The sequence below is a fragment of the Nocardiopsis suaedae genome (genome assembly GCF_027706745.1).
In the GTDB taxonomy this organism is placed as follows: domain Bacteria; phylum Actinomycetota; class Actinomycetes; order Streptosporangiales; family Streptosporangiaceae; genus Nocardiopsis_A; species Nocardiopsis_A suaedae.
Map to the genome: position 1 here is coordinate 1 of NZ_JAQFWP010000040.1, position 52974 is coordinate 52974.

Annotated in this window: 61 protein-coding genes and 1 pseudogene (1 of these 62 only partly in view); 28 read left to right on the forward strand and 34 right to left on the reverse strand. The window is 75.6% G+C overall.

The window, feature by feature from the left end; genetic code table 11:
• Window positions 1-218: 218 nt before the first annotated feature.
• Both O4U47_RS19535 and O4U47_RS19540 read right to left on the reverse strand, forming a co-directional pair.
• The gene (locus tag O4U47_RS19535) at window positions 219-1031 is read right to left on the reverse strand and encodes an isocitrate lyase/PEP mutase family protein (protein WP_270679348.1); all 813 of its coding nucleotides are present in this window, start codon (window positions 1029-1031) and stop codon (window positions 219-221) included.
• A gap of 12 nt (window positions 1032-1043) precedes the next feature.
• A complete protein-coding gene (locus O4U47_RS19540) occupies window positions 1044-1433 on the reverse strand; it encodes a VOC family protein (RefSeq protein ID WP_270679349.1) in 390 nt (129 codons plus the stop codon).
• Window positions 1434-1505: 72 nt separating this feature from the next.
• Between O4U47_RS19540 and O4U47_RS19545 the strand changes: the two genes are divergently transcribed.
• Window positions 1506-2177 carry a maleylpyruvate isomerase N-terminal domain-containing protein gene (locus tag O4U47_RS19545; protein ID WP_270679350.1) on the forward strand — a complete coding sequence of 224 codons (672 nt, stop codon included), beginning with the start codon at window positions 1506-1508 and terminating at the stop codon, window positions 2175-2177.
• A 27-nt stretch (window positions 2178-2204) separates the two neighbouring features.
• Here the strand turns inward: O4U47_RS19545 and O4U47_RS19550 are convergent, their stop codons facing one another.
• Window positions 2205-3035 (reverse strand): alpha/beta fold hydrolase, encoded by an 831-nt coding sequence (locus O4U47_RS19550; RefSeq protein WP_270679351.1) that lies wholly within the window; start codon window positions 3033-3035, stop codon window positions 2205-2207.
• Window positions 3036-3127: 92 nt separating this feature from the next.
• Between O4U47_RS19550 and O4U47_RS19555 the strand changes: the two genes are divergently transcribed.
• Both O4U47_RS19555 and O4U47_RS19560 read left to right on the forward strand, forming a co-directional pair.
• A complete protein-coding gene (locus tag O4U47_RS19555) occupies window positions 3128-3676 on the forward strand; it encodes a CGNR zinc finger domain-containing protein (RefSeq protein WP_270679352.1) in 549 nt (182 codons plus the stop codon).
• 556 nt (window positions 3677-4232) lie between these two features.
• A complete protein-coding gene (locus O4U47_RS19560) occupies window positions 4233-4424 on the forward strand; it encodes a hypothetical protein (protein ID WP_270679353.1) in 192 nt (63 codons plus the stop codon).
• A gap of 45 nt (window positions 4425-4469) precedes the next feature.
• Here O4U47_RS19560 and O4U47_RS19565 read toward each other — a convergent pair whose 3' ends face one another.
• Window positions 4470-5465: an AraC family transcriptional regulator gene (locus tag O4U47_RS19565; RefSeq protein WP_270679354.1), complete on the reverse strand. Its 996-nt coding sequence runs from the start codon at window positions 5463-5465 to the stop codon at window positions 4470-4472.
• Window positions 5466-5599: 134 nt separating this feature from the next.
• Between O4U47_RS19565 and O4U47_RS19570 the strand changes: the two genes are divergently transcribed.
• The 3 genes from O4U47_RS19570 (at window position 5600) to O4U47_RS19580 (ending at window position 9184) form a co-directional block, all read left to right on the forward strand.
• Window positions 5600-6031, forward strand: coding sequence for a DUF4440 domain-containing protein (locus tag O4U47_RS19570; RefSeq protein ID WP_270679355.1), 432 nt, complete (start codon window positions 5600-5602; stop codon window positions 6029-6031).
• 60 nt (window positions 6032-6091) lie between these two features.
• Entirely contained in the window at window positions 6092-7093 is a 1002-nt protein-coding gene (locus tag O4U47_RS19575; protein WP_270679356.1) for an aldo/keto reductase, read from the forward strand.
• A 666-nt stretch (window positions 7094-7759) separates the two neighbouring features.
• Window positions 7760-9184, forward strand: a complete 1425-nt coding sequence (locus O4U47_RS19580; RefSeq protein ID WP_270679357.1) for a dicarboxylate/amino acid:cation symporter — start codon at window positions 7760-7762, stop codon at window positions 9182-9184.
• A gap of 67 nt (window positions 9185-9251) precedes the next feature.
• Here O4U47_RS19580 and O4U47_RS19585 read toward each other — a convergent pair whose 3' ends face one another.
• Window positions 9252-9815, reverse strand: a complete 564-nt coding sequence (locus O4U47_RS19585; RefSeq protein WP_270679358.1) for a GNAT family N-acetyltransferase — start codon at window positions 9813-9815, stop codon at window positions 9252-9254.
• Between the two features lie 471 nt (window positions 9816-10286).
• On the opposite strand from O4U47_RS19585, the gene chrA reads away from it, so the two are divergent.
• Window positions 10287-11585, forward strand: a complete 1299-nt coding sequence (chrA, locus tag O4U47_RS19590) for a chromate efflux transporter (protein WP_270679359.1) — start codon at window positions 10287-10289, stop codon at window positions 11583-11585.
• Between the two features lie 24 nt (window positions 11586-11609).
• Here chrA and O4U47_RS19595 read toward each other — a convergent pair whose 3' ends face one another.
• Window positions 11610-12248 (reverse strand): TetR/AcrR family transcriptional regulator, encoded by a 639-nt coding sequence (locus O4U47_RS19595; protein WP_270679360.1) that lies wholly within the window; start codon window positions 12246-12248, stop codon window positions 11610-11612.
• 44 nt (window positions 12249-12292) lie between these two features.
• Between O4U47_RS19595 and O4U47_RS19600 the strand changes: the two genes are divergently transcribed.
• Entirely contained in the window at window positions 12293-12964 is a 672-nt protein-coding gene (locus O4U47_RS19600) for a class I SAM-dependent methyltransferase (RefSeq protein WP_270679361.1), read from the forward strand.
• Between the two features lie 49 nt (window positions 12965-13013).
• On the opposite strand, the gene O4U47_RS19605 is transcribed toward O4U47_RS19600, so the two are convergent.
• Window positions 13014-13322, reverse strand: coding sequence for a PadR family transcriptional regulator (locus O4U47_RS19605; protein WP_270679362.1), 309 nt, complete (start codon window positions 13320-13322; stop codon window positions 13014-13016).
• 261 nt (window positions 13323-13583) lie between these two features.
• The gene (locus O4U47_RS19610; protein WP_270679363.1) at window positions 13584-14582 is read right to left on the reverse strand and encodes a helix-turn-helix transcriptional regulator; all 999 of its coding nucleotides are present in this window, start codon (window positions 14580-14582) and stop codon (window positions 13584-13586) included.
• Window positions 14583-14700: 118 nt separating this feature from the next.
• Here O4U47_RS19610 and O4U47_RS19615 point away from each other — a divergent pair, with 118 nt between their 5' ends.
• Window positions 14701-16083, forward strand: coding sequence for an FAD-binding oxidoreductase (locus O4U47_RS19615; protein ID WP_270679364.1), 1383 nt, complete (start codon window positions 14701-14703; stop codon window positions 16081-16083).
• Between the two features lie 62 nt (window positions 16084-16145).
• Here the strand turns inward: O4U47_RS19615 and O4U47_RS19620 are convergent, their stop codons facing one another.
• The gene (locus O4U47_RS19620) at window positions 16146-16445 is read right to left on the reverse strand and encodes a GntR family transcriptional regulator (protein ID WP_270679365.1); all 300 of its coding nucleotides are present in this window, start codon (window positions 16443-16445) and stop codon (window positions 16146-16148) included.
• Window positions 16446-16519: 74 nt separating this feature from the next.
• On the reverse strand, window positions 16520-16738 hold the full coding sequence (locus tag O4U47_RS19625) for a GntR family transcriptional regulator (RefSeq protein WP_270679366.1): 219 nt from the start codon (window positions 16736-16738) through the stop codon (window positions 16520-16522).
• 140 nt (window positions 16739-16878) lie between these two features.
• Between O4U47_RS19625 and O4U47_RS19630 the strand changes: the two genes are divergently transcribed.
• Window positions 16879-17061: a hypothetical protein gene (locus tag O4U47_RS19630; protein ID WP_408638997.1), complete on the forward strand. Its 183-nt coding sequence runs from the start codon at window positions 16879-16881 to the stop codon at window positions 17059-17061.
• 8 nt (window positions 17062-17069) lie between these two features.
• Here the strand turns inward: O4U47_RS19630 and O4U47_RS19635 are convergent, their stop codons facing one another.
• On the reverse strand, window positions 17070-17525 hold the full coding sequence (locus tag O4U47_RS19635; protein WP_270679367.1) for a VOC family protein: 456 nt from the start codon (window positions 17523-17525) through the stop codon (window positions 17070-17072).
• 46 nt (window positions 17526-17571) lie between these two features.
• On the reverse strand, window positions 17572-18183 hold the full coding sequence (locus tag O4U47_RS19640; RefSeq protein WP_270679368.1) for a TetR/AcrR family transcriptional regulator: 612 nt from the start codon (window positions 18181-18183) through the stop codon (window positions 17572-17574).
• A 175-nt stretch (window positions 18184-18358) separates the two neighbouring features.
• Between O4U47_RS19640 and O4U47_RS19645 the strand changes: the two genes are divergently transcribed.
• The gene (locus O4U47_RS19645) at window positions 18359-19342 is read left to right on the forward strand and encodes an alpha/beta fold hydrolase (RefSeq protein ID WP_270679369.1); all 984 of its coding nucleotides are present in this window, start codon (window positions 18359-18361) and stop codon (window positions 19340-19342) included.
• 35 nt (window positions 19343-19377) lie between these two features.
• Here O4U47_RS19645 and O4U47_RS19650 read toward each other — a convergent pair whose 3' ends face one another.
• Window positions 19378-20604 carry an MFS transporter gene (locus O4U47_RS19650; RefSeq protein WP_270679370.1) on the reverse strand — a complete coding sequence of 409 codons (1227 nt, stop codon included), beginning with the start codon at window positions 20602-20604 and terminating at the stop codon, window positions 19378-19380.
• A gap of 80 nt (window positions 20605-20684) precedes the next feature.
• Between O4U47_RS19650 and O4U47_RS19655 the strand changes: the two genes are divergently transcribed.
• Window positions 20685-21614: a LysR family transcriptional regulator gene (locus O4U47_RS19655; RefSeq protein ID WP_270679371.1), complete on the forward strand. Its 930-nt coding sequence runs from the start codon at window positions 20685-20687 to the stop codon at window positions 21612-21614.
• Between the two features lie 86 nt (window positions 21615-21700).
• Here the strand turns inward: O4U47_RS19655 and O4U47_RS19660 are convergent, their stop codons facing one another.
• Entirely contained in the window at window positions 21701-21946 is a 246-nt protein-coding gene (locus tag O4U47_RS19660) for a hypothetical protein (RefSeq protein ID WP_270679372.1), read from the reverse strand.
• 330 nt (window positions 21947-22276) lie between these two features.
• Between O4U47_RS19660 and O4U47_RS19665 the strand changes: the two genes are divergently transcribed.
• Window positions 22277-23194 carry a TIGR03619 family F420-dependent LLM class oxidoreductase gene (locus O4U47_RS19665; protein ID WP_270679373.1) on the forward strand — a complete coding sequence of 306 codons (918 nt, stop codon included), beginning with the start codon at window positions 22277-22279 and terminating at the stop codon, window positions 23192-23194.
• A gap of 279 nt (window positions 23195-23473) precedes the next feature.
• On the opposite strand, the gene O4U47_RS19670 is transcribed toward O4U47_RS19665, so the two are convergent.
• Window positions 23474-24343 carry an MOSC domain-containing protein gene (locus tag O4U47_RS19670; RefSeq protein ID WP_270679374.1) on the reverse strand — a complete coding sequence of 290 codons (870 nt, stop codon included), beginning with the start codon at window positions 24341-24343 and terminating at the stop codon, window positions 23474-23476.
• Between the two features lie 993 nt (window positions 24344-25336).
• Here O4U47_RS19670 and O4U47_RS19675 point away from each other — a divergent pair.
• Genes O4U47_RS19675 through O4U47_RS19690 form a run of 4 tightly spaced genes read left to right on the forward strand, consistent with a single transcriptional unit; the run spans window position 25337 to window position 28079 of the window.
• Window positions 25337-25930, forward strand: a complete 594-nt coding sequence (locus O4U47_RS19675; RefSeq protein WP_270679375.1) for a TetR/AcrR family transcriptional regulator — start codon at window positions 25337-25339, stop codon at window positions 25928-25930.
• The gene (locus tag O4U47_RS19680; RefSeq protein ID WP_270679376.1) at window positions 25927-27138 is read left to right on the forward strand and encodes an FAD-dependent oxidoreductase; all 1212 of its coding nucleotides are present in this window, start codon (window positions 25927-25929) and stop codon (window positions 27136-27138) included. Before O4U47_RS19675 ends, O4U47_RS19680 begins: the two co-directional genes overlap by 4 nt.
• Before the next feature lie 3 nt (window positions 27139-27141).
• Window positions 27142-27657 carry a hypothetical protein gene (locus tag O4U47_RS19685; RefSeq protein ID WP_270679377.1) on the forward strand — a complete coding sequence of 172 codons (516 nt, stop codon included), beginning with the start codon at window positions 27142-27144 and terminating at the stop codon, window positions 27655-27657.
• Window positions 27645-28079, forward strand: a complete 435-nt coding sequence (locus O4U47_RS19690) for a GNAT family N-acetyltransferase (protein ID WP_270679378.1) — start codon at window positions 27645-27647, stop codon at window positions 28077-28079. Before O4U47_RS19685 ends, O4U47_RS19690 begins: the two co-directional genes overlap by 13 nt.
• Before the next feature lie 31 nt (window positions 28080-28110).
• Here O4U47_RS19690 and O4U47_RS19695 read toward each other — a convergent pair whose 3' ends face one another.
• The 5 genes from O4U47_RS19695 to O4U47_RS19715 all read right to left on the reverse strand — a co-directional run bounded on the left by O4U47_RS19695 (window position 28111) and on the right by O4U47_RS19715 (window position 31481).
• Complete coding sequence (locus tag O4U47_RS19695; RefSeq protein WP_270679379.1) at window positions 28111-28440, reverse strand: hypothetical protein; 330 nt, start codon at window positions 28438-28440, stop codon at window positions 28111-28113.
• Window positions 28441-28709: 269 nt separating this feature from the next.
• On the reverse strand, window positions 28710-29153 hold the full coding sequence (locus tag O4U47_RS19700; RefSeq protein WP_270679380.1) for a hypothetical protein: 444 nt from the start codon (window positions 29151-29153) through the stop codon (window positions 28710-28712).
• Between the two features lie 271 nt (window positions 29154-29424).
• A complete protein-coding gene (locus tag O4U47_RS19705; RefSeq protein WP_270679381.1) occupies window positions 29425-29853 on the reverse strand; it encodes a VOC family protein in 429 nt (142 codons plus the stop codon).
• Between the two features lie 4 nt (window positions 29854-29857).
• Window positions 29858-30694, reverse strand: a complete 837-nt coding sequence (locus O4U47_RS19710; RefSeq protein WP_270679382.1) for a helix-turn-helix domain-containing protein — start codon at window positions 30692-30694, stop codon at window positions 29858-29860.
• Window positions 30695-30743: 49 nt separating this feature from the next.
• Window positions 30744-31481, reverse strand: a complete 738-nt coding sequence (locus tag O4U47_RS19715) for a CPBP family glutamic-type intramembrane protease (protein WP_270679383.1) — start codon at window positions 31479-31481, stop codon at window positions 30744-30746.
• Window positions 31482-31600: 119 nt separating this feature from the next.
• On the opposite strand from O4U47_RS19715, the gene O4U47_RS19720 reads away from it, so the two are divergent.
• Window positions 31601-32218 (forward strand): TetR/AcrR family transcriptional regulator, encoded by a 618-nt coding sequence (locus tag O4U47_RS19720; RefSeq protein ID WP_270679384.1) that lies wholly within the window; start codon window positions 31601-31603, stop codon window positions 32216-32218.
• A 98-nt stretch (window positions 32219-32316) separates the two neighbouring features.
• On the opposite strand, the gene O4U47_RS19725 is transcribed toward O4U47_RS19720, so the two are convergent.
• Window positions 32317-33096 carry an SDR family oxidoreductase gene (locus O4U47_RS19725; protein WP_270679385.1) on the reverse strand — a complete coding sequence of 260 codons (780 nt, stop codon included), beginning with the start codon at window positions 33094-33096 and terminating at the stop codon, window positions 32317-32319.
• Between the two features lie 67 nt (window positions 33097-33163).
• Entirely contained in the window at window positions 33164-33829 is a 666-nt protein-coding gene (locus tag O4U47_RS19730) for a helix-turn-helix domain-containing protein (protein ID WP_270679386.1), read from the reverse strand.
• Window positions 33830-34030: 201 nt separating this feature from the next.
• Here O4U47_RS19730 and O4U47_RS19735 point away from each other — a divergent pair, with 201 nt between their 5' ends.
• A complete protein-coding gene (locus O4U47_RS19735; RefSeq protein WP_270679387.1) occupies window positions 34031-35017 on the forward strand; it encodes a TIGR00730 family Rossman fold protein in 987 nt (328 codons plus the stop codon).
• A gap of 80 nt (window positions 35018-35097) precedes the next feature.
• Here the strand turns inward: O4U47_RS19735 and O4U47_RS19740 are convergent, their stop codons facing one another.
• Window positions 35098-35784: a B3/B4 domain-containing protein gene (locus O4U47_RS19740; protein WP_270679388.1), complete on the reverse strand. Its 687-nt coding sequence runs from the start codon at window positions 35782-35784 to the stop codon at window positions 35098-35100.
• 47 nt (window positions 35785-35831) lie between these two features.
• Complete coding sequence (locus tag O4U47_RS19745) at window positions 35832-36458, reverse strand: LysE family translocator (protein WP_270679389.1); 627 nt, start codon at window positions 36456-36458, stop codon at window positions 35832-35834.
• Window positions 36459-36487: 29 nt separating this feature from the next.
• On the opposite strand from O4U47_RS19745, the gene pdxR reads away from it, so the two are divergent.
• Window positions 36488-37987 (forward strand): MocR-like pyridoxine biosynthesis transcription factor PdxR, encoded by a 1500-nt coding sequence (gene pdxR, locus O4U47_RS19750; protein WP_270679390.1) that lies wholly within the window; start codon window positions 36488-36490, stop codon window positions 37985-37987.
• Window positions 37988-38083: 96 nt separating this feature from the next.
• Entirely contained in the window at window positions 38084-38701 is a 618-nt protein-coding gene (locus O4U47_RS19755; RefSeq protein WP_270679391.1) for a class I SAM-dependent methyltransferase, read from the forward strand.
• A 107-nt stretch (window positions 38702-38808) separates the two neighbouring features.
• On the opposite strand, the gene O4U47_RS19760 is transcribed toward O4U47_RS19755, so the two are convergent.
• Together O4U47_RS19760 and O4U47_RS19765 are read right to left on the reverse strand one after the other, a co-directional pair.
• Window positions 38809-39447, reverse strand: a complete 639-nt coding sequence (locus O4U47_RS19760) for a DJ-1/PfpI family protein (RefSeq protein ID WP_270679392.1) — start codon at window positions 39445-39447, stop codon at window positions 38809-38811.
• A gap of 101 nt (window positions 39448-39548) precedes the next feature.
• Complete coding sequence (locus O4U47_RS19765; protein ID WP_270679393.1) at window positions 39549-40517, reverse strand: GlxA family transcriptional regulator; 969 nt, start codon at window positions 40515-40517, stop codon at window positions 39549-39551.
• A gap of 131 nt (window positions 40518-40648) precedes the next feature.
• Here O4U47_RS19765 and O4U47_RS19770 point away from each other — a divergent pair, with 131 nt between their 5' ends.
• Window positions 40649-41248 carry a GNAT family N-acetyltransferase gene (locus O4U47_RS19770; protein ID WP_270679394.1) on the forward strand — a complete coding sequence of 200 codons (600 nt, stop codon included), beginning with the start codon at window positions 40649-40651 and terminating at the stop codon, window positions 41246-41248.
• Window positions 41249-41434: 186 nt separating this feature from the next.
• On the opposite strand, the gene O4U47_RS19775 is transcribed toward O4U47_RS19770, so the two are convergent.
• Window positions 41435-41608 (reverse strand): hypothetical protein, encoded by a 174-nt coding sequence (locus tag O4U47_RS19775; RefSeq protein WP_270679395.1) that lies wholly within the window; start codon window positions 41606-41608, stop codon window positions 41435-41437.
• A 446-nt stretch (window positions 41609-42054) separates the two neighbouring features.
• Complete coding sequence (locus O4U47_RS19780; RefSeq protein WP_270679396.1) at window positions 42055-43971, reverse strand: DEAD/DEAH box helicase; 1917 nt, start codon at window positions 43969-43971, stop codon at window positions 42055-42057.
• Between the two features lie 527 nt (window positions 43972-44498).
• Between O4U47_RS19780 and O4U47_RS19785 the strand changes: the two genes are divergently transcribed.
• Both O4U47_RS19785 and O4U47_RS19790 read left to right on the forward strand, forming a co-directional pair.
• Window positions 44499-45077, forward strand: a complete 579-nt coding sequence (locus O4U47_RS19785) for a TetR/AcrR family transcriptional regulator (RefSeq protein WP_270679397.1) — start codon at window positions 44499-44501, stop codon at window positions 45075-45077.
• A 78-nt stretch (window positions 45078-45155) separates the two neighbouring features.
• A complete protein-coding gene (locus O4U47_RS19790; protein ID WP_270679398.1) occupies window positions 45156-46058 on the forward strand; it encodes an alpha/beta fold hydrolase in 903 nt (300 codons plus the stop codon).
• Between the two features lie 25 nt (window positions 46059-46083).
• On the opposite strand, the gene O4U47_RS19795 is transcribed toward O4U47_RS19790, so the two are convergent.
• Window positions 46084-46632 (reverse strand): TIGR03086 family metal-binding protein, encoded by a 549-nt coding sequence (locus O4U47_RS19795; RefSeq protein WP_270679399.1) that lies wholly within the window; start codon window positions 46630-46632, stop codon window positions 46084-46086.
• 148 nt (window positions 46633-46780) lie between these two features.
• Here O4U47_RS19795 and O4U47_RS19800 point away from each other — a divergent pair.
• Window positions 46781-46915 (forward strand): annotated as a pseudogene (locus tag O4U47_RS19800) (transposase); the annotation flags it as partial.
• Window positions 46916-47099: 184 nt separating this feature from the next.
• Here O4U47_RS19800 and O4U47_RS19805 read toward each other — a convergent pair.
• Window positions 47100-47543: a MerR family transcriptional regulator gene (locus tag O4U47_RS19805; protein WP_270679400.1), complete on the reverse strand. Its 444-nt coding sequence runs from the start codon at window positions 47541-47543 to the stop codon at window positions 47100-47102.
• 67 nt (window positions 47544-47610) lie between these two features.
• Between O4U47_RS19805 and O4U47_RS19810 the strand changes: the two genes are divergently transcribed.
• Complete coding sequence (locus O4U47_RS19810; protein ID WP_270679401.1) at window positions 47611-48420, forward strand: MBL fold metallo-hydrolase; 810 nt, start codon at window positions 47611-47613, stop codon at window positions 48418-48420.
• A 45-nt stretch (window positions 48421-48465) separates the two neighbouring features.
• On the opposite strand, the gene O4U47_RS19815 is transcribed toward O4U47_RS19810, so the two are convergent.
• Window positions 48466-49158, reverse strand: coding sequence for a TetR/AcrR family transcriptional regulator (locus tag O4U47_RS19815; protein WP_270679402.1), 693 nt, complete (start codon window positions 49156-49158; stop codon window positions 48466-48468).
• Window positions 49159-49211: 53 nt separating this feature from the next.
• Between O4U47_RS19815 and O4U47_RS19820 the strand changes: the two genes are divergently transcribed.
• Window positions 49212-50342, forward strand: a complete 1131-nt coding sequence (locus O4U47_RS19820; protein ID WP_270679403.1) for an FAD-dependent oxidoreductase — start codon at window positions 49212-49214, stop codon at window positions 50340-50342.
• Between the two features lie 30 nt (window positions 50343-50372).
• On the opposite strand, the gene O4U47_RS19825 is transcribed toward O4U47_RS19820, so the two are convergent.
• The 3 genes from O4U47_RS19825 to O4U47_RS19835 form a co-directional block, all read right to left on the reverse strand.
• The gene (locus O4U47_RS19825; protein WP_270679404.1) at window positions 50373-50789 is read right to left on the reverse strand and encodes a nuclear transport factor 2 family protein; all 417 of its coding nucleotides are present in this window, start codon (window positions 50787-50789) and stop codon (window positions 50373-50375) included.
• A gap of 70 nt (window positions 50790-50859) precedes the next feature.
• On the reverse strand, window positions 50860-51597 hold the full coding sequence (locus tag O4U47_RS19830) for an SDR family NAD(P)-dependent oxidoreductase (protein WP_270679405.1): 738 nt from the start codon (window positions 51595-51597) through the stop codon (window positions 50860-50862).
• Between the two features lie 91 nt (window positions 51598-51688).
• The gene (locus tag O4U47_RS19835) at window positions 51689-52120 is read right to left on the reverse strand and encodes an Rrf2 family transcriptional regulator (protein ID WP_270679406.1); all 432 of its coding nucleotides are present in this window, start codon (window positions 52118-52120) and stop codon (window positions 51689-51691) included.
• Window positions 52121-52559: 439 nt separating this feature from the next.
• Between O4U47_RS19835 and O4U47_RS19840 the strand changes: the two genes are divergently transcribed.
• Window positions 52560-52974, forward strand: the 5' portion of a protein-coding gene (locus O4U47_RS19840; RefSeq protein WP_270679407.1) for a GNAT family N-acetyltransferase. Its footprint extends 23 nt past the window's final position; 415 of the gene's 438 nt are visible here — the first part of the coding sequence; it begins with the start codon at window positions 52560-52562; its stop codon lies off the right edge, out of view.

Genomic DNA, 52974 nt, shown 5'->3' on the forward strand with positions numbered 1-52974 from the left:
TGACGCCCTTGGGGAAGTAGTCGCGCACCAGCCGGTTGGTGTTCTCGTTGGTGCCCTCCACCCCGCACTCCGGCGGCCCGTCACCCGGGCAGGGCCCTGAGCGGGGTACCGCCCGCGCCGCACGGCCCCCTCAACAGCGGGAGGGGCGGTTCCCCGTCAGCGCACCCGCAGCACCCCTTGCCCACCGTTGGCGCCGTGCTCTGACGGTGTGCCCTCTCTCACGGGCGGTAGGACAGGTCCGCCGGTAGAGGCCGCCTGTTGGCGGCGTCGTCGGACAGGCGGCGCAGGGCCGCGTACGCCGCGCCCATCGGGCCCGGGCCCATGCTGATCCTCGCCGCTCCGGCCGCCGCCAGCTCGTCCAGGGGCGGGCCGTCCGCCCCGGCCAGCACGCTGACCGAGCCCAGCTCCTCCACCAGCCGCTCCACCACGGGGACCGAGGCCGCCCCGAGCGCGAAGACGCAGTCCGCGCCCGCCTCCAGGTAGGCGCGGCCCCGCCGGGCCGCCTCCTCCACCGGCAGGCCTCGGGCCAGGGCGTCGGTGCGGGCGTTGACCACCATCGGCACCCCCGCCGCGTCGGCGGCCGCGCGCGCCGCGCGCAGGCGGTCGGCCTGCTCGTCCACCGGGCGCAGCGCGTCGGCGCCGTCGCCCTCCTCCAAGCCGTCCTCGATGTTGCACCCGACCGCCCCGGCGGCGATCAGCCGCCCGACACTGGCGGCCACCCCGTCCGCGTCGGCCCCGTACCCGCGCTCCATGTCGACGGTGACCGGCAGGGGCACCGCCCCGCACACGCGCCGGACCATCCCCTCCAGCTCGGCGAACGGCAGGTTCTCGCCGTCGTTGACTCCATAGGCCGCCGCCACCGCGTGGCTGGCCGTGGCCACCGCCTTGGCGCCGGGCGTGGCGGCGACCACGCGGGCACTGGCCACGTCCCAGGCGTTCACCAGCACCAGCGGGGCGCCGGGCCGGTGCAGCTCGCGCAGGCGTTCGGCCTTCTCACGTCGCGTCGGGTCATCGGGTGTCGTGTCGTTCACGCGCCGACCCTATTACGCGCCCGCCGGGTCGCTGCGGTGCAGGAGGCAGAACTCGTTGCCCTCGGGGTCGGCCAGCACCGTCCAGGGCGCGTCGTCGGGCTGCCCCACCTGCACCCGGGCCGCCCCCAGGCCGAGCAGCCGCTCCACCTCCTCCTCGGCCGTACTGCCCGCGCGGGGGCACAGGTCCAGGTGGAGCCGGTTCTTGCCCCGCTTGCGCTGCCCTGGCGGCACCGGCAGCACGACGATGCCGAAGTCCCGCAGGGGTGCCCCCTCCTCGGGGACGAGCCCGATGCCCTCCTCGCTGTCCACGGTGACCGGCCAGCCGAGCGCGCCGCTCCAGAAGGCCGCCACGGCGCGGGGGTCAACGGCGTCGATGGACAGGGCGCTGAATCGGATTCCCATGGGCCGAGCCTAGAGGGGCCGAACGGAGGCCCGCCCCGGCCGCCCGCCGGGCGGTGGCATAGCGTCGCGCCCATGGAACGAACGCGACTGCTCGGAGTGCTCGACGCCGAATGCGGGCGGCTGGGCGACGTCCTGGCCTCACTGGCCGACCGCGAGGCGGCGGCACCGACCCGGTGCGCCCCCTGGGACGTGGCCGCCCTGGCCGCGCACACCGTCGGCGCTCTGGGCCGCGTGCAGGCCGCGCTCGACCAGGAGGCGCCGCCGCGGGCCGAGGTGGACGCCGCGGGCTACTACGCGCCTGACACGCGGTTCTCCCCCGAGGTGGACGCCGACCGGATCGACAGCGCCGTCCGCGCCGCGGCCCGCCACCGTGACGCCGCCGAGCCCGGACGGCGGCTGCGGGAGCTCTGGAAGGACCTGGAACCCCGCCTGCGGGACGAGCCGCCGGGGAGGGTGGTGCGCACCCGCCACGGCGACGCCATGGCCCTGGAGGACTTCCTCCTCACCCGCGTTCTCGAACTCGTCGTGCACGGGGTCGACCTCGCCGACGCTCTGGGGCGCGACCCCTGGACCTCGCCGGAGGGGGCCGAGGCGGTCGAATCCCTGCTGTTCGGCGGGGCCGGGCGGCCCGAGGGCATGGAAGCCCTGCAGGCCTTGCGCGCCGCCACCGGCCGCCACCTGGAGGGCGGGCCGACCGCCGAGGACCTGAGGGGGTCCGGCGTCCGCTTCCTCGCCCTGGGGTGAACCGGACCCGGGGGACCGGGCCCGCCTCTACCGTCCGTCCGCGAGGAAGCCGGCCAGCACCGCGGTCAGCCGGGCCGGAGCGTCCTCCTGGAGCAGGTGGCCGCTGTCCTCCACGACGTGGAGCCGGGCCCGGGGCAGGCGTTCGGCGAGCTCGCGCCCGCGGTCGAGGGGCAGCCACCGGTCGCGGGCGCCCCACACCACGGCCGCCGGGATGTCGAGCTCATTGAGGCGGTCCTCGTATTCGGCGGTGTGGCGCATGTCGGCCTGGGCCATCTGGCGGTAGAAGGCCGGCCGGCCCTGCTCGCCCACCCAGGGCCGGGCGAGCACTTCCAGGGTCTCCGCCCGCAGCTCCTGGTCGGCCCCGTCGGCGATGTAGGCGCGCACCAGGGCCTCGTGCAGGTGCCCGGGCAGCTGCCCGAAGGTGTCGGTTTCCCGGTTGACCAGCCGGAAGAACGGGCTTCCCCACGGCCCGGCCGCCACCGCGTCGACCAGGGCGAGCCTGTCGAATCCCTTTTCCGACAGCAGTGCCGTGCGCAGCGCCACCGCCCCGCCGATGTCGTGGGCGACCACCGCGGGGCGGTCCAGCCCCCAGTGCTCCAGCAGCGAGGCGAACACCTGGTGGTGCCCGGCCAGCGAGACGTCCTGGCCCTCGTACCGGTCCGAGGCCCCGTACCCCGGCAGGTCCCACACATAGACGGTGTGCCGGGCGCTCAGAGCGCGTGCGATGTCCCGCCAGATGTAGGAGGAGAACGGCCAGCCGTGCACGAGCACCACCGGGCTCCCCTCCCCCATGCGGGCCCAGCGCACTCGGCCGTTGGCCGAGTCGAAGGTCCGGTCCAGCTCCCAGTCGGTTGCCATGCTTCCTCCACCAATGTCGTTACCGCCTTTGCGGGAATGACGGTAACCATAGCCGTTACCGCTACTCCCGTAAAGGGGGTAACCTCGTCCGCATGGCCTACACCCGCCCGCCCGCCCCGGACGACCTGCTGGTCATCGAAGAGTTCTGCAACTCGGCGCGGTTCCTCTACGGGGAGGACTCCCTGGCCTCCCTGGAGACCGCCCGCGCCTGGCTGCACGACCACGGGCACGTCCAGGCGGGGTGCGCCCTCGACAGCGACGCCCTGGCCTTCCTCGTCCGCGCCCGGGAGAGCGCACGCGAGCACCTGGAAGGCGGCGCCGACGCCCACGCCCGCCTCAGCGACCTGTCGGACCTTCTGCTGAGGCCCCCGCAGTGGGACGGGCAGGGGCGCGCGCACCTGCCCCCGGCCGACGGCGACCCCGTGCGCGCCATGGCCGCCGAGGTCTTGTCGGCCCTGGCGCTGGCAGACTTCGCCGGGCGCAGCGCGCGCCTGAAGGTGTGCCGGTCCCCGGACTGCCGCTGGGTGTATTACGACCGCTCACCGGCCAACAACAGCAGTTGGTGCAGCATGGACATCTGCGGGGCGCGGCACAAGATGCGCGCCTACCGCGACCGCCGCACCTTCCAGGGGGATGGATGAGACCGGCCATATAAGGGGCGAGCACGCGTACGGGTCCGCACGCGCCGCTGGTCGGCGCGGCCCGGTATCAGGGGGTCGAGGAGGACTACCGCGGGCTTCGGCGGTAGAGCCGTGATCTGCTCGACGGTTCGACGGCGCCGATTTGCCCAGTCCGCCATCGACTGAACTCCTCCTCCCCCCGGGCGCGCCTCGAGGAGGCGGTAGGCGCCGAGTTCGATCCTGCTGTGGGCCCAGAGCACCTCGGGCGCCGGCAGGTCCTCGGGACGGCCGGGCTGGTGGAAGGACGCGGTGCTCATGGCTCGGGGACGCCCGCACGGATGCGGGCGGGCTGCTCTCGTCAGGCGCGCCCGGCACCCGGCCGGTTCCCGTGGGCCCCGCCGCACCACGGTGCCCTCCCACCTCTCACCGGCCGCAACCGATGGCCGTGACCTGTCGCTCCTACCTGCACGCGAGACGGGGAGGCGGGCCTGGCCCTGGCGGGCGCCTCCGTCCTGGCCGGGGAGTCGGCCGCCGCCGGGGTGACCACTGGGCGGCCTTCGCGCGCTACGACCGGATCATGGGCCGCTACGCCAAGGCGGCCCGCAAGGGCAACGCCGGGCGCTTCCTCGCCCCCAGGAGCACGGCCGGGATCCGGATGCGCGCCGCGCTGTTCGCCTCCGCCACCGCCAAGCGGGCGATGCTGCGCATGGTCGACGACACCGCCTCCGACATCGCGCTGCCCGACTACCCGGCCCTCACCGCGCACTGAACACGTGCGCCGGGACCGGATCCCCTCCTACGCCCGCGACGCGCCTCACTCCCCCAGGGCGCGCTCCCGCTGCCCGTCGCACCGCCGCCGGAACTCCCCCGGCGTCAGCCCGAAGCGCTTGCGGAAGGCCAGGTGGAACCCGACCGTCGACCTGTACCCCACCCGCTCGGGGACCTGGCTCAAGGGGATGTCGCTCTCCCCCAGCAGGCGCCCCGCCTCCTGCATGCGCCGCCCGAGCAGGTGCGCCCCCGGGGTCTCGCCGACCAGCCCCCTGAAGGCCGAAGCGAACGCCGAGCGCGACATGCCCGCCTCGGCCGCCAGCGTCTCCAGGCTCCACGGCTCGGAGAAGCGCGTGTGCACCGCCAGCAGCGCGCGGGCGATACCCGGATGGCGCAGGGCCCGCAGCAGCGGAGAGGACACACCCGCCTTGAGGGCGGCCACCCGCAGCGCCAGCACGAACACCGTCTCAAAGGCGCGCAGCTCCACCAGCTCGGCCCCAGGAGCACCCCTGTCGCTGCCGGACGCCAGCCACTCCAGGGTCGCCTCGAGTAGCGGCTCGCCCGCCACCGCGGCCGCGTCCAGCACCACCACCTCGGGCAGGGCCTGGTACAGAGGGGGCGCGGCCGCCTCGTCGTAGTGCAGCCCCCCGCACAGCAGCCGGGCCGCCTCCCCGGGGCCGTCGATGCTCACCCGCCCGACCGTCCCGGGCCGCCGCCCGGGCAGGAGGGCATCCAGCGGCACTGCGGCGCTCTGCGGCCGATCGGCCACGACGTGCTCGCTACCGTGCGGGAACACCGCCAGGTCGCCCGGCCCGAGCGCCAGCGGCGGGGCGCCGCCGGGCATGCTCACCACGCACGACCCCTCGCACATGTAATGCACCACCGCGCACGGCTCGCGCCTTCCCTGCACGCTCCAGGGCGCGCGCACCGACCAGTGGCTGGAGTAGACCCCGCGCAGGCGGACGGGCGCCAGCACGGCGCTGAGCAGGTCCTCCGAAGCGGGCGGGTGGTCCGCCCCGTCGGTGGCGTCTTCGGCTCTCATGGACGATCCTTCAACGGGATCGGACTCGCGTTCATCGACGGTACAGGGCGGCCGGGGCAGGCTGGAAGTCCCACACACGTCCCGGTGACGCCGGGACGCCCCTAGAGACAGCGAGACAGGACGAGGAGCCCGCAATGCACGCCGCCGTCGAGGAGATCGCCGACCTCCACCGCCACATCGGGGCCTGGCTGCGCGGAGAGGCAGCCCCCGACACGCTCGGGGACTTCCTGGGCATGCTCACCCCCGGGTTCCGGCTGCACGCGCCCGGCGGGGACGTCGTGGACGCCGCCGCGCTGGAGAAGGGCTTCCCCTCCGCGCACGGGAGCGCGCCGGGGCTGGTCCTGACCATCCGCGAGCCGCTCGTGGTGGCCGAGGACGACGGCATCGTCGTGGCCGCCTATGAGGAGCACCAGGACTCCCCCAGGGAGCGCTCCGTGCGCCGCTGCACGGTGGTCTTCCTTCGCGACGCCGCCGCCCGCCACGGGCTGCGGTGGCACCACCTGCACGAGACCTGGATCCTCGCCCCCGAGGACGGCGACACCCCGCCGCAGGAGACGGATGCCTGAAGCGCCCCGGGCGGGGCCGGGGGTTGCCTTGGAGCGCACTCCAGGGGCCAGCCTTCGGCCATGCGCTACACCACCATCGGAAGCGGGCGGTCGGCCCGCCGTGTGAGCACCCTGTGCCTGGGCGTCCTGCCCTTCGGCACCACTGTCGACGAGGGCGCGTCCTTCCGGCTGCTGGACCGGTTCGTCGAGGCCGGGGGAACGTTCCTCGACACATCCAACAACTACGCCTTCTGGACGCCGGGCGGGCGGGGCGGGGAGAGCGAGGCCCTCCTGGGACGCTGGCGGGCCGCGCGCGGGATCGGCGACGAGGTCGTCGTGTGCACCAAGTCCGGCGCCCTGCCCACCACACCGGGCACGAGCTACGAGGAGGGGTCGGACGGGCTGTCCCCCGCCGCCCTGGACGCCGCCGCCGAGGCCGGCGCCCGCCGCCTGGGCACCGAACGCCTGGACGTTCTCCTCGGGCACATCGAGGACCACGACACCCCCATCGAGAAGACCGCCGAGGCCTACGCCTCCCTGGTCGAGGAGGGCCGCATCGGCATGTGGGGGCTCAGCAACCACACCCTGCCGCTGCTGGAGCGCGCGCGGGCCGCCGACACGGCCGCCGGGCGACCGGGGGCGCAGGTGCTGCAGTACCGCTACACCTATGTGCGCCCGCGCCACTGGGACCCCATGGCCAACGGGCGGCAGGTGGTGGCCGACGACGGCATCCTGGAGTTCGTCCGGCGCGGCTCCCCGGTGTCCGGGCGGCCGGTGATGATGGCCTACTCCCCCCTGCTCCACGGCGGCTTCACCCGCCAGGACCGGCCCCTGCCCGAGCTTTACGACCACGCCGGGACGCGTCGGCGCCTGGCCGCCCTGGACGAGGTGGCAACACGCACCGGCGCCACCCGCAACCAGGTGGTGCTGGCCTGGCTGATGGGGCACGAGGTGCCGGTCGTGCCGGTGTTCGGCGCCAGCACGCCCGGGCAGCTGGAGGAGGCCTTGGAGGCGGCCGACCTGGAGCTGACGGCGCAGGACCGGGAGGTCCTGGACGCGCCCGACCCCGCGCCGGACGCCTGAGGCCCCGCGCCGCGGCCGCCCTGGCCCTGCTCGGTGTGCCACGTCGCGGACGCCCGCGACGTGGCACACCGGGGCGGCGTCCGGGAGCCGCGACGGCCTTCGGCCGTCAGGGCGGCCACGGCTCCGGGGCGCGCGGCATGATGAGGTCGCGTCCGCTGGAGTGGGGGAGCTTCCGGTGGCCGTCCGCCGACAGGCGTCCCGCCGGTGCGGACACCTCAGGCCGGGATCCCCGAGATCTCGAGGGAAACGACGCTGCAAGCGCGGTTGCTCCTCGTGTTCGGCGCAACGTGTGGAGTTGCGTCGACCGCTGGGGGACTTTGGCCCGACCAGGGGTTCGGAGGGGGGCAGGGCCCGTCCCTGGCCGCCATCGCCTGGGCCCTGGGGCCGGGCCGACCGCGCCGGCCTGGTTCGAGGGAAACGGCACCACTCCAGCGGACGCGTCCCATGATGACCTGCGCAGATGAGGGCCGGGCGCACTGGTGTGCGCCCGTGGGGAGCCGGCCGCCCCGCCGTGCTCGGGGCGCCGGATCCGGCCATCCCTTTTGTCGGGGAACAGCGCTCCGTGTTCACGATCGTGCTGCTCAGTGACGGGGTTGTGATGTGTACACGGCCGCAGAACCGGTATAAACCCCCCATTCCGTGCCCCCGAGACGTGGAAGGACACCGATGTCCCCACAGAGCGAGCGCCGCTCCCTATGGCGCAGCTACCTGGAGTTTCCCCTGATCTGGAAACTCGCCATCGCCCTGGTGGCCGGGCTGGCCGCCGGGCTGGCCCTGAACGCGCTCGGCGGCGCCGCGTTGACCGGCGCCGTCCGCCAGGTCCTGGAGGTCCTGGGCCAGATCTTCCTGCGGCTGCTGCAGATGCTGGTGTTCCCGCTGATCATCAGCACCCTCATCGCCGGCGTCTCCTCGGTCACCCCCCAGCGCCTGGGGCGCATCGGCTTCAAGGTGTTCCTGTTCTACCTGGCCACCTCGGCGTTCGCGATCACCATCGGGCTGGTCCTGGCGCTGATCGTCTCGCCGGGCGCGGGACTGAGCATGCCCGGCGACGGGGAGGAGGCCGCCGAGCGGCCCCCGCTGTCGGAGACGCTGCTCAACATCGTCCCCGACAACCCCTTCCAGGCGCTGGTCGACGGCAACGTCCTGGCCATCATGCTGATGGCCATCGTCTTCGGGCTCGCCCTGACCTTCATGACCGGCAGCGACGATGAGCGCGTGCGCGGCCTGGGCCTGTTCCTGCGGCGCGGCGTCGACGGCGCGGTCGAGCTGGTCTTCCTGGTCATCCGCGGCGTCCTGCAGTACGCCCCGGTCGGCGTGTTCGCCCTCATCGCGGGCGTCATGGCCGACACCGGTGTGGCGGCGATCCTGCCGCTGGCCAAGCTCACCGGCGTCGTCTACTTCGCCATCGCGCTGCAGATCGGCGTCTACGTCCTGCTGCTGCTGGCCTTCCGCGCCAACGTGCGCCGGTTCTTCGGCGCCGCCAAGGACCCCATGCTCACCGCGTTCGTCACCCGCTCCTCCAGCGGCACCCTCCCGGTCTCCAGCCGGGCCGCCGAGAAGATGGGCGTGCACGAGGGCGTCTACGGCTTCAGCCTGCCCCTGGGCGCCACCATCAACATGGACGGCACCGCCATCTACGTGGGCGCGGCGACCGTGTTCGTGGCCAACATCGCCGGGGTGGACCTGACCTTCGGCCAGATCCTCACCGTGGTGGCGGTGGGCGTGCTGGCCTCGGTGGGCACCGCCGGGGTGCCCGGCGCCGGGCTGATCATGCTGTCCATGACCGTCACCTCCACCGGGCTGCCCATGGCGCCCGTGGCCCTGGTCGCCGGGATCGACGCGATCCTCGACATGGCCCGCACCATGTGCAACGTCACCGGCGACCTGACCGGTACCCGCATCATCGCCGGGACCGAGAAGGGCATGCTGGAGGATCCCGACGCGCCGCAGGACCCCCAGGGCGCGGCCGATGAGCCCGGGGCCGGAGTCGGAGCCCCGCCCGGCGAAGGGCCGGACACCGCTCCCGAGGTGGCGTCCGCCGCCGAGGGGGGCGGGTCGGCCGAAGGCGCCGACAAGGGCGGTACCGCCTGACCCCCGCCGTGTGAAACGGGTGCGGCCCCGGCGTCGAGCCGGGGCCGCACCCGTTTGCGGAGGCCCCTCACAGCTCCTTGGCGAGCTCGACGAACTCCAGGTCGTCGCGGAGCGGGATGCCGAAGCGCTCGTCGCCGTAGGGGAAGGGGGCGCTCTTGCCGGTCAGCGCGTAGCCGCGGCGCTCGTACCAGGCGATGAGGGCCTCGCGCTGGCGGATCACCAGCATGGTCATGCGCCGGGCGCTCCACACCCGGGCGGCCTGGCCCTCGGCCTCGGCCAGGACCGCGCGGCCGATCCCCCGCCCCTGGGCCAGGGGGCTGACCGAGAACATGCCGAAGTAGGCGTCGCCCCCGTGGTCGCCGCGCAGCTCGCAGCAGGCCAAGAGGTCCTGGGAGCCGGTGTCCTCGGCCAGGATCACGACCGTGTCGGGCGAGGCGATCAGCTCGCCCACGTTCTCGGCGTCCACCCGCTGGCCGTCCAGCAGGTCGGCCTCGGTGGTCCAGCCCTTCTTGGCCTCCTCGCCCCGGTAGGCGGAGTTGACCAGGTCGACCACGGCCTTGACGTCGTCGTCGGCGGCCTGGCGCAGCCGGGCCCCGGCGACGTTCTCGGTGAATCGGGTGCCCTCGCGCATGTTCCCCCTGACGTCCTTCGGCGGCGGCCCCTCGTCGCGAATCGGGAGCGACCGGGGCGACTCGGCAGGCCACAATGCTATGCCCGCCCGGGAACGGGCCGTGACGGCGGTGGGGCGGCGTCCGCTCGGAGCGAGGGGCCCGTGCGCGCTCGACCGCCGAGTCGGACCGGTACCTGCCCGCCTTGCGCGGGGCCTCGTCCACCGCCTCCTCCGCCCGGCCTCCCGCCGTTCACTCCCCGTTCCCGGCCGGTCCACCGGCGCCGGGACCCCGGTCTGCCACCTTCGAACCGCCCGGGTGCAGGGCGCCGTCCCGCCCCCGCGCAGCGCAGGTGGAGGACGGCCCGGGACCGCCGGGGCGAACGCCCAGGTCCGGTACGGGGGCGCCCTGACGGGCCGTGCGGTAAGGTCGCTCCATATCGGGTCCCGATATCGGTCGCCGATACCCCGCCCCTCGGCCCGCGGAGGAGGACCATGACCACACCGCCGCCCCCTCCGAAGCACATCGATCCGGGCCCGGCGGGCACCCGCGGCACCGTCCGGGAGGTCTTCGGGGCCTTCCTCGGGCTGGGGCTGACCTCCTTCGGCGGGCCCGTCGCGCACCTGGGCTACTTCCACGACGCGTTCGTGGTGCGGCGCCGCTGGCTCGGCGAGCGCGACTACACCGACCTGGTCGCCCTGTGCCAGTTCCTCCCCGGCCCCGCCTCCAGCCAGGTCGGCATGGCCCTGGGGCTGCGCCGTGCCGGGTACGCCGGAATGGCCGCCGCCTGGGTCGCCTTCACCCTGCCCTCGGCGGTGCTCATGGCCGCCTTCGCCCTGGGCGCCCAGGCGCTCGCGCCCGACCCCGGGGCCGGGTGGCTCCTCGGCCTGAAGGCGGCCGCCGTCGCGGTCGTCGCCTACGCGCTGTGGGGCATGGCCGCCAAGCTCGCCACCGGGGTGCGCCGCGCCTCGGTCGCCCTGGCCGCCATGGTCCTGGTCCTGCTGCTGCCCTCCTCCCTGAGCCAGGTGGCGGCCATCGCGGCCGGGGCCGCCGCCGGGCTGCTCCTGCTGCGCGATCCCCCTGGCGCGGACCCGACCGGCCGGGCGGACCGGGAAGGCGGCCACGAGGAGGAGGCCGGGACGGACGCCGAGAGCGACGGGCCCACGCCGGGCGCCGCCCCCGTGCGGCACCGCACCGCCCTGGGGTTCCTGGCCGCCTTCGCCGCCCTGCTGGCCGCGCTGCCCGCCCTGGCGGCGCTGTTCCCCTCCACCGCGCTCATGCTCGCCGACGGCTTCTACCGGGCCGGTGCGCTGGTGTTCGGAGGCGGGCACGTGGTCCTGCCGCTGCTGGAGTCCGAGGTCGTCGGATCCGGCGCGGTGGGCCGGGAGTCCTTCCTGGCGGGCTACGGCGCCGCGCAGGCCGTCCCCGGGCCGCTGTTCACCTTCGCCGCCTACCTGGGCGCGCTGATCCCCGTCGCGGGGAGCCCCCTGCTGGGCGCGGCGGTCGCACTGCTCGCGGTCTTCGCCCCCTCGGCGCTGCTGGTGGCCGGGGCGCTGCCGTTCTGGGACCGGCTGCGCGCCGACCCCCGCGCCCGCGCCGCCGTGGCCGGGGCGGGCGCCGCGGTGGTGGGCATTCTGGCCGCCGCGCTGTACGACCCGGTGTTCACCGAAGGGGTGACGTCCGCGGCGACGATGGCGGTCGCGGCGGCGGCGTTCGTGGCCCTGGCGGTGTGGCGCACCCCGGCCTGGGCCGTGGTCATCGCGGCCGGGGCCCTCGGATTCCTCCTGCTGTAGCGCGCCGGAGCGGCGCCGGACCGCCTACCCGGGGTCGGCGCACAGCTGGGAGGTCAAGGTGGTGCGGGCCCACTCCTCCCACCGCTCCGGCGGCCAGCCGCGGTCGCGGACGAAGACCAAATAGAGCTCGGGGCTGAGCAGGCCGTACAGCAGGTCCGCCGCCTCCTCCACGCCCAGGCCCGGGCGAACGCCGGGCTTGCCGGCCAACACCTCGGCGGCCGCGCGCATCACCGTGTAACGCGGGCCGGGGTCCTGCGGCCACTGCACGGCGATCTCGGGGTCGGTGGCCGCCGCGGCCGAGACCAGCGGCACGATCGGGGCGACCCGGCCCAGGATCCGCCCGGCGCCGCGCACGTGCGCGCGCAGCTGCCCGGCCGCGGTGGGCTCGGCGCACATCGAGCGGAACCACGCGCGGTCCATCGTGGCCACGGGCTCGGCGTCCCCGGCGATGGACGTGTCGACGACGTCCTTGAGCAGCGTGCGCTTGTTCCGGAAGACGAAATAGACCGTCTGGACGGCCACGCCCGCCCGGTCCGCGACCTCCTGCAGGCTCGTCGCCCCGTACCCCTGCGCGAGGAACAGGTCGTGGGCCGCCTCGATGACCTTCTCGCGCGTGCGGCGCGAACGCTCGGCGCGCTTGTCGGGCCTCTTGACCTCACTCATATTCTGAGCCTATCTCTAGAGTCCGACTCTAATTCGGAGGGACCATGAACCGGCCCACCCCCCGCACGCCCGACCCGGACCCGGCCGCCCTTCCGCCGGACCGGGAGGAGGCGGCGGTCCACCGCGCCCTGGAGGACTTCTACCGTGCGGGAAGGCCGCCGTGGGACAGCGGTGTGACACCGCCCGAGCTGGTCGCCCTGGTCGAGGGGGACGGCGCGCCACCGCCCGGCCGCGCCCTCGAACTCGGCTGCGGCACCGGGACCAACGCCGTCTACCTCGCCCAACACCGCTGGGAGGTGACGGCCCTCGACCTGGTCGAGGACGCCGTCGAGCAGGCCAGGCGCAAGGCCCGGGCCGCGGGTGCGCCGGTCCGGCTGCTGCACGGCGACGCGACCCGCCTCGACGAGCTGGACGCCTCCGGCCCCTTCGACCTGTTCTTCGACCTGAGCTGCTTCTGCGGGATCCCGCTGCACCGCCGCGGCGCCTACGCCGACGGGCTCACCCGCCGCGCCGCTCCCGGGGCGCTGCTGCTGATGTTCGGGTTCGGCCCCGGAGCGCTCGATGGGGCCTTCGCGGACGCCGCCCCCGCGTCGTGGGCGGCCGGCATCACCGCCGACGAACTGCGGGCCAGGTTCGCCGGGTGGGAGCTGGCCGACGTCACACCGGGCACGAACGAGGTGCCGACCTTCTGGTTCACGCTGCGCCGCGACGCCTAGAGAGTCGGCCGCAGGCCTCGGCCGGGCCCTCCGGCGGCCGTGTCCCGGCTCATTCCGGGACGTCGGCTCCCAGCACCTCGCGTGCCAGCTCACGCAGGGCGGCGCGGTCCTCGGCCAGGACCCGCCGCCCCTGATCGGTCGCCTCGTACACGCGCCGGGTGCGCCCCTCCACCACGCGCTGCTCGGACACCAGCAGCCCGTCGGCCTCAAGGCGGTGCAGCGTCGGGTAGAGCGTCCCGGGGCTGATGTCGTAGCCGTGCGCGGCCAGCTCCCGCGTCATCCAGGCGCCGTGGATCTCCCCCTCGGCGGCGTGGTGCAGGATGTGCAGCCGCACCGCCCCCCGGATGAAGTCGCGCATCCCTCGCCTCCCCGCGCCTCGGCTTCCACGAGTCTGCCCGCACCCTATGTCACGGAACCGATATCGGGCGCCGATACCCGTCCGCGCTCAGCGGTGCGGGACGAGCACGCCCCATCCCATCTCCGTGTGCCCGGACCTCAGGCGGGCATCGCCTCCTCGTCCGGGTGGCCGGGGTTAGCACGCGGCCACCCGTGGCCCGCCCCTGCTGACGCCGGTGTTCAAGTCAGCCGTAGCGATCACGGCCCGCCCCGGCCGGGCGCGCTACCGCTCTTCCGGAACGTCCTCACCACCCGCTCCGTCTCCGTGCAGGCCGTACAGCGCGGCCAGCGCCGCGGTCTCCTCGGCCATGACATCGCGCGCGCTCTGCGGGGCCGACACCCGCACATCCCCGCCGAACTGCAAGAGCTGGCGTACGGCCCGCACCTCCGGGTAGGCCAGCACCGCCCCGCACCACTCGGCGCCCGACTCCGGTTCGGGCGGCTCCGCCAGGAAGGGGCCGAGGATACGGGTGAACAGTGCCGCCTTGGACGCGCGCACACGGACGTGCACCCGCACCCCCTCGGGGCGGCGCTCCACCTGCCCGCGCAGCTCCTCCCACACCGCCACCGGATCCTGCCCAAGGCGCCTGCGCACCGGCTCCTCCAGCTCCCGCGCCCACAGCACGCGGTCGACACGGAACAGCCGCGGCTGCCCCGCCGCGTCGGCCACCAGGTACCAGACCCCGGCCTTGGCCACCAGCGCGTAGGGGTCGGCGGTGTACTCGGCCTCGCGGCCGTCGCCGTGCCGGTAGCCCAGGCGCAGCCGCCGGTCGCCGAAGAGCGCCCCCTTCAGCACCCGCAGGTCGGCGTCGGCGCGCGGGCCGCTGTACCAGCGCTCGGCCTCGACGATGATGCGTCGGCTCATCTGTTCGGCGGCGGGCCGGTGCGGGGCCGGAAGGGCCGCCATGACCTTGCGCAGCGCCGAACCGAGCGCGCCGTCCAGCCCCAGCGCGCTGTGCGCGCCCCCGGAGGCCAGGACGAAAAGGGCCTGGGCCTCGGGGGCGGTCAGCCCGCTCACGTCGGTGCGGAACCCCGGCAGCAGCGCGATGCCGCCGCGCCGCCCGCGCTCGGCATAGACCGGAACCCCGGCGGCCGAGAGCGCCTCGACGTCCCGGTACACCGTGCGCACCGACACCTCCAGGCGCTCGGCCAGCTCGGCGGCCCTCACACGGGAGCGGGTCTGCAACAGCAGCAGGATCGACAGCAGCCGGTCGGACTTCATTCCTCCATGGTGGCCGAAAAACATGACGGCAAGTGTCAAGTTTTGCCGGGATGCTCCCTACCTGTCAGCCGGAGCCCCCAGGGGCGGGGCCCGGACAGGACCGACGAAGGGGCGGGGCATGAGCGAGGCGACCACGACCACCGGCATTCCGGCCGGGGACGCGCGAGCACTGGCGGCGGCGGCGCGGGGGCCGGTCCTCCTGGCCGGGGACGCGGGGTTCGACGCCGAGTGCGCCAACTTCCAGACCTCGGTGCCGCACCGGCCCCGCCTGGTCGTGGGGGCGGCATGCGAGGACGACGTGCGCTTGGGGGTGGCCTTCGCCGCCGAGCACGGGATGAAGGCGGCGGTGCAGGGCACCGGGCACGGGCCGGGCGTCCCCGCCGACGGCGGCCTGCTCATCACCACGCGCCGCATGGCCGAAGTGAGTATCGACCCGCACCGGCGCACCGCCCGCATCCAGGCGGGCGCCCCGTGGGGCGCGGTGGCGCGGGCCGCCGCCGAACACGGCCTGGCCGCCCTGAGCGGGTCGGCCCCGCACGTGGGGGCGGTGGGCTACCTGCTGGGAGGGGGCCTGCCCCTGCTGGGTCGCACCTTCGGGTGGGCGGCCGACCGCGTGCGCTCGGTGCGGGCCGCCACCGCCGACGGGCGCCTGCGCACACTGACCCCCGAGGACGAACCCGGGCTGGTGCGGGGCCTGCTGGGCGGGCGCGGCGGCCTGGCGGCCGTGACCGAGGTGGAGACCGGGCTGGTGGAGCTGGAACGGATCTTCGGCGGCGGGCTCTATCTCGACGCCACCGACCCCGCCGCGGCCTTCGGCGCCTACGTGGCCTGGACGCGGGGGCTGTCGGCCGAGATGAACTCCTCGGCCGCAGTGATCCCCGTCCCGGATGCGCCCGGGGTGCCCGAGGCGATCGCCGGGCGCACCGTCATGCACGTGCGCATCGCCTACACGGGGCGGGCCGCACGGGGGCGGGAACTGGTGGAGCGCCTGGACGCCGGGCCGGTGCTGACGGGCGGGCTCAGGGAGATGCCCGCGAGCGAGTCGGGCAGCGTGCACGCCGAGCCGGACACCCCGGTGGCCTGGTCCGGCGACACGGCGGTGGTGCGGGACCTGCCGGGCGGGGCGCTGGGCGTCCTGGGCGGCGCCGTCGAGCCGGGACCGGGCGGGCCGGTCATCGCCGAGGTGCGCCACATGGGCGGTGCGCTGGCCGGGGAGGGGCAGGCGATGGTGGGCCACCGGGAGGCGGCCTACTTCGCCAACGTGCTGACCATGCCGGGCGAGAAGGTCGATCCACAGGCGGCGCGCCGCGTGCGGGAGGCCGCCGACGGGCTGCGGCCGTGGTCGCTGGGGCGCCTGCCCACCTTCCTGCCGAGCGGGGAGTCGAGCACGCCGGAGGTGGTGCGCAGCGCCTACACGGAGGAGGACGCGGCCCTTCTCAGGCACCTGAAGGCCGAACACGACCCGGCCGACGTGTTCGCCTTCGGCCACCGCGTGGACTGAGGGACGGATGGGCCGGGGCGTCGGCGCCCCCGGCGCCCCGCTTCAGCCGGGCGGTGTCCCGGTCACTCCTCCCCGGAGGAGGTTCCCTCCGGGCCGCGCTCCAGCACGTAGGCACCCTTGCCCGTGACCGTGCGGACATAGCCGAGGCGCACCAAGAGGTCCACCGTCTTGCGGGCGGTGTTCACCGCGACTCCGAACTCCCCTGCCGGCTGCGCGGCGCTGGGGATCGGTCGGCGGGGCCGGTAGACGCCGGCCTCGATGCGCGCCGCCACGACGGCGGCCAGCTGCAGCCAGACGGGTTCGGGGCCGTCGTAGTCGAGCTCGTCGTCCGGGCCGAAGCCCTCGGGGATCCGCGCGTCCATGGGCCGGAACATGGCCTGCTCCGGGGCCGCGCGGTGGCGAACAAGGCAGGTCGTCGACGTACCGAACCGCGCGGTCATGCCTGTCCGGGTGCCACTCCCTGTGCGCCCGGTTCGGCGACGTAGGTGCCGCGCTGGGGGACGACGAACAGCACCCCCTCGTCGACCAGCAGTCTGATGGTTCGCCGCACCGTGGTGCGCGCCAAGCCGTACTCCTGGACCAGCCGCGCCTCGGAGGGGATCGGCCGGTTCGGCGCCCAGTCCCCCGCGCTCGATCCTGGCCCGCGGGATGTCACTGAGCTGGCGGTAGGGCGTGACCGGGTGCTCGTCGTCGATCTGGTCATCAGGACCGAATTCCATAGCCACGACGTTAGAAGTCTGTTGACCAACAGCTTCAAGGAGATACGTCTAGGTACGTACAGATACCAGTTCGGCTATGATCGCATCCTCACAAGAAGACCCCGGCGACGGCGGGGAGCTGTCGTTCATCAGCACCGCGGCCACCTTCGGAACGCCGTTGGACGTGACCGTCGCCGAGCTGGTGATCGAGTCCTTCTACCCGGCCGACGAGGAGACCGCCCGAGCGCTGGGCGCGCGTGCGGCGCCCCGGTCCGCCTGAACGGCCCCTCAGGTCACGCAGAACTCGTTGCCCTCCGGGTCCTGCATCACCACGGTGTAGTAGGCCGCGCCCGGGTGGTCCATCACCCGCAGGGTCCGGGCGCCGAGCCCGGTCAGGCGCTCGGCCTCGGCCCCGACCCGGGCGCGCCGGTCGGCATAGGGCGCCGACCGGCCGCCGCCGACGCGCAGGTCCAGGTGCAGGCGGTTCTTCCCCGCCTTGGCCTCGGGGACCGCCTGGAACCACACCCGCGGCCCCGCCCCGTCCGGGTCGACGATGGACTCGGGCTCCTCCCCCGCGCCCGGCGGGACCTCCCCCTCGGGCACACCGGCGCAGAGCCAGTACTCGCGCCAGGTGGCGTGCCCGTCCGGGGCGGGCTCGGGCACGTACCCCAGGGCCGCGCACCAGAACTCCACAAGGCGCCGCGGGTCGGCGCAGTCGATGGTCACCTGCAGTGTCGTCCGCATGGGCGCACTCTGCCACCCGCCGCGGACACGGCAGGGGCGGGGCGGTTCAGCCTCGGGCGCCGGGCCCAGACGCCGGTCGGGAGAGCGTGTCGTCCACCGTGGCGCACGCCAGCCCGGCCACGGACCGCAGCTCGGCGTCCGAGGCGCCCGCGCGGCTGAGCACGGCCAGCGACTGGTTGACCGCGACGACGTAGGAGGCGAGCGCGTCGAGCGTCGAGGCGTCGGCCGGGGCTCCCTCCAGCGCCGCGCGCACCCGTCGGCGCTGCGCGTCGAGCAGGCCGCGCACCTTGGCGCTGTCGTCCCCGTCCAGGGCGGGCGCCTGCGCGGCGGACTGGGCGATGAGGCAGCCGCCGGGGACCGAGGGGTCGGCGATGCGGGCCAGGATCACCTCGAAGAAGGCTCCGACCGCGCGCACCGGGTCGCCGGGGTGGGCCGCCAGCGCCTGCTCGAACCGCGCACCGTAGAGGTCCGTGTAGCGGTCCAGGCACCGGCGGAAAAGCGCCTGCTTGTTCCCGAAGGCGCCGTAGAGCGAGCCCCGGCCCAGGCCGGTGGCCGAAGCCAGGGCGTCGAGCGAGGCCTCGGCGTAGCCGCGCTGCCAGAACACCCGCATGGCCTGGTCCAGGGCCGCGTCGACGTCGAACTGCTTCCGGCCGGACACGTGTACGGACCCCCCGCCTTTCGCGTTCTGCAGGAGAGTCTACCCGCATGTTGGAACGACCGGTCCAACTATCTTTGACCGATCGTTCCAACATGTCTAGCGTAGGGCCCGTCCCCCCGCGAGCCCGCTCCGCGGACCCGCGCCGTTTCGTGCCGCCTGCCCCGAAGGAAAGCCCATGCCCGTGCCGCCGACCGACCTGCCCGCCCCCGCCGGCCCCGGCTCCGCCTCCGGTGCGCCCGACCTCCCGGACGGCTTCACCGACACCTTCACCAGCCGCTACGTCGACACCGGAGAGGTGCGCCTGCACGCCGTCACCGGCGGACGCGGCCCAGCACTGCTCCTCATGGCCGGCTGGCCCCAGACGTGGTACGCCTGGCGCCTCCTGATGCCCGCCCTGGCCCGCGACTTCGAGGTCGTCGCGGTCGATCCGCGCGGGGTCGGGCTCTCCGGCAAACCCCGGGACGGGTACGACACCGGCACCCTGGCGCGCGACACGGCGGCGCTCATGGGCGCGCTCGGACACCGGCGCTTCGCCATGGTCGGCCACGACATCGGGATGTGGACCGGCTACGCCCTGGCCGCCGACCACCCCGGCCGCCTCGACCGCCTGGCCCTCGCCGAGGCCGCCATCCCGGGGCTCTCCCCCGCGCCGTCCCTCTTCGGCGCCCGCGCGGCCAACGACCGCCTGTGGCACTTCGCCTTCAACCGCCTGACCGGACTCAACGAGGAGCTGGTGCGCGGGCGCGAACACCTCTTCTTCGGCCACCAGTTCGCCACCAAAGCCGCCAAGGCGCTGCCCGAGCGCGCCGTGCGGTACTACACCGACACGCTCGCCGCCGACCCCGAGGCCCTGCGGTGCAGCTTCGAGTTCTACCGCGCGCTCGATGCGACCATCGCGCAGAACCGGGAGCGCGCGAGGCGGCGGCTGTCCCTGCCCGTCCTGGCGATCGGCGGGGCGGAGAACCTGGGCGCTTCGGTCGGCGAGGCGCTGGAGTCCGCGGCCGACGACGTCCAGACCGCCGTCCTTCCCGAGTGCGGCCACTACCCCGCCGAAGAGGCCCCCGGGGCGATGCTCGCCGCCCTGACCGCATTCCTGGCCCCCTACCGCGACGGCCGGGCCGCGCCGGACACCCCCGGGAATCAGACCACGGGGGCCTGAGCGGTCGGCGGCGCTCACCGACCGGAGCCCCCGGCCTAAGAGCGCCGCCGGTCCATGGCCCACAGCACCGCTACGCCCAGGGCCGCTGTCGCCCCCAGCGCCACCACGCCGTTCCAGCCCCACACCCCCCACAGGCCCCCGGCCAGCCCCGCCCCAAGGGCTCCGCCGCCGAAGAACATCGTCATGAACACCGAGTTGATCCGGTTGCGCGCCTCGGGCCGCAGCGCGTACAGCACGTTCTGGGAGCTGTTGAGCACGAGCTGCTGCCCCACGTCGGCCAGCAGCAGCCCGGCCACCAGAAGCGGCAGCGCCCCGGCGGCCCCCGAGAGCACCGCCCAGGCGGCGGCGATGGCCGCCGCCCCGGCCGCGGTCACCGCGCGCACATGCCCGCGGTCGGCCAGGCGCCCGGCGACCTGCGAGGCCACCGGCCCGGCGGCCGCCTGCAGCCCGAACAGGCCGATGGCCGTCGTCGGCCAGCCGTAGTCCGGGCCGCCCAGCAGCAGCGCCAGACCGGTCCACAGCCCCATGTACCCGGCCGAGGACAGCGCCGCCATGGCCCCGCGCCGGCGCAGCACCGGCTCGCGCGCCGGCAGCCCCACCGTGGAGGCCAGCAGTGCCGGGTAGGCGGGGCGGCCGGGACCGGCCGGCAGCGAGCGCGGCATGGCCAGGCGCAGCGCCGCCGCGGCCGTCGCCAGCAGCAGCGCGGCCGCCCAGTAGGGCGCCGTCCAGCCGCCCGCCTCGGCCAGCGCGCCGGAGACCACCCGGGCCAGCAGGACGCCGGTCAGAAGGCCCGACATCATCGCCCCCACGACGCGCCCCCGGTCGCCGGGCGCGGCCATCCCCGCGCCGGTGCCCACCAGCACCTGCGCGGCGGCCGAGGCGGAGGCGGTGGCCACGGTGGTGGCCAGCAGGACCGGCAGCGAGGGCGCGGCCGCCGAGGCGGCCAGGCCCGCGGCGGCGGCCGCCAGCAGCCCCACCGCCAGGCGGCGCCGCTCGACGATGTCGGCCAGCGGCACCACCAGCAGCAGCCCGGCGCCGTACCCGGCCTGGGCGGCGGTGACGATCAGCGCGGCCGCCGCGGGGGTGGTGCCCAGCGCCCCGGAGATGCGCTCCAGCAGCGGGTGGGCCAGGTAGTTCCCGGCCACGGCGAGGCCGGTGGCCGCCGACATCAGGAACAGCAGTCCGCGGCCGATGCCGGGGTCGGGCGGCGCGGAGGCGGCGGCGTCGGGGGCCGCGGGCGGGGTTCGGCGCGAGATCGTCATGGATTCAGCGTCGTCCCGGTCCAGCCGATCTGTCCAACACATTGTTCTCATCGGATCAATGACCGATTACGATCGATGGGGTGGAACTGCAGCAGATGCGCTATGTCGTCGCGGTCGCCGAGGAGCACAACTTCACCCGGGCCGCCGAGCGGTGCCGGGTCGTCCAGTCCGCGCTGAGCCACCAGGTGGCCCGCCTGGAGCGGGAACTGGGCACGCGGCTGTTCGAGCGCACCAGCCGGCGCGTGCGCCTGACCCCGGCCGGTGAGGCGTTCCTGCCCGCGGCCCGCCAGGCGCTGGAGGCCGCCGAGCGCGCGCGGGCCGAGGCCGGGGCCGCCGCGGGCGAGGTCCGGGGCAGGCTGCGCCTGGGCGCCATCCCCACCGTCACCGCGGTGGACCTGCCCGCACTGCTGGGGCGCTTCCGCGAGCGCTACCCCAAGGCGGGGGTGGCGCTGCGCACCATCGGCAGCGAGGTGATGATCGACCAGGTACGCCGGGGCGAGCTCGACGCCGCCCTGCTGGGCGTGCCCATCGACATGCAGGTGCCGGGGCTGCGCATGCGCGAGCTGGCGACCAACCGGCTGACTGCCATCGTCGCCCCCTCCCACCCCCTGGCCGGGCGGGGGCGCGCCGGTCTGCGGGAGGTGGCCGCCGAGGTGTTCATCGACTTCCCCGCGGGGTCGGCCGGGCGCGCCCAGTCCGACCAGGCCTTCGACGCCGCCGGGCTGCACCGCGAGGTCGCCTTCGAGGTGTCGGGGGCCGACACGATGGTGCGCCTGGTCCGCGAGGGCGTGGGGGTGGGGATGCTGCCCGAGCCCTTCGTCCCCGGGCTGGAGGGGGTGGCGGCGGTGGCGGTGTCCGACGCGCCGGTGCGGGCCGAGCGCCTGGTGTGGGGACCGATGCCCCCGTCCCCGGCCGCGGCGGCGTTCCTCGCGCTGCTGGAGGAGTCCCTCGACGGCGGGCCCGGGGCCGGACGCGGCGAACCGGAGGCGGGTGGCACGGCGGCGGGCTGAGCACCCCGGAGGGCCGCGCGGCACCCGCACCGCCCCTGCACGCCGGTGCTCACGCCGTCCGGCCCAGGGGTGCAGGGTCGCGGCCTTCAGGAGCGCCCGCCCGTGCGCACCACCCGGTCGGCGGCGGGGTCGAAGCACAGCACCGGGGCCGCCCCGCCGCCCTCGGGCTCCATCAGGACGGGCCGCCGCAGGCGTCGGCCGATGGCCCCCAGAAAGCCGCACAGGGCGTCCAGCGACTCCTGGCCCCGGATCTCGCGCACGTCGATGTCGGAGCCGACCTCCTCGGCGTCCTCGAATCGGAAGATCGCCAGCAGCCCCTCGGCGGGCCACACGCGAAGCTCCGGCCACCGGTCGGCGTGCCTGCGCGCCAGTGCGGCCCGCGCCGGGGGGCAGGGGCGGGGCAGTGCCGTCCTCGGTGTAGCGGTGCCGCCACCCGCGCTCGACGACCAGGTCCAGCAGCGACTGCCACCCGTCGGCCGCGGCGCCGGGGACCCTCAGATCGGGCAGCCGCCCGGCCGCCTCGCCGTCGAACAGGTCCCCGACGTCCTCCCACAGCAGGCCGGCCATGCGGCCATGGTCGCATCCGCCGCCCGGACAGGGCCGGTCGGGCGGCCAGGGCTAGGGTCGCAGGCGTTCCGCCCCGATCACCCCTGGAGGCCGCCGTGAAGTTCGGTGTCAACATCCTCAACTTCGGCCGCTACGCCACCCCCGAGCACCTGGCGGGCTGGGCCGTCTTCGCCGAGGAGCGCGGGTTCCACTCGGCGATGATCTCCGACCACATCGCCGTCACCCCGGACGTGGCCGCGCAGTACCCGGCGCCCTTCTACGACCCCTTCGCCACGCTGGCCTGGCTGGCCGGAAAGACCTCGCGCGTGGAGCTGGGCACCACCGTGGCGGTGCTGCCCTACCGGCACCCGCTGGCCACCGCCCGCACGGTCGCCAACATCGACAACTTCAGCGGCGGCCGGATGATCCTGGGAGTGGGCGTGAGCTGGCCGCGCCAGGAGTTCGCGGCCCTGGGCGTGCCCTTCGGCAAGCGCGGGGCGATCGCCGACGAGTACCTCCAGGCGATCATCGGCGCCTGGACCCACGACACCGCCTCCTTCGAGGGGCGGTTCGCGTCCTACGCCGACGTGGCCACCGAGCCGCGCCCGGTGCGCCGGCCGCACCCGCCGGTGTGGGTCGGCGGGGCGAGCAGGGCGGCGATGCGGCGCGCGGTGCGGTTCGGGCAGGCCTGGCACCCGGTGTACCCGCCGCTGGGGTGGCTGCGCGAGGAGGGGCTGCCGGCGCTGCGCGCGCTGGCCGGGCAGGAGGGGCGGCCGGTCCCGGCGTTCGCCCCGCGCATCCGCCTGGAGGTGGCCGACCGGCCCCTGCCCGACGGCGAGCGCCGCGCCGGGGAGGGCAGCATCGAACAGATCCGCGCCGACCTGGAGGAGCTGGCCGCCATGGGCGCCGAGCACGTCCTGTTCGACACTTACCGGGGAGAACCCGACCTGCTGCGCCCGCCCGAGGAGGAGCAGCACATGCTGGCCGAGGTGGCCGAAAAGGTCGTGGACCTCGGGACGGGCACCCTGCGCTGAGAGTCGGCCTGGTTGGGGGCCGGAGCCTTGGACGGCTCCGCCCCGATTTCGTCCGCCCTGATCTTGCCTCCCGGCTTCTCCGAGAAGGGCGCCGCCCACCTGATGCACGGCCTCTGGCGCAACAGCGCGGCCGAGGAGGAGGACGGCAAGGACTTCCCCTGGGAGCCGGAGTGGCAGGAGACGGCACAGCCCCCGGCGCGCGGAGGCCGGCCTCCGCGCGCCGGGGGCTGTGCCGTCTCCTGGTTCCGCGACACCGGCCCCTCAGGGCCGGGCGCCGCCTCACCGGCGGGCCGCCTCCTCCTCGCCCGCCAGGGCCACCAGCGCGCGCTCAGGCCCGGCCCACTCGTCCACCTCGACCTCGTCGCCCACGGCGATGGGGCCGGGATCCAGGACCGCGAACTTGGCGCCGAACACCACGCCGCCCTCGGCCCAGCGGCGGTAGGAGGCCAGTGTGCGCAGCGGCTCGGGCCCCGCCTTCTCCCCGGTCTCCTGGTCCACGGTGGTGACCGCGCAGCGCTTGCAGGGCTTGGAGAAGCCCAGCCCGGTGCCGCCGATGCGCATGGTGAGCACGCCGTCCTCGGTGTGCGGCTCGGGCCATCCCGAGACCACGATGTTGGGGCGGAACCGGTCCATGGGCAGCGCCGGGGCCCCGGCTTCGGCCAGGCGCGCGTTGAGCAGGTCCAGGGAGGACAGCGACAGCACCAGGGCCGCGCTGCTGTCGGCGAAGGCGCTGGTCCCGCTGAAGTGCCCGTTGACCGTGCGGTCGTGCCCGGGGGCGACACGCACCAGGCGGCTGGGCTCGCCCAGGACGTCGGTCAGCCAGCGCGCGGCCTCCTCGCCCTGGTCGACGGCCTCGAAGGGGCGCCCGTGCATGGTGACGCCGGTCCGCGGCCCCTCGGCCAGGACCGGGATGCGGGCCGTCCCGGTTCCGGGGGCCTGCAGGAGCAGGTGCGCCCCGTCGTCCTCCACGCCCGGGCGGATGAGCGCCAGGCGGGGGCTGCCCCGCTGGCTGCGGAAGACCCCTTCGGCGTCGACCACCATGAACGCCCGGTCGTGCGGCAGCCCGGCGGGGGTGGACACCGCCCGGTTCAGGGGCGCCCCTGCGCACCCTTTGACCGGGTAACTGATCAGTGCGGAGACTCGCGGCATGGCGACGACGCTACCGCATTTGCACAGGTCGCTCCGGAACTGGTTCGCCCGCAAAGCGCTGTGGTTCCATCGGAATCGTGGCATTCCACTACCGGGAGGCGCTATGATACGAGGGTGTCTGCCATAGAGCTTTCCAAGGCGGCGCAGGAGTACGGGCCCGTATCCCGGAAAGCACAGCGGACCCGCACCTCCTCATTTCAGGCGGCCCTGGCCGGCGGTCGATTAGGCCGCTAGTCGGGGCCGTTCACACGAAGCAGCACCTCGACGAGGTAGGAAACGAGCGCCTTCAGCACTCCCGCTCCAATCGCAGGAGCGATCCACCAGTGTGAGACTCGCTTCCCGCGCTTCTTTTCACTCAACTCCGCACCCCCCTTTCTCAGGTAGATCAATCACCTAAGATTGCCGGTCACAACTGTCCCGTGAAACGGTCGACGAGACCGAAAAATCGGGACGGTGAGTAGTCTGCGCACTCCAGACGCCTTCTGTGACTGGTGATGATCCCAGGGGTTCAGTGGACGCGCAGCAGATCTGGACAAACTCCAACATTTCAGTCGCCCTACTTCGCCGAAAATTCGGACCATCGGGCATCAAGCTCCAATTTCGCGTTTACAGAAAAATGCTTGAACTTCTTTATGTTCGCATTCAACTACACAAAGTAATCGGAAATTCTCCTGGCGGGCTCGCGCCTTCTGCGGATGCGGACAGGCGTCCTTGGTGCGATCCAGGGTCCAGGCCAGGAGCTCCCCCTCCGTCGGCGCGCGGGACATGATCGCGGCGACGGACTCGAACTCGGCGTAGGCCCGGCGGTCCTGCGGGTCGACCCCGAGGTGATCGCAGAAGGCGGGCATTCGGGCGGGCTCATCGATCCCCCGTCGGAACACGTGCAGGTGTCCCCGTGCCCCCTTCTCAAGGGCGGGGCGGATGTGCCATCCTGGGTTTGGGCAATCGCCCAAGGCGAACGCCCTGAACGATCGACCGAGAAGGAGCGCGACCGTGCCCACCAGCGCCGAACGCGGACGCCACGTCCGCGCCCGACTCCTGCAGGCCGCCGCCGAGCTGGTCGCCGAACAGGGCTGGAACGCGGTGAGCACCCGCATGGTCGCCGAACGCGCGGGCGTGGCGCCCGGCCTGGTGCACTACCACTTCGCCTCGCTGCCCGCCCTGCTGACCGAGGCCGCCGTGCAGGTCATGGAGGGCGTCGTCGACGGCGCCGCGCACGGCCTGTCCCAGGCCCGCACCGCCGCCCAGGCCCTGGAGCTGATGCTCGCCGACCTGGACCGCTACCCCGGCGACGACCCCGCATCCCGGTTGGTCAGCGAGGCCATGCTGGCCTCCGGACGCGACGAGGGCCTGCGCACCGCCATGGCCGGCCTGCTCGAGCGCTTCCGCGCCCGCCTGGGCGACCGCCTGGCCGCCCAGGGCGTGCCCGACCCCCGCGGCACGGCCGCGGTCCTGGCCGCCGCCCTCGACGGGATGATGCTCCACCGCTCCCTGGACCCCGAACTCACCTCGACCGCCGTCGCCCCGGTCCTGGGCCGCCTGCTGCAGGACGGCACCCCGGGCACGGCGCAGGAAGGACATCCATGAAGGCCGTCGTCTGCGGCGCCGGCATCGCCGGACTCGCCGCCGCCCACCGCCTGGCCCACCACGGGCACGGCGTCACCGTCCTGGACAAGGCGCCCTCGCCGCGCCCCCAGGGCTTCATGATCGACTTCTTCGGGCCCGGCCACGACGCCGCCCGCGCCATGGGCCTGCTGCCCGCCCTCGACCGGGCCGGGTACCGCTTCCGCGACGCCGCCTTCGTCGACGAGGCAGGGCGCGTGCGCGCCACCGCGCCGTTCTCGGCCTTCGCCCAGGCCATGGACGGCCTGATCTCCATCATGCGCCCCGACCTGGAGGAGGTGCTGCGCACCGCCCTGCCCGACGGCGTCGAACTGCGCTACGGCGCCCGCGTCACCGGCGCCGAGAGCGGACCCGACGGCGCGGCCGCCCTCCTGGAGGACGGCGGGCGCGTCGAGGGCGACCTGCTGGTGGGCGCCGACGGCATCCACTCGCCCGTGCGCCGCGCCCTGTTCGGCGACGACCCCGGCCACCTGCGCCACCTGGGCTTCCACACCGCCGCCTACACCTTCGAGGACCCCGAGGTGCACGCCCGGGTCAAGGACCGCTTCTGCCTGACCGACACCACCGGCGCGCAGATGGGCCTGTACGGCCTGAGCGACGGAAGGGTCGCCACCTTCATCGTCTTCCGCAGCGAGGACCGCACCCTGCCCGAGGACCCGCGAGCGGCCCTGCGCCGCGCCTGCGCCGGGCTGGGATGGCTCGTCCCGCGCGCGCTGGAGGCCTGCCCCGAACCCGATGAGATCTACTACGACCACGTCGCCCAGACCGTGGTGCCCTCCTGGTCGAGCGGGCGGGCCGTGCTGGTGGGCGACTCGGCCTACGCGGTGTCCCTGCTGGCCGGGCAGGGCGCGTCCCTGGCCGTCGGCGGCGCCTACCGCCTGGGCGAGGAGCTGGCCCGCGCCGACACCGTCGAAGAGGGGCTGCGCGCCTACGAGCGGGGCTGGCGCCCGGTGGCCGAGGAGCGCCGGAGGGCGGCGCTGCGCACCGCCCAGTGGTTCCTGCCCCGCTCCCGGGCCCGGCTGCGCGCCCGCCGACTGATGCTGCGCCTGCTGGCACTTCCGGGCACGAGCAGGCTCCTGGCCCGGATGCTGACCGGCAAGCCCGCAGCCGCGGCCCCCAAGAACAGCGGCCGGACCGGCGTCCCCGTCTCCTCCTCGGGCCGAGGGCGCTGAAAGGTGCGCGACGGAACCCGGCGGCCGGAACGCCCCCTGGCCCTGATCGACGTCGACGGCGTCCTCAACCCCTACGCCGCACCCGCCTGTCCGCCCGGGTACCGGGAGGTCGACCTGTTCCCCGGCGAGGAGCCGGTCCGGGTCCGCCCCGGCCACGGGGACCTGTTGCGACGGCTGGAGACCGCCTTCGACCCGGTGTGGGCCACGATGTGGGAACGGGACGCACCACGCCTGCTCGGGCCGCTGCTCGGCGTGCAGGACTACCCCGTCATCGAGTTCGGCGCCCACGTGCCCGGCCCCAAACTGCCCGGGGTCCGACGCGCCGTCGGCGAGCGCCCCCTGGTCTGGTTCGACGACCTGCACGGCGCCTCGGCGGCACTGTGGGCGGCCCGGCGCCGCGCGCCCACGCTCCTGGTGCCGGTGGACCCGGCCCGCGGCTTGGGGCACGGGCACATCGACGAGGCAATGGCTTTCGCCGAGCGCACGGCCACCGGCACAATCGGCCCGTGGACGGCATAGAGATCAGCACCGACCCGGCGCGCATCGACCGGCCGTGGCTGTGGAAGGCCCTGACCACCAGCCCGGACGTGTACTGGGCCAAGTTCCGCACCCGCGAGATGTTCGACGCCCAACTGGACGCCGCCTGGCGCCTGGTGGGCGCCTATGAGGCCGGCACCGGGCGCATGGTGGGCTTCGCCCGCGCCGCGAGCGACGGCGCGGCCCTGGCCTACCTGGCCGACGTCTACGTCGACCCGAGCGCGCGCGGCCGCGGCCTCGGACGGGCGATCCTGACCGCGATGATCGACGACGGGCCCGGCCGCGACTTCCGGTGGATGCTGCACACCGACGACGCGCACGGACTCTACGCCGAGTTCGGGTTCGCCGCCCCCGACACCACCTACATGGAGCGCCGCCCGCGCATGCCGCACGTTAGGCCCTGAGCCCTACGCCGCGACCGCTCAGGTCCGCCGGTCAGCGGCCCGGCCGCCCGATCCCGGTGAGGAGCGGCGCGAAGTGGCCGCCGTCCCCCTCGGCGAAGGCGGCGAGCATGGCGGCGGCGTTGGCGCGGTCGGTCCGGTCCGGTCCGTCCGCGGCCGACTCCTTCTCCGGCACCCACGTCTCGAGCTTGGCGGAGTAGCCGACGAGCACATCGGGACCGCCCGCCGCGTCCAGCGCCGATTCGGCGATGTGGGCCACCGCGCCCTGCAGCGGGGCGCGGTCGCCGTGGCCGTCGGGGCCGGAGGCCGTCTTGACGGCCTCGTTGAGGTCGACCGCGGTGGGCGCGACGACGGCGAACTCCAAGTCGAGCAGTGCGACGACCCGGCCGTGGCGCCACCGCGTGTTCGGTGTGCAAATCGCCGTGGTTCAGGGCCGGGGCGGCGCCGGGCAGTGCGGCCCAGAAGCGGTCGAGTACCCGGCCGACCCCCTTGGCCCGGGGGTGCGGTGAGCTCGCCAGCCGTGACGAGCCGTTCGAGGCGGGCCGAGGCCTCCCCCGGGCTCCGGGGGAAGAACGGCGGCCGGGGGCGCGCGTGCGGTACGGCGGCGGCCCGGCCGGCCCTTACCTGGGCCGGTCAGGCCGCCCGGGTCTGCTCGGCCCACTCGCGCAGCAGCGCGAAGTCCTCCCCGGCCAGCCCGCGGGAGGCGTCGATGCGCAGCAGCAGGACGTGCGCCGGGTGGTGCTGGTCCAGCCACTCGCGGTCGCTCTGGCCCGGCTCGTCGTCGATCCAGGCGAAAGGGCGCTCACCGGCCCAGGCCGACAGCTCGCGCGTCTTCCAGTGCAACCCTGAGGGGTCGGGGGTGCGCGGGGAGGACCACGGCACGACCGGCAGCTCGGGCAGGCCCAGGTGCGGGCCGATCCAGGTGTTGGCGTCGTGTTCCCAGGTGGTCGCCCAGACCGGCTCCATGGGCAGCTCCAGCAGCTGCGGACCGTGGGCCGGGTCCAGCCGCACCGTCAGCGGCGGCACGCGCGCGGGCGGCGTGCCCGGGTGCGCCCTGAGCCAGGAGTCGGGCTTCATGCGGTGGGAGGTGTAGCCCTTGGGGCCGGGGAAGGGCCGCTCGAACGGGTTCAGCGGGCCGTCGACGTCGATGAACAGCAGGGGGAGGCTGCTCGCGGGGATCAGGGGGCCTCCTTGAAGGCTGGAGCGGGCCGGGACGCGGATGGCGCCCCGTCTTCCATTTAGGACGCTCGCAGAGCCCGTTCCGTTCCCGCATTGGACACGGTCCGGCACTTGGCGGCGGCCGCCGGGGCCGCCCCCAAGTGCCCTTCCCTGTTCGGGCCGCGCCTCCTCAGGGTCCCCCGGCCCCCTGCGCGCCGCCCGGCTCGGCCCCCGGGTAGGTACCGAAGGTGAACACGTTGCCCTCCGGGTCGGCCACGGTCACATTGCGCGACCCGTAGTCGGTGCCGTAGGGCTCCTGAATGATGTGGGCCCCGTGCTCGACCGCGCGCGCGTGCACCCGGTCGGGGTCGGCGGTGACGACGTACAGCTGCGCGGGCCGGGCGTCCTCCTCAGAGCCCAGGGAGCCGAACATCAGCCCGCCGCCCTCGGGCCAGCGGACCTCGCAGTGCCCGATCCCCCCTCGGCCGCGCACGGTCAGCGCCTCGGTGAAGCCCAGCACCCCGGTCAGGAACTTCAGGGCCGCCTCGGCGTCGCGGTAGCCCAGGCCCGGCCAGACGCCGGGCCCCGGGGCGGGTGTGGTGGTCGCTTCGTCGCTCATGGCCTCAGGATGGCCCGGCGGGCACCGGCAGGTCTTGGAGAAATGGGAGCTCATCGCGCATCCACTGGGCCGGGGTGCACCCGGCCAGCTCGCGCCACTCGTTGGTCATGTGGGCCTGGTCGGTGAACCCGCACTCGGCGGCCACCGCCGCCAGGACCGGCGGGCGGGCGCGCAGCGCGCGGCTGCTGCGCTCGAACCGGGCCAGGCGGGCGGCCTGCTTGGGCGAGACCCCCACCTCGGCGCCCATGCGCTGGGCCAGATGGCGCCTGGACCACCCCACGCTGTCGGCCACCCGCCCCACGCGCACGGCCCCGTCGGCGCACAGCAGACGCCAGGCCCGGGCCAGCTCCCCGGGGACGGCGCCGCGCGGGCGCCGGCGCTCCAGCCCCCACAGCAGCGCCCGGTCCACCTCGGCGAAGACCTCCGCCCACGCGCGGGCCCGGGACAGCCGCTCGGGCAGCAGGCGCGCCCAGGGCACCGGGAGGTCCCCGGCGTCCACCGTGGTGCCGGACAGGTCGGCGGCGCCGACCCCCAGCAGGGCGCGCACCGCCAGCGGGTGCACGGCCAGCTGGACGCCGCGCTCGGGGCCCCGCCCCAGCAGGACCGGGCGCATGTGCAGGCCCCCGACGACGGCCCGCAGGCGCACCGGGCCCTGCTCGGCGCCGGGCCCGCCCAGCAGGTCCATGGGCTCGCCCAGCGACAGGGCGACGGTGACGGCCCCCGAGGGCAGGCCCAGGTGCACCGGCGGCGCGCCGCCCGGGTCCTGGCGGGCGTAGCCGATGTAGGGCGCGACCATCCCCTCCAGCGCCGGGTGGGGACGGGCGGTGCGGAACTCCTCCACCCTGCCCACGGTAGCGGCCCGCGCCGGGGCGCGCCCGCCGCGCGGCGGCTCACGGCAGCCCGCAGGCCAGCAGGAAGATCGCGACCCCGTGCGCCGCGGCGGCCGGGGCCACGCCCCAGCGCATCCGCAGCAGGGCGCAGACCAGGCCTTCGTAGAGCGTGAAGGCCAGCAGGGGCCAGCCCGCGCCGGTCACCACCGAGGCCAGGAAGGAGTGGCAGGCCGCGAAGAGCAGCGCCGAGGCCAGGGCCGCGCGCAGCGGGGAGGCGTCCTGCTCCAGCCGCCCCTGGACGAACCCGCGGAAGAGCACCTCCTCGGCGAGGTTGCCGCACAGGCACACCAGCAGCAGGGCGGGCAGCACCGCCGCGGCCACCTCGCCGCCCCTGGCCTCCGGCGGGGTCCCGGCGGCCGCCCACAGCAGGGGCGCGGCCGCCACCACCCCGCCCGCCGCGCCGGCCGCCACCGGCCCGGGGCGCGCGCACCAGCGCACCAGGCGCCGCAGGTCCGGCAGGAGGGCGAGCACCGCCCCGGTCGCGGCCAGGGAGCCCGCGCCCAGCGCCGCCAGCGACCAGGGGTCCTCGGTGAAGCGGATCCACAGCCCGCCCGGCCCCGAGCCCAGCCGCCACAGCCCGGCCGGGGTCATGGCGTCGCGGACCAGCACGAAGGCCAGCACCAGGACGAGGACGGGCCACAACGGCTCGCGCACGCGGCGCCCGGCGGCCAGGCAGGCCACCAGCAGCACCAGGCCGGGCGCGGCGATCGGCAGGTAGGCGGACAGCGGGGCGGGCACGGCGGCCCCCTTTCGGAGGGCGGAGGGCACGGACACGGGGCGCCGGGTGCGCGAGCCGGGCGCCCGCCCCACCATGATGTGAGCAATGCTCAGATTCCGGTACTCGCGTTGGAGGCCCCATGGACCACGGGCGCCGAAGCCCCCGCCAGCAGCGCTCACGCCAGACGGTGGCCTGGATCCTGGAGGCCGCGGCTCAGCTTTTCCGCGAGCACGGGTACCTGGCGACCACCACCAACAAGGTCGCCGAGCGCGCCGGGGTGTCCATCGGGTCGCTGTACCAGTACTTCTCCGACAAGGACGATCTGCTGGCGGCCCTGGCCGAGGAGCACATGGAGCGCACCGCACGCGAGGTCGAGGACGCCCTGGCCGCGTGCGCGCGCGAGGAGGCGCCGCTGCCGCGCCTGGTGGGCGCGCTGGCCGAGGCCGCCGCGCGCGCCCACATGCACGATCCCGGCATCCACCCGCTGCTGATCGACCAGGCGCTGCACCGGCCCGACCTCGTGGACGGGCTCCGGGCCCTCGAAGGGCGCATCGCCGCCTCCCTGGCGGCCGAGCTGCGCCGCGTGCATGGCGGCGGCCCGGACCCGGCGACGGCGGCACTCCTGGCCGTGCAGGGCATCAACGCCCAGGTCCACGGGGCGTTGCTGTGGCCGCCGCCCGGCCGCACGGCAGATGAGGTGCTCAAAGCGCTGGTGCGGATGTGGACGGCGGCGCTGGGGGCCGCGCCGGAGCGGTGAGGCCTATCCGATCCGCTGCCCGGCCAACGGCACCACGGTGGCCGCGTATCCCGTGGAGCGGCACGTGCGGTTCGTCGACCGGTGTGGCCCCGTTCAGATCACACGAGCCCGCCGTCGGCGCGCACGGTCTGGCCGGTCAGCCACCCCGCCTCAGGCGAGGCGAGCACCACCACCGCGTCGGCCACGTCGCCCGGGCGGCCCAGGCGCCCCAGGGGCGTCATCGCGGCGACCGCGTTCCTGCCCTCCTCGGGGACGGCGCCCCGCAGCAGGTCGGTGTCGGTGGGTCCCGGCGCGACGCTGTTGACCGTGATGCCGCGCGGCCCCAGCTCCCGGGAGGCCACGCGCGCCAGCAGCTCGCAGGCGGCCTTGCTGGCCGCGTAGGCGCTCTCCCCGGGGCCGGGCCAAAAGGTGGTGGCCGAGGTGACGGCCACCACGCGCCCGCCCTCGCCCATGCGCCGCGCCGCCTGGCGCAGGGTGAGGAAGGTGCCCTTGGCGTTGGCGGCCATGACGCGGTCGAACTCCTCCTCGCCCGCCTCGGCCAGCGGCGCCGAAGCGGTGATCCCGGCGTTGGCCACCACCGCATCCAGGCGCCCGGGGGCGCCGTGGCCGGAGAAGAAGGACTCGGCCTCGTCGAACAGTCGCTCGACGTCCTGGGCGCGGCCCATGTCGGCCCGCACGGCCCTGGCGCGGCCGCCCCTGTCGGCCACGGCCCGCTCCACCTCGCGTGCGGCGTCCTCATCGCGTGTGTAGCAGAAGGCGACCAGGTAGCCCCGCTCGGCCAGCCGCTCGACGACGGCCCGCCCGATGCCGCGCGAGCCCCCGGTGACCACGGCGGTGGAAGGGGTACGGGAAGTGGTGTCAGCGGTCGGTGTATCCATGCGGCAAACGTAGGGACGATTCAGGACCGTTTCGGTCCTCGATTCCGCATTCGACGGCGCGCCGCGTTCAGGCCGGCCCGCCCCGCACGGCCGCCCACCCGTTCACACGCCTGCCGCTCACCCGGGTCGGCATCATCCGCACATAGGCCTCGCGCTCCCCGCCCGCCCACGGCCGCACCGGCGCCGCGGCCTGCAGCCCACGCACGTCGCGGTCGTCCTCCACCAGGACGGCCCGGCCCGTGGCCAGCACCGACCACCCGCTGCTCATCGCCTCGTCCATCCGGTCCACCTGGAAGGAGACCCAGGCCGGCAGGTGGCGGGCGAGCTCTCCGGCGGCCCGGGTGCGGAACACGATGTCGGAGGCCGCCACCGCGAAGTTCACCGGGAACACCAGCGGCGCCGACGCCCCCACGGGGGTGAACGCCACGCGCCCCACCCCGCCCGCGGAGATCAGCTCCCTGCACGCCGAGGAGGGCAGCTCCTCCAACCGCAAAGCCGGGCTCTCGGGCAGGTGCGCCCCCTCCTCCCCGAGCAGCTCCTCGGGCGTGACCTCCAGCGCCCGCGCCAGCCTGCACACGGACCAGTGGGTCAGCGGACGGGGGTGATCCTCCACAAAGGCCACGAACCCCTCGGCCAGGCCCGCCCTGCGGGCCACCTCGTCGCGCCGCAGCCCCAGCGCCCTGCGGCGCTGGGCCGCCCGCCTGCCGACCGCGGCCTCCTCCGACCTGCTCATCGCGCACCCCCGGATCGCGCCGGGCGCCCTCGGCCCCGTGCCGGAGCACCCCCTCCAGTCTCCCGGGGGCCGGGCGGCGTTCCCCAGGGACGTTGGTCCCCGCGCGGCCGGATCACCCGCCCCCGGAAACGGGCGCCGGGGCGCGCACGCCCCTGCACGAGCGGTCAGGGGGTCCAGCGCATCCGTGCGAGCATGTGCCCCATGACCCTCCACCGCGTCTGCGTCCTCGCCGGGTCCGACCCGGGCACCGACCCCTCCTTCACCCGCGCCGCCGAGGAGCTGGGCGCCCTGCTCGCCGACCGCGGGATCGGCCTGGTCTACAGCGGATCGGACCGCGGCCTGACCGGGCGCGTGGCCGACGCCGCACTGGCCGCCGGAGGGCGCGCCACCGCCGTGGTCCCCCAGTCCATGCGCACCCGCGAGACGCTCCACCCCGGCCTGCGCGACCTGCGCACGGTGGCCACCCACCACGAGCGCAAGTCCGCCCTGGCCGAACTGGCCGACGCCTTCATCGCCCTGCCCGGCGGCCTGGACACCCTGGACCACATCGCCGAGGCGGCCTCCTGGACCCAGGCCGGGCTGCACGCCAAACCCGTCGGGCTGCTGGACGTGGGCGGCTACTGGAGCGACCTGGCCCGCCTGCTCGACCACTTCGCCCGCCAAGGGCTGATCCGGCGCCGCCACCGCGCCATCGTCGTCTCGGCCGGGCGGCCGGACGCGCTGCTGGACCGCCTCACCGCCTGGGACCCCGCCCGCCCGGCCCCGCAGGTCCCCCCGCGCGGGCCGCTGCTGGGCGCCAGCACCGTGGTCGTGCGCCAGGGGCGCGTGCTGCTCGGGCGGCGCAGGGGCGCCCACGGGTCGGGTACCTGGTCCTTCCCCGGCGGCAAGGTGGACGCGGCCGAGGCCCCCGAGGCGGCCGCGGCGCGCGAACTCCGGGAGGAGACGGGGCTGCGGCCGGTGCGCATCTCCCCCATCTGCTGGACCAGCGACGTGTTCGCCCCCGAGGGGCTGCACTACATCACCCTGCACCACCGAGTGGAGGCCCAGGGCGAACCCCGGGTCGTCGAGCCCGACAAGACCGAGGGCTGGTCCTGGCACGACTGGGACGAGCTGCCCGAGCCGCTGTTCCCCCCGGTGGCCTCCCTCGCGGCCACCGGCTGGCGGCCGGATGCCCCCGCACCCGCATGACCCCAAAGGCGGGAGGAGCTGGACCGGGTCGCCGAACCGGCTCCGGGGCGTGCCCGCGGCCCGCGGGTGGGACGGCGGACTCAGAACTCGAACACGCGCGCACTCCCCTCCAGCACCGCCGTTGACGTGTGCGCCCCCCACAGCGCGCCCAGGCACTCGGCCAACTCCGCGGCGAGCTCACCCACATCACCGGCCGCCCCCTCGTGCAGGCCCTCGGCCACCACCAGCACCTCACCCGTGCCCGGCCCCACGCCCGAGGCGGCGCTCTGGCGCCCCGCCCACCGCCGCGAGTGCGCCACCCCCGCCCCCTGGGCGTAGACCACCTCCCCCGGCTCCACACGCTCCACCCGCCCCGACAGGTCGGTGAACTCCTCCGTCCCCCGGGCGTGGCGCACCTGCAGGTCCCCGCCCACCCCCGCGACGTCGACCACCGCCACCGGCACCGCATAGGCCAGCGACGCCGCATTGCACAGATCCACCAGCGGGTGCACCCGCGGCAGCGCCCCCTCCCTGCGCCAGCGCCGCAGCAGCGACTCCGCCGCGCACCGGTGCTTGGTCGGCTTGAACCCCATGGCCGCATAGGCGCGCCGCCACGCGCGGATCGGCTCCAGCTCGCCCTCGGCCGCCCGCCGCGCCCGCGCGCGCTTCTCGAACGCCGAGACCGCCTCGTCCACCGGCGCCGGACCGCCCACGCCCCGCGCCCGCACCACGCCTGCGGCCAGGGAGGGGAACTCCTCCCAGACCCGGTCTGAGTGCTCGAACCGCATACCTCGTCCCCTTTCGAATCGTCCGCTCGTCCACACCCGCCCAGGCCTCACACGCCGTCCACCGCCAGACGCACCGCCAGCACGGCGAACGCCCCGGCGAAGACGCGCCGCCCCCACACCCCCGCGCGCCCGCCCTGCACGATCCGGCCGCGCACCAGCGCGGCCAGGCCCCCGTACAGCGCGAACACCGCGAAGGTCACCGCCATGAACACGGCGCTGAGCACCGCCATCACCGCCGCCCCGCCCGCACCCGGCCCGCCCGGCGCGAACTGCGGCAGGAACGCCAGGAAGAACACCGTCAGCTTCGGATTGAGCAGGTTGACCGCCACCCCCGAGGCCAGCACCCGCAGCACCGGCTGCGGCCCCTCCTGCGCCGGGGCCGCCAAAGGGCCCCGCTCCCGCAGCAGCCGCCAGGCCAGGAACAGCAGGTAGGCCACCCCCGCCCAGCGCACGGCGGCGAACACCGCCGACCCGGCCTGCATCAGCGCCGCCAGCCCGCCCACCGCCAACGCCGCGTGCGGGACCGTGCCCAGCGTGCACGCCAGCGCCGCCACCACCCCCGCCCGCACACCGCGCGCCGCGGCGGCCGCCATGGTGAACACCGCCCCCGTGCCCGGCAGCGCGGCCACCACCAGGCACGTGACCAGAAACTCCGCCGACACCGCACCGTCCATGGCCCCCACCCTCCCGCCACAATGGACCGGTGGACAGAGCCAAACACACCCCGCCCGACTGGTCCGAACACGCCGGGGCCGACTTCCTCCAGCTCGACCCCGCCCACGCCCCGCCCGGCGGCCTGTCCCACTGGATCGCCGAGAGCGTGCGCACCGCCATCGGCGACGGCCGCCTGCCCCTGGGCTCGCGCCTGCCGCCCGGCCGCCGCCTGGCCGCCGAACTCGGGGTGGCCCGCGGCACCGTCACCGAGGCCTACCGCCGCCTGGCCGAGGACGGGCACGTGGCCCGGCGCGGCCGCGCCGGGACCGTGGTGGTCGCCGCACCGGCCACCGCCCCGGCGCCCCCGCCCCCCGACACCGGGCACGCGCCCGCCGACCCCTTCACCGGCGCCCCCGGCCCCGGGGTCTTCGACGCCCTGCGCGCCGCACCGGCCCGCATCGACCTCACCCCGGGCGTACCGGACCTGGCCGCCTTCCCCCGCGCCGCCTGGCTGCGGGCCGAACGCGCCGTCCTGGCCCAGGCCTCCCCCGCCCTGCTGGGCTACGGCGACCCGCGCGGCGCGGCCCCGCTGCGCGCGGCGGCCGCCGCCTGGCTGGCCCGCAACCGCGGGATCCGCGCCGACCCCGGACGGGTGGTCGTGGTCGCCGGCACCGCCCAGGCGCTGGGCCTGGTGGCGCACGTCCTGGCCGCCGAGCGGGTGGGGGAGGTCGCCGTGGAGGACCCCGGCTCCCTGGGGGTGCGCCAGCACCTGGCGCACTGGGGCATGGCCACCCCGCCGGTGCCCGTCGACGCCGACGGGGTGCGGGTGGAGGCGCTGCACGCCACCGGCGCCCGAGCGGTCCTGCTCACCCCCGCCCACCAGTACCCCACCGGCGCGGTGCTGGCCCCCCACAGGCGCCGCGCCCTCATCGACTGGGCCCGCGGCACCGGCGGCCTGGCCGTCGAGGACGACTACGACGCCGAGCACCGCTACGACCGCCCGCCGGTGCCCGCCCTGCGCGCCATGCTGCCCGACCACGTCTTCTACACCGGAAGCGTGTCCAAGCTGCTGGCCCCGGCGCTGCGGCTGGGCTGGGCGCTGGCCCCCGAGCGCCACCACGGCGCGCTGGTGGAGGCCAAGCGCTTCGCCGACCTGGGCAGCGCCGTACTGCCGCAACTGGTGCTGGCGCGCCTGATGGAGTCGGGCGAGCTGGAACGCCACCTGCGCCTGCTGCGCAGACGGCACCGGCGGCGGCGCGACGCCCTCATCGCCGCGCTGGCCGAGCGCCTGCCCCGCGCCCGCGTGCACGGGGCGGCCGCGGGCCTGCACCTGACGGTGACCTTCCCCGGCGGCCCCGACGGCCCGGCCTTCGACGACACCGCCCTGGCACGGGCGGCGCTGCGCGAGGGCGCCAAGGTCCACCCGCTGTCCTGGCACCGGGTGCGCACCGGGGAGCCGGGGCTGGTGCTGGGCTATGCCGCCACCCCGGCCGGGCGCATGGACGAGGCGGCCGACATGCTGGCCCGCGCGCTGGCGCGGGCCGGGTGACCCGCACCGCCCGCCGCGCAACCGCCGCCCCCGGATCCGGCTCCGGCCTACGGCCGTGCGGCGCGCCGGCGCCGCACGCCTCCTAGTCTTGCGCGCATGGGAACACCGCCCCGCGCGCCGTACTGGAACACCAACGTCGCCCGCCACCGCGGCATCCTGCGCGCCGTGCCCCAGGGGTGTACACGCGCGCTGGACGTGGGGTGCGGGGACGGGCTCCTGGCGCGGCGGCTCGCGGCGGTGTGCCCCGACGTCACCGGGATCGACGCCTCACCCGACATGACCGCCCTGGCCCGCGCCCAGCACGCCGACGCGCCCGGCCTGGACCTGCTCACCGGCGACTTCCTGACCGCCGACCTGCCCGAGGGCGCCTTCGGCTTCGTGTGCTCGGTCTCGACCGTGCACCACATGGACTTCACGGCGGCGCTGGAGCGCATGCGGGCGCTGCTGCGCCCCGGCGGGGTACTGGCGGTGGTCGGGCTGGCCCGGGAGGACGGCCCCGCGGACCTGGCGATCTGGACCGCCTGCGCCCCCGTGGTGCGCACGGCCAAGGTCGCGCTCCGGGCGCGCGGGCCGCAGGGCATGCCCGAGGCCGACCCGCAGATGAGCTACGCCCAGGTGCGCCGCTCGGCCCACCGCCTGCTGCCGGGTGTGCGCTACCGGCGCCACGTGCTGCGGCGCTACTCGCTCACCTGGCGCAAGCCCCGCTCTCCGTAGGGCGTGCCACTCGGACCATCTTCGGCTTACGACCACGCCCCTGCTGCGCCGCTTCGCGATCATCGCGAGCCGGTGCAGCAGGGGCGACGGCCCCGCCCCGCGCCGCCTCAGCCGCCCAGGACCTTCTCGGGGTTCTCGCGCAGGATGCGCACCAGGTGCTCGGGCGCCTTGGCGGGCGACCCGGCGTCATAGGGCGGCTGCGGGTCGTACTCCACGGCCAGCTGCAGGGCCTGGGCGAACTCCTCGCCCTCGATGCGCCCGCACAGCTCCAGCGCCATGTCGATGCCCGCCGACACCCCCGCCGCCGTCACGTACTTGCCGTCGCGCACCACCCGCTCGGGCAGCGGCACGGCGCCGTAGGCCGACAGCCCCTCCATCGCCGCCCAGTGGGTGGTGGCGGGCCTGCCCCTGAGCAGCCCGGCCGCCGCCAACAGCAGCGACCCGGTGCACACCGTGGCCATCCAGGTCGCCCCGGCGTCCACGGCGCGCAGCCACTCCAGCAGCGGTTCGCGCTCCATCAGAAGGCGCTGGCCCGGACCGCCGGGCACCAGCACGATGTCGGGCGAGCGCACCTCCTCCAGGGCCGCGTCGGCGCTCACCCCCAGCACGCCGGTGTCGCTGCGCACCGGCCCCCGCTCCTCGGCGCACACCACCGTCTCGGCCCCGGGCAGGCGGGACAGCAGCTCATAGGGGCCCACCGCGTCCAGGGCGGTGAACCGGTCATAAACAACGATGGCGATCTGCATTTGTCCACTCACTTTCGGTAGTCGTCAACGGGTGCGGCAGGACCGGGTGCGCCGCGCCGCCCCTGTGGGCGCGGCCCCCGCCCGGCCCCAGGCCCCGGCCCTCAGGCGGCCGTGCGGAACCGCATCCGGTAGCGCCCCGGCGAGCAGCCCAGCCTGCGGGTGAACGCCCGCCGCATCGCCTCGGCCGACCCGAACCCGCACGCCCGCGCCACCGCGTCCACCCCCTCGTCGGTCTCCTCCAGGCGCCGCCGCGCCTCGTCCAGGCGCACCGACTCCACGTACCGGCCCGGCGTCATGCCCGCCTCGCGGGCGAAGACCCGGGCGAAATGGCGCGGGGAGAACCCCGACCGGGCCGCCAGCGCCTCCACCGACAGGTCGGCGCCCGGGTTCTCGGCGATCCAGTGCTGCAGCTCCCGCAGCGGGGGCCGGTCGGCGCCCCGGGCGGCCAGGTGGGCGCTGAACTGGGCCTGCCCGCCGGGCCGGCGCAGGTAGACCACGAGCACCCGGGCCGCCCACAGGGCCGCGTCCTGGCCCAGGTCCTCCTCCACCAGCGCCAGCGCCAGGTCGATCCCGGCGGTCACCCCGGCCGAGGTGGACACCCGCCCGTCGCGCACGAAGATGGGGTCGGACTCCACGCGCACCCCGGGGAAGCTCCGGGCCAGGCTCGCGCACAGGTCCCAGTGGGTGGTGGCGCGCCGCCCTTCCAGCAGCCCCGCCTCCCCCAGCAGGAACGCGCCCGAGCACACCGACACCACCCGCCGGGCCGCGGCGGCGTTGGCGGCCAGCCACTCCACCAGGCGCCCGTCGGGCTCCAGGGTGCCCACGCCCCCCGGCACCACCAGGGTGTCGACCGGCCCGACCTCGTCCAGGGACGCCTGCGGGGCCAGCCCCATGCCGCTGGAGCAGCGCACCGTCGCCCCGTCCGCGCTGGCCTGCACGATGCGGTAGGCGGGCCCGCGGCCGCCGGCGCGGCTGTAGGCGTCGGCGACGGCGAAGACCTCCATGGGCCCGGCCACATCCAGGCTCTGCACGCCCTCGAAGAGGGCGACGACGACGGTGCGCTCGCTCATGGCCCCAGCCTGTCCGGTGCCGGGCGTGTCGGCAATGACGGGGTCACCACCATTCCTGCCACCGCCCGCCGCCCGCGCCCCTGTGTCCGGGGCCGCTTCGGCGCCGGGCGCCCGCACGGCACAATGCGCCCATGGAGCTGCCCGACCGCGTCCCCCGGCTCACCGCACGCACCGGCCTGACACTGCGCCCTTGGCAACTGGCGGGCCCGGACCTCGAACTGGTCCGGCAGGCCGCCCAGGACGACTACATCCCCGCGATCACCACCGTGCCCCGCCCCTACACCGACGCCGAGGGGGAGGAGTTCGTGCGGCGCCAGTGGCAGCGCACCGCCAGGGGCGGGGGCTACCCGTTCGTCATCGTCGCCCCCGAGGGCCGCCCCATCGGCAGTGTGGGCCTGTGGCTCAAGGACCCCGGCCAGGAGTGCGCATCGCTGGGGTACTGGCTGGCCGCCTCGGGCCGGGGGCGGGGGGCGGCCTCGGCGGCGCTGGAGGCGGCCGCGGACTGGGCCCTGCACGGGCTGGGCATTGCGCGCCTGGAGCTGCACGTGGAGCCGTGGAACACCGCGTCCCTGCGCACAGCCCAGCGCGCGGGCTTCCGCCGCGAAGCGCTGCTGCGCCGGTGGAGGCAGGTCGCAGGCGAGCGCCGGGACATGGTCCTGTACGCCCTCCACAACAGCGGCCCCTGCCCACCGGCCCAGCAGGCCCCCTCGGGCGGTCCCGCCCGCGGCTGACCACAGCGTCCGCCGACCAGCGCTGGCAGCCCCCCGGAACTCCGCCTGGGCGTATCGACTGCCGGAGGCCGAGCTGCACGCCGCGACCCGCCGGGACCCCCGAACGCGGATGCCGGTCGGAGAGGCCCCACACAGGATCGGGGCCGACTTGTGCACCGGAGCGCGCCGGCCCCGAGCGGGCGGCCGCTAGGCCCAGGGAGAGTCCCTGCCGTCCTGTTCCCAACGGCGCTGCAGGGCGGCGGCACCGGGGGTGTTCTCGCCCAGGGCCGGCGCGGCATCGCCCGGGCCCGCCGCCGTGGCGATGCCCTGCGCCGTGGCCCAAGCGCCGTGCGCGGCGTAGGCGAGGCCCTCGGCGCTCATCCCGGGCGGCAGCGTGACGGTGAAAGAGGAGGTTGGGCGAAGAGTCCGTGCCCCCATGAGCGCCTCCGCAGCGCCCGCGCGCCGACCCCTTCGGGGCGAGGGGGCGCCGTCGCCGGCGGCACCTGTAGACCATGGGGCATGCCCACCGATGACTGGCACCTGACCCACGACGCCGAGGACCTCCTCACCCGGGCCGGAGGATTCCTGCGCTCGCGCCCGGCCCTGCACAACACGCCACTGACCGACCTCGAGAAGCTGCGCACACCCAAGGCCGCCCGCGACGGCGGCGCCCGGCCTCCCCCTGCGTCGTGCCGACCGCGCCGACCCGGCCAGAGGGGAACGGCACCACTCCAGCGGACGCGACCGCACAAAAAAAGGGGGGCGGCGCATGCGCCGCCCCCCTGAACCTGCTCCAACCGCCGGGCCTTCGCCGACCCGGCCCCGCCTCAGTCGCGGGGGCCGCGGCCCGCCGGACGGCGCTTGGGGGCCTGGCGCGGCCCGCCGCCCTCGCGGGCGTCGCGCCGCACGACCGCCTTGCGGCCCTTGATCATCGCGCCCTGCAGGGCGTCGATCACCCGGTCGGCGTCCGAGGCGGGCACCTCCACCAGGGAGAACCGCTCGGCGATCTCGATCGCGCCGATGTCGCGGCCGCTCAGGCCCGCCTCCCCGGCGATCGCGCCCACCAGGTCCTGGGGGCGCACCCGGGCGCTGCGCCCGGCCCCCACGAACAGGCGCACCCGGTCCCCCGAGGGCGCACGCCCCGAGCGGCGGCCCGGCCCCTGGGGGCCCCGGTCCCGCTCGGGCCGCTCACCGCGGCGCCCGCGCCGGTCGCCCTCGGCGCGCACCGGCACCTGCGGGATGTCCTGCTCGTCGTGGGCGGCCGGGGCCAGCGCCCCGTGCGCCATGCGCAGCGCCTCCAGCGCCACCTGCTCGGCCCCGAACTCCTCGCGCAGCGACCCCAGGACCTCGTCCAGGTCCGCGGGCTCGGCGCCCGGCGCCCCCGCCCCGGGGTCCTCGCCCTGCGACAGGGCCCGGTGCAGCGCCCGGCGGGTGCGCTCCAGGCGGCGGCGCCGCATCTGCTCGACGGTGGGGACCTGCTCGACCTCGATCGGGCTGGCCGTGGCGCGGCGCACCGCCTTCAGGCGGCGCTGGTCGCGCGGCTCGATCACGGTCAGCGCCACGCCCTCGCGCCCGGCGCGCCCGACCCGGCCCGTGCGGTGCACATAGGACTCGGGGGCAGCGGGCAGGCCGAAGTTCACCACGTGCGTCAGGTGGTCCACGTCGATGCCGCGCGCCGCCACGTCGGTGGCCACCAGCAGGTCGGCCGCCCCCGAGCGCAGGCGCCCCATGACCCGGTCGCGGTGCTCCTGGCCCATGCCGCCGTGCAGGGCCTCGGCCCGGCGGCCGCGCCCGTTCATCGCCTCGGTGACCCGCTCGACCTCCTCACGGGTCGCGCAGAACACGATGGCCGCGCCGGGCTCCTCGGCCTCCAGCAGCCGGGCCAGCGCCGCCTCCTTGTAGCCGCGCGGCACCTGGTAGGCGCACTGGCGCACGCGCGGCGCCTCGCCCTGGGCGCGCTTCTCCGGGGCGATGCGCACCCGCACCGGGTCGCTCAGGTGGCTCTGGGCCAGCGCCTCGATGCGCGAGGGCATGGTCGCCGAGAACAGCACCCGCTGGCAGTCGGCCGGGGTCTGCTCCAGGATCTGCTCGATGTCCTCGGCGAAGCCCATGTCGAGCATCTCGTCGGCCTCGTCCAGCACCGCCATGGACAGCCGGTCCAGCGCCAGGCCGCCGCGGCCCATCAGGTCCAGGGCGCGGCCCGGGGTGGCCACCACCGCGTCCACGCCGCGCTCCAGGGCGCGCAGCTGGCGCCCGATGGGGGTGCCGCCGTAGACGGGCAGCACCCGGGCGCGGGCGACGGCCCCCAGGGACTCCACCGCCTCGCACACCTGCACCGCCAGCTCGCGGGTGGGCACCAGGATCAGGGCGGCCGGGGCGCCCGAGGAGCGCTCGGGGCGGTCGGCGAGCATCTGCAGGATGGGCAGGGCGAACGCGGCGGTCTTGCCGGTTCCGGTGGCGGCCTGGCCGAGCAGGTCGCGCCCGGCCACCAGCGGCGGGATGGCCTCGCGCTGGATGGGGGTGGGGTCGGTGAAGCCGGCCTCGGCCACCGAGGCCTGCAGGCGCGGGCCCAGGGGCAGGGCGGCGAAGCCCTCCGGGGCCGCCTCCTCGGCGGCCGGCCCGGCGGCCTCGGCGCCGGACTCCTCGGGCAGGTGCCCGTCCCGGGCGTCGGGCGCGTCGAATCCGAGCTCGGGGTCGAGCTCGGCGGCGGCGTGGTCGGCAAGGGCGGATGCGGCGGATGCCATGTATCTCCAAATAAGGACGCGGGCGTCGTGTCCGTCGGGGCATCGCGCGGTGCGGGCACGCGGGGGTGCCCGCAGGCTGCTGCGGGGTGGATGGGCGCGGACCTGTCCCTCGCGACGCCGCGCGTCCGCAGTGCGCTCTCGCCGCATGCCCGGTTCCGGCCCCATCCCATGGGGCCGCGGGCGCTCAAGGGTCGCGGCCTCCCCGACGGTCACTGGCTCCGGCCGCGCCCCCAGCCTAGGCGATAGGCGGCGGTGCGCGGGCACCGGGGGCGGCAGGGGAGACCAGAAGCACACCGTAGGCGCGGGGCGGCGGATGCCCTCCAGGAGCCCGGCCGCGGGGGCGGGACGGGGGTCCCGCGGGCACCCGGGGGCCGTCGGCAGGCCCCTGACCTGCGGCGGTCATCCCGGGCGCGGCGGGGGCCGTCAGGCACGCCGCCTCCGACGGGCGCCTGGGGCCCGGGTGGGCCCCTCGGCGCCTGGACGCCGAATTCTTGACCGATCGATCCAGATAACCTACGGTCGGCCCCATGGCCAGGACCCGGGAGTTCGACACCGACGCGGCGGTCGGCCGCGCCATGGAGCTGTTCTGGACGCGCGGCTACGAGGCGACCTCGGTGCGCGACCTGACACAGCACCTGGGGATCGGACAGGGCTCCCTGTACGCGGCGTTCGGCGGCAAGGACGGCCTGTACCGCGCCGCGCTGGAGCACTACCGCACCACACTCGCGGCCGCAGCCCTGCGCGACCTGGAAGAGCAGGCCGACGCCCGCTCAGCGGTCCGCGCACTGCTGGCCGAGCGCCTGCGCATCGCCGTAGGGCGCGACGGCCGGGGCTGCCTGGCCGTCAACGCGGCCTGCGAACGCCTGCCGCAGGACGCGTCACTGCGGCGCGTGGTGCGCGACATGCAGGACGCCACCCGCGACGCGCTCGCCGAGGTGCTGCACGCGGCGATCGAACGGGGCGGGATCTCCCCGCGGCACGACCCGCACACCCTCGCCGCCTACCTCGTCACCTTCCTCAACGGGCTGCTGGTCTCGGCGAAGATCACCCCGGACGTCCGCGCGCACGAACCCCTCGTGGAGGTCGCCCTGGCCGCCCTCGACTGACTTTTTCACGCCCTGAATCTGTAACGTACGCTCAAGAATCGTCCCGGGCCGCCCCCGGGACCGGAAGGGCCCCCGCCCATGATGCACGACCAGCACGGCACCCCCCTGCGCACCGGACGCGCCACCGCCAACGGCACCGACCTGCACTACCGGACGGCCGGCTCCGGCCCCGCGGTGGTGCTGCTGCACGGCGTGCCCAAGACCGGCTACCACTGGCGCCACCTCGTCCCCCGGCTGACCCCGCACCACACCGTCGTCGTACCGGACCTGCGCGGCCTGGGCGACTCCGCCCGCCCCGCCGGCGGCTACGACTCGGCGACCATGAGCGACGACATCGCCGCCCTGATGGCGGGCCTGGGCCACCGCACCTACGCCGTCGTCGGCGAGGACTGGGGCGCCGTGATCGGATACCAGCTCGCCGCCCGCCACCGCACCGACGTCCGCGCCCTCGTCTTCGCCGAGGCGCTCCTGCCCGGCTTCGGCTTCGAGGACCACACCGCCCTGACCCCGGAGAACATCGACAGCGGCATGCACCTGTGGCACCTGGGCCTCTACTTCCAGCCGGACGTCCCCGAGATGCTCATCGCCGGGCACGAGCGCGAGCTGATCACCCACATGATCAAGACCGAGCGCAGCCGCCCCGACAGCGCCACCCCCGACGCCATCGAGGAGTACGTGCGCTGCTACTCCATGCCCGGCGGCATCCGCGCCATGCTCTCCGTCTACCGGGCGATGCTCACCGACGCCGAACAGAACCGGCAGGCCGCACGGAACAGGCTCGACATCCCGGTACTGGCGCTGGGCGGCTCGGCGTTCATCGGCGAGCGCAACGAGGCCCAGGCCCGGCACGTGGCCGACGACGTGACCGGCCACGTCTTCGACGCCGGACACGACCTCGCCGAAGAGGTCCCCGAGGAGATGGCCGAGGCGGTCGTGCCGTTCCTGGCGCACTCCGGCCGCGTCCCGGCCGCACACCCCTAGACGGCCGCACTCCCGGTGGAGGGCCTCAGGGGGCCCTCCACCCGGGATCGCGGCCGGTGATCGCCACCGCCCGCTCCAGCAGCGGCGCGTCCTCGGCCACCGCGACCGGGCGCCCCCACAGCTCGGGCACCGGCGCCGAGGGCACGAAATCGGCCACGTGCTCCAGGCACGCCCGCACGGCCGCCTCGGGCGGGTCGAAGCCCCGCCCTGCGGCCCGGGCCAGGTCCCAGCCGTGCACGACCACCTCGGTCAGGGCGATCCTGCCCCAGACCTCATTGGCCAGCTCGACCCCGCCCGCCTCGGTCGCGCCCCGCCAGGCCGAGGGGGAAGCCCAGGCGCGCCCCAGCGCCTCCAGCCGCCGGGGCAGCCCCGCCCGGCCCTGCCCTCCCGCGCCTCCGACCCCGCCCGCGCCGCCTCCGGCCAGCGCGGTGAACCCGCGCGCGACCTCGTCGAGGTGGTCCAGCAGATCGGCGACGGTGAAGTCGGCGCAGGGCGTGGGCCGGTCCAGGTCGGCGACGGAGACCTCCGACACCAGGTCCGCCAGGCGGGCACAGGCCCCCTCGAGATCGATCACGGCATCCTCCTCGGGTCCGGGGGCTCATATCCGCCCACTCCCCCTACAGACGCCCCGGGCGGCCCCGACTCATCGGCGCCCCGCACCCCCAGTCCCGCCCCTGGGGTCACCAGCCCCGACTTCGCCGGCCGCGTGGACCGGGCGGTCCATGCACGGGCGCTTCTGGCCCCCGTCGTACCTGGCCGCCTCCTGCGGCGGCGCTGCGCTGTCGGTGGTGCGGCAGTACATCGAGGAGCAACGCCGCCCCGTGCAGCTCAGCACCTACGGCCCGGATCCGGGCTGACCCCGCCCTCAAGGACGGGGCTCACGCCCTATACGCCAGGTCAACGCCTCCTGCACGATGCGGTAGACGGCGCCCTCCACCGCTGCCGGGAGCGGACCGGTACCCGCACACGGGCACCGGCCTCCCCGCGCAACTCCTCCCCTGCGGCGGCCACGCGCCGCCCGGCCGCACGGCCCGACCGGGCTCACCCCCCGTCCGGGCCGCAGGGGTCCTCGCCGGGGCCCGGCACCCGGCCCACCGCGCGCTTGAACTCCGGGCACTCCACCAGCGGGTCGTGGTCGCACCCCGCGGCGTGCGCCAGGCTGTCGCGCAGCCGCTCCAGCCGCCCGATCGACTCGTCCACCTCGCGCGCCTTGGCCGCCAGGAGCCCGCGCAGCTCCCCGTCACCGGGCGTGCCGGTCAGGAACGCGCGCACCTCGGCGATCGTGAAACCCGCGCTGCGCGCGCACACGAGCACCCCCAGCCGGTGCAGCACCCCGGGGTCATAGGCCCGGCGCAGCCCGCTGCGCGCCGCGGGGGCGATGAGCCCCTCCTTCTCGTAGTAGCGCAGCGCCGATGGGGCCAGCCCCGTCCGCCGCGCCACCTCGCCGATGTCCAGCAGCCCCGCCTCCGGCGCCTGTGCCCCCATGCCCGGCCCCCTTTCCCGCGCCCGGCGCGGTTGACTTGAAGCGCACTTCAAGTAGCAGTGTAGGCGCATGCGGATCCACCACATCAACACCGGCTCCATGCTCCTGCTCGAACCCGCCGACACCGGCCTGCCCCCCGCCCGCGCGGTCTGCCACAGCCTGCTCCTGGAGACCGACGCCGACGGGCTCGTCCTCGTGGAGACCGGCCTGGGCCTGAACGACGTACGCCACCCCGAGCGCACCCTGGACCCCGGCTGGAGGCAGGCGGTCGAACCGGTCCTCGACCCCCGCGAGACCGCGGTGCACCGGGTCCGCGCGCTGGGGCACGACCCGGCCGACGTGCGCCACATCGTGCTCACCCACCTGGACGTCGACCACGCCGGCGGACTGCCCGACTTCCCCGCCGCCACCGTGCACGTGCTGCAGGAGGAGCTGCACGCGGCCCGCGCCGAGGCGCCCGACCCCCGCTACCGCCCCGCCCACTTGGCGCACGGGCCGCGCTGGTCCACCTACCCCGCCGACGGCGGGCAGGACTGGTTCGGCCTGCCCGGCGCGCGCGAGCTGCGCGGCCTGCCGCCCGACATCCTGCTCGTGCCCCTGCCCGGACACTCCCGGGGCCACGCGGGGGTGGCGGTGCGCAAGGGGCGGGGATGGCTGCTGCACGCGGGCGACGCCTTCTTCTACCACCGCGAGCTGGCGGCCCGGGACCCGCACGGGCACCCGTTGCTGGACCTGGTCCAGGAGGGGGCGCAGGTCGATGAGAAGGCCCGCAAGGCGACCCGGGAGGCGCTGCGGGGCCTGGCGGGCGAACACGGCGGCGGGGTGGAGGTGGTGTGCGCCCACGACCCGTGGACACTGCGGCGCCTGACCGCAGGGTGAGGGCTGGGCCCCGGCGGTGCCATGGGCCCAGACGCCGCGCGCGTCTCAGGCCGGCGCCCGGCCGAGCCGGGCGGCCACGGCGTCCAGGACCCACTCCAGGCCCTCGGCGAAGGACTCCTCGGCGCCGCCGTGCCTGCCCTCGTGCACGGCCCTGGCCAGCGCCGGGAACCGGCCCGAGTCCAGCATCCGCCTCAGGTGCGGGCCCTGCTCGCGCTGCCAGTCCCCCTCGGACAGGCCCGTGGCGCGCTCGGCCCGCAGCCCGGCCACCTCGCGCCTGATGGCGCCGATGGTGTAGGCGGTGACGGTCTGAACCGCCCGCCAGGCGGTGTCGGCATCGGCCAGGCCCTCCAGCGCGGCCAGCGGCGCCTCGCCCGCCGCAAGGGCGTTGGGCCCCAGCGCAGGGCGCCCGCCGAGCAGGTCGGCCAGCCACTCGTGGCGCAGGGCGGCCCCCCGGGTGCGGCGGGCCAGCCCGTCCAGCGCCTCGCGCCAGTGGCCGGGCGGTGCGGCGGGCACGATCTCGGCGTAGACCCGGTCCACCATCAGGTCGAACAGGTCCTCCTTGGCGGAGATGAAGCCGTAGAGCCGCATCGGCCCGGCGCCCAGCCGGGCGGCGACCTTGCGCAGCGTCACCGCATCCAGCCCGCCCTCGTCGGCCAGGCCGACGGCGGCCTCCACGATGCGCGCCCGGTCCAGCGGCGCGGGGCCCTTCGGCGGCTCGGGACGGTCCCACACAGTCATGGAACCACCGTACTGTTGCGATACGCCGTATCGGGAAAATACAGTGTATCGACATGAGCCGCCGTATCGCCGTGGTCGGCGCCGGGCCCGCGGGCCTGGCCCTGGCCCGCGTCCTGCACCGCAACGGCCACCGGGCCGCCGTCTTCGAACGCGACCCCCACCCCCGCGCACGCTCCCAGGGCGGCACCCTGGACCTGCACGAAGGGCTGGGCCTGCTCGCCCTGGAAAAGGCGGGCCTGCTGGAGGGCTTCCGCGCGCTGGCCCGCCCCGAGGGCCAGGCCATGCGCATCCTGGACACCGACGGCACCGTCCTGCGCGACTGGCGGCCCCGCCCCGGCGAGGAGGCCAACCCCGAGATCGACCGCGGTGACCTGCGCCGCCTGCTTCTGGGCCCCCTGGACGTGCAGTGGGGGCGCGCAGTGGCCCATGCGGTGCCCCGGCCCGGCGGCGGCGCCCTCGCCTGCTTCGCCGACGGGCACCGGGAGGCCTTCGACCTGGTCGTCGGCGCGGACGGGGCGCGGTCCCGCGTCCGGGCGGCGGTCTCGGCCGCAGTGCCGCACTACACCGGCGTCACCATGGTCGAATCCGGCCTGGAGGACCTCGACCGGGACCACCCCGACCTGGCCCGCCTCATCGGCGACGGGTCGGTGGCCGCCTACGGCCCCGGCCGCTCCCTGGTCGCCCAGCGCACCAGCGGCGGCCGCGCCAAGGTCTACGCCCAGTTCCGCACGCCGCAGCCCGAGCGCACCGGCGCCAGGGGCGCCGGCCCGTCGGCCGAGCGCGAACGCCTACTGTCCCTGTTCGACGGGTGGGCCGACCCCCTCCTGGAGCTGGTGCGCCGCGGCACCTCCTTCGTCCGCCGCCCGCTGTACACCCTGCCCGCCTCCCACACCTGGGAGCACGTGCCCGGGGTGACGCTGCTGGGCGACGCCGCCCACCTGATGCCCCCGCTGGGGGCGGGGGCGAACCTGGCGCTGCTGGAGGGGGCCGAACTCGCCGAGGCCGTCGCCGGCGCCGACCCCTCGGACCCGGCGCGCCTGGACGCGGCGATGCGCGGCTTCGAGGAGCGCATGCGCGAGCGCGCCGCCGGTTGGGCGCGCATCACCACCGAAGGGCTGCAGCGCCTGGTGGGCCCGGACCCCGCCCAGGCCCTGGCCCTGTTCGACGGGGTCCACCCCTCCTGACCGCGCCGGTTCCGGTCCCGGGCCGCGGCGTCAGCCGGCGTTGAACGCCTGCCCGACGCTCAGCGTGTCCTCGTACAGGTGCATGCGGACGATCCGCCCGTCCTCGACCACCAGGTGCATGGCCGCCGGTGTGGTGAACTCCTTGCCCGTGGCCGCGGCGGTGTGCGTCCAGACCGCCAGCAGTACGGCGTCGCCGCCTTCGACGATGACGCGCTCCAGCACGACCTGGCTCATGCCGGGCGCGAAGTGCGGCCACATCGTGGTGAAGTACGGCGCGACCTCCTCCCGGCGGGTACGGCGCCCGGTCCAGGGCAGCGCGTCGCTTCCGGGGACGTGCCAGTCGATCTCCTCGGCGAAGAGTTCCTGGATGCCCTCGGGGTCCTGGGCGCCCAGGCGCTCCACGAACTTCTCGGACACGGTCCGCGTGGTCTGGGTATCCGTTGCCATCGTCGTCGTCCTCGTCTTCTCGGTGGTGTGATGCGTCCCGCCCGGGCGATCGGGCCCCGGCGTCGGGCTCTCAGAGCTGTGTGGTGCCGCCGTCGACGAGCAGTTCCGCGCCGGTGGTGAAAGCGCTCTGATCGCCGGCCAGGTACAGGGCGGTGGCGGCGACCTCGTCGGGGCGTCCGAGGCGGCCCAGCGGGGTCGCCGGCCCCGGCGGGGAGCCGTGCGGGAGGGCGTCGCGGAGCCCGTCCCCGCCCGGGGTCTCGACAGGGCCGGGCGTGAGGGCGTTGACGCGGATTCCGCGGTCGGCCAGTTCGGCGGCCCAGGTCCGGGCGAGGCTGCGGATGGCGGCTTTGGTGGCGGCGTAGACGCCCAGCCCCGGGGCGGCCCTCAGGGCCGCGCTGGAGGAGAGCAGCATGACCGAGGCGCCGGCCCTCAGCAGCGGGAGCGCCTTTTGGACCGTGAAGACCGTGCCCTTGAGGTTGATCGCGGCGGTGCGGTCGTACTCCTCTTCGGTGATGGCGCCGAGCGGGCCGTAGTCCCCGACCCCGGCGTTGGCCGCCACGATGTCCAGGCGGCCGCTGCCCTCGGCGATGCGGGCGAAGAGGCGGTCGAGGTCGCCGAGGTCGGAGGCGTCGCCCTGGACGGCGATGCCCCGGGCGCCGACCTGTGCGGCGGCGGCGTCCAGTTCGGCCTTGCGGCGGCCGGTGAGGTAGACGGTCGCGCCCTCGGAGGCGAAGCGGCGGGCGATCGCCAGGCCGATGCCGCTGGAGGCGCCGGTGACCAGGGCGGTCTTGTCGTCCAGCTGTCCCATGGGGTTCTCCGAATCTTTGACGTAACCATTTTTGTTACATTTGAGGCCGCGGAATGCGCCCCCGTGTCCCGGGGAGGCCGGGGGCCTGCGGTCAGGCGGCCTTCAACACGTCGCGCAGCACGTCCTCCAGCGTGGTCCCGGCCAGCTCCCTGCGCAGGGCGGCCTCCACGCCGTCGTACACGGCGGACAGCGCCGGCCCGATGCCCTGGCCCACGACGCACTCGGGGTCCGGCACCGCGCGGTGCAGGGCGAAGACCGGCCCCGGCTCGATCGCCCGGTAGACGTCGAGCAGGGTGAGCGACGCCAGGTCCCGGGTGAGCCTCCAGCCCGCCCCCGCGCCCCGCTGCGACTCGACCAGGCCGGCCTTGCGCAGCTCGGCCAGCAGGCGGCGGATCACCACCGGGTTGGTGTTGACGCTCGTCGCGATCTGCTCGGAGGTGGCGACCTCGTGGCCGCGCCGCTGGTACAGCCCGATCCATGTCAGGGCGTGCGCCGCGACGGTCAGTCTGCTGTTGGCGCTCACGAGGGCTCCGCCTTCCCGGCCTTCTCGACTTCAGTCGTAACCGTAACCGTTACGACAACTCGGGGCAAGCCCGGCCCCCCCTGCGGCGCGGACGGCGCCGTGCAGGCGATCTGCCCCGTCCCGTGGGCCGGGGGCCGCCCGCCGCCGGCCATGGCACCCTCCCGCACCACCGGGGGGCGGGGCCGGGGTTTCGTTTGGGCGGCCCCGGGCGGGCGCGGTGACGGTTCGGACCGCCCTCCCGGCCTGACCCCCGGTAACGCCCACTTATCGGGGGTCAGTTTTCCCGCCCTCTCGGAACCCTGTTTTGTTTGCGGAACATGAATAACGTAACAAGGTAACGTAATTAACTAACGTTATGCGGGTTGGGGTGGAGAGGCCCCGACCAGAGCCCCCCGGGGGGCGGCAGGGGACGCGCCCGCCGCCAAGTACCGTGGGGCCGATGACGACCCGGCTGGCCACCCGTTCGGTCCGCGCCGCCGACGCGGAGAGCCTGGTACCGCTGTTCGCGGCCCTGTCGCATCCCGCGACCCCTGCGCAGTTGCGCAGCCGTCTTGAGCGTCTGGCCGGGGACCCCGCCTATGAGGCCTGGGGCGTCGAGTCGGAGACAGCGCAGTTGGTGGGCTTCGCCGCCGGACACCTGCTGTTCCCCATCGAGGACGACGTTCCGGCCGCCCAGCTCATCGCACTGGTGGCGGCCGGGAACGCGCGAGGGCGGGGTGTGGGCACGGCGCTGTGCACCGCATTCGAGCAGTGGGCCCGCGGGCAGGGCGCGGCCCGGGCCCTGCTGAACTCCTCGAGCACACGGGGCGGGGCCCACGCCTTCTACACGCGGCGCGGCTACACCGCCTCGGGCG

Excerpts from the sequence above, each read along its gene's own strand:
- O4U47_RS19540 (WP_270679349.1), bottom strand. The coding sequence starts at position 1,433 with ATGGGAATCCGATTCAGCGCCCTGTCCATCGACGCCGTTGACCCCCGC.
- O4U47_RS19545 (WP_270679350.1), top strand. The coding sequence starts at position 1,506 with ATGGAACGAACGCGACTGCTCGGAGTGCTCGACGCCGAATGCGGGCGG.
- O4U47_RS19550 (WP_270679351.1), bottom strand. The coding sequence starts at position 3,035 with ATGGCAACCGACTGGGAGCTGGACCGGACCTTCGACTCGGCCAACGGC.
- O4U47_RS19555 (WP_270679352.1), top strand. The coding sequence starts at position 3,128 with ATGGCCTACACCCGCCCGCCCGCCCCGGACGACCTGCTGGTCATCGAA.
- O4U47_RS19560 (WP_270679353.1), top strand. The coding sequence starts at position 4,233 with ATGGGCCGCTACGCCAAGGCGGCCCGCAAGGGCAACGCCGGGCGCTTC.
- O4U47_RS19565 (WP_270679354.1), bottom strand. The coding sequence starts at position 5,465 with ATGAGAGCCGAAGACGCCACCGACGGGGCGGACCACCCGCCCGCTTCG.
- O4U47_RS19570 (WP_270679355.1), top strand. The coding sequence starts at position 5,600 with ATGCACGCCGCCGTCGAGGAGATCGCCGACCTCCACCGCCACATCGGG.
- O4U47_RS19575 (WP_270679356.1), top strand. The coding sequence starts at position 6,092 with ATGCGCTACACCACCATCGGAAGCGGGCGGTCGGCCCGCCGTGTGAGC.
- O4U47_RS19580 (WP_270679357.1), top strand. The coding sequence starts at position 7,760 with ATGTCCCCACAGAGCGAGCGCCGCTCCCTATGGCGCAGCTACCTGGAG.
- O4U47_RS19585 (WP_270679358.1), bottom strand. The coding sequence starts at position 9,815 with ATGCGCGAGGGCACCCGATTCACCGAGAACGTCGCCGGGGCCCGGCTG.
- chrA (WP_270679359.1), top strand. The coding sequence starts at position 10,287 with ATGACCACACCGCCGCCCCCTCCGAAGCACATCGATCCGGGCCCGGCG.
- O4U47_RS19595 (WP_270679360.1), bottom strand. The coding sequence starts at position 12,248 with ATGAGTGAGGTCAAGAGGCCCGACAAGCGCGCCGAGCGTTCGCGCCGC.
- O4U47_RS19600 (WP_270679361.1), top strand. The coding sequence starts at position 12,293 with ATGAACCGGCCCACCCCCCGCACGCCCGACCCGGACCCGGCCGCCCTT.
- O4U47_RS19605 (WP_270679362.1), bottom strand. The coding sequence starts at position 13,322 with ATGCGCGACTTCATCCGGGGGGCGGTGCGGCTGCACATCCTGCACCAC.
- O4U47_RS19610 (WP_270679363.1), bottom strand. The coding sequence starts at position 14,582 with ATGAAGTCCGACCGGCTGCTGTCGATCCTGCTGCTGTTGCAGACCCGC.
- O4U47_RS19615 (WP_270679364.1), top strand. The coding sequence starts at position 14,701 with ATGAGCGAGGCGACCACGACCACCGGCATTCCGGCCGGGGACGCGCGA.
- O4U47_RS19620 (WP_270679365.1), bottom strand. The coding sequence starts at position 16,445 with ATGGACGCGCGGATCCCCGAGGGCTTCGGCCCGGACGACGAGCTCGAC.
- O4U47_RS19630 (WP_408638997.1), top strand. The coding sequence starts at position 16,879 with ATGATCGCATCCTCACAAGAAGACCCCGGCGACGGCGGGGAGCTGTCG.
- O4U47_RS19635 (WP_270679367.1), bottom strand. The coding sequence starts at position 17,525 with ATGCGGACGACACTGCAGGTGACCATCGACTGCGCCGACCCGCGGCGC.
- O4U47_RS19645 (WP_270679369.1), top strand. The coding sequence starts at position 18,359 with ATGCCCGTGCCGCCGACCGACCTGCCCGCCCCCGCCGGCCCCGGCTCC.
- O4U47_RS19650 (WP_270679370.1), bottom strand. The coding sequence starts at position 20,604 with ATGACGATCTCGCGCCGAACCCCGCCCGCGGCCCCCGACGCCGCCGCC.
- O4U47_RS19670 (WP_270679374.1), bottom strand. The coding sequence starts at position 24,343 with ATGCCGCGAGTCTCCGCACTGATCAGTTACCCGGTCAAAGGGTGCGCA.
- O4U47_RS19680 (WP_270679376.1), top strand. The coding sequence starts at position 25,927 with ATGAAGGCCGTCGTCTGCGGCGCCGGCATCGCCGGACTCGCCGCCGCC.
- O4U47_RS19700 (WP_270679380.1), bottom strand. The coding sequence starts at position 29,153 with ATGAAGCCCGACTCCTGGCTCAGGGCGCACCCGGGCACGCCGCCCGCG.
- O4U47_RS19705 (WP_270679381.1), bottom strand. The coding sequence starts at position 29,853 with ATGAGCGACGAAGCGACCACCACACCCGCCCCGGGGCCCGGCGTCTGG.
- O4U47_RS19720 (WP_270679384.1), top strand. The coding sequence starts at position 31,601 with ATGGACCACGGGCGCCGAAGCCCCCGCCAGCAGCGCTCACGCCAGACG.
- O4U47_RS19725 (WP_270679385.1), bottom strand. The coding sequence starts at position 33,096 with ATGGATACACCGACCGCTGACACCACTTCCCGTACCCCTTCCACCGCC.
- O4U47_RS19730 (WP_270679386.1), bottom strand. The coding sequence starts at position 33,829 with ATGAGCAGGTCGGAGGAGGCCGCGGTCGGCAGGCGGGCGGCCCAGCGC.
- O4U47_RS19735 (WP_270679387.1), top strand. The coding sequence starts at position 34,031 with ATGACCCTCCACCGCGTCTGCGTCCTCGCCGGGTCCGACCCGGGCACC.
- O4U47_RS19740 (WP_270679388.1), bottom strand. The coding sequence starts at position 35,784 with ATGCGGTTCGAGCACTCAGACCGGGTCTGGGAGGAGTTCCCCTCCCTG.
- O4U47_RS19745 (WP_270679389.1), bottom strand. The coding sequence starts at position 36,458 with ATGGACGGTGCGGTGTCGGCGGAGTTTCTGGTCACGTGCCTGGTGGTG.
- O4U47_RS19755 (WP_270679391.1), top strand. The coding sequence starts at position 38,084 with ATGGGAACACCGCCCCGCGCGCCGTACTGGAACACCAACGTCGCCCGC.
- O4U47_RS19760 (WP_270679392.1), bottom strand. The coding sequence starts at position 39,447 with ATGCAGATCGCCATCGTTGTTTATGACCGGTTCACCGCCCTGGACGCG.
- O4U47_RS19765 (WP_270679393.1), bottom strand. The coding sequence starts at position 40,517 with ATGAGCGAGCGCACCGTCGTCGTCGCCCTCTTCGAGGGCGTGCAGAGC.
- O4U47_RS19770 (WP_270679394.1), top strand. The coding sequence starts at position 40,649 with ATGGAGCTGCCCGACCGCGTCCCCCGGCTCACCGCACGCACCGGCCTG.
- O4U47_RS19775 (WP_270679395.1), bottom strand. The coding sequence starts at position 41,608 with ATGAGCGCCGAGGGCCTCGCCTACGCCGCGCACGGCGCTTGGGCCACG.
- O4U47_RS19780 (WP_270679396.1), bottom strand. The coding sequence starts at position 43,971 with ATGGCATCCGCCGCATCCGCCCTTGCCGACCACGCCGCCGCCGAGCTC.
- O4U47_RS19785 (WP_270679397.1), top strand. The coding sequence starts at position 44,499 with ATGGCCAGGACCCGGGAGTTCGACACCGACGCGGCGGTCGGCCGCGCC.
- O4U47_RS19790 (WP_270679398.1), top strand. The coding sequence starts at position 45,156 with ATGATGCACGACCAGCACGGCACCCCCCTGCGCACCGGACGCGCCACC.
- O4U47_RS19805 (WP_270679400.1), bottom strand. The coding sequence starts at position 47,543 with ATGGGGGCACAGGCGCCGGAGGCGGGGCTGCTGGACATCGGCGAGGTG.
- O4U47_RS19810 (WP_270679401.1), top strand. The coding sequence starts at position 47,611 with ATGCGGATCCACCACATCAACACCGGCTCCATGCTCCTGCTCGAACCC.
- O4U47_RS19815 (WP_270679402.1), bottom strand. The coding sequence starts at position 49,158 with ATGACTGTGTGGGACCGTCCCGAGCCGCCGAAGGGCCCCGCGCCGCTG.
- O4U47_RS19820 (WP_270679403.1), top strand. The coding sequence starts at position 49,212 with ATGAGCCGCCGTATCGCCGTGGTCGGCGCCGGGCCCGCGGGCCTGGCC.
- O4U47_RS19825 (WP_270679404.1), bottom strand. The coding sequence starts at position 50,789 with ATGGCAACGGATACCCAGACCACGCGGACCGTGTCCGAGAAGTTCGTG.
- O4U47_RS19830 (WP_270679405.1), bottom strand. The coding sequence starts at position 51,597 with ATGGGACAGCTGGACGACAAGACCGCCCTGGTCACCGGCGCCTCCAGC.